Source organism: Nocardiopsis flavescens, assembly GCF_900141985.1.
Classification (GTDB): domain Bacteria; phylum Actinomycetota; class Actinomycetes; order Streptosporangiales; family Streptosporangiaceae; genus Nocardiopsis; species Nocardiopsis flavescens.
In genome coordinates this window covers 340,697-392,828 of record NZ_FQZK01000004.1, presented here as the reverse complement: position 1 = coordinate 392,828, position 52,132 = coordinate 340,697, and the positions used below count along the sequence as shown (strand labels likewise).

General features: G+C 72.8%; 49 protein-coding genes and 1 tRNA gene (1 of these 50 only partly in view). 39 read left to right on the top strand and 11 right to left on the bottom strand.

Annotation, left to right across the window (positions count from 1 at the left end; genetic code table 11):
* The first annotated feature begins 136 nt into the window (after positions 1–136).
* A protein-coding gene (locus BUE45_RS10650; protein WP_218619521.1) for an IS5 family transposase occupies positions 137–1,017 on the top strand; the annotation gives its coding sequence in 2 pieces (ribosomal slippage) (positions 137–527 and positions 527–1,017; 882 coding nt in all).
* A gap of 169 nt (positions 1,018–1,186) precedes the next feature.
* Positions 1,187–1,993 carry a PadR family transcriptional regulator gene (locus tag BUE45_RS10645; protein WP_073378252.1) on the top strand — a complete coding sequence of 269 codons (807 nt, stop codon included), beginning with the start codon at positions 1,187–1,189 and terminating at the stop codon, positions 1,991–1,993.
* Between the two features lie 115 nt (positions 1,994–2,108).
* On the opposite strand, the gene BUE45_RS10640 is transcribed toward BUE45_RS10645, so the two are convergent.
* Together BUE45_RS10640 and BUE45_RS10635 are read right to left on the bottom strand one after the other, a co-directional pair.
* Positions 2,109–2,639: a DinB family protein gene (locus BUE45_RS10640; protein WP_073378249.1), complete on the bottom strand. Its 531-nt coding sequence runs from the start codon at positions 2,637–2,639 to the stop codon at positions 2,109–2,111.
* 65 nt (positions 2,640–2,704) lie between these two features.
* On the bottom strand, positions 2,705–3,244 hold the full coding sequence (locus BUE45_RS10635; protein WP_073378247.1) for a DinB family protein: 540 nt from the start codon (positions 3,242–3,244) through the stop codon (positions 2,705–2,707).
* An 81-nt stretch (positions 3,245–3,325) separates the two neighbouring features.
* On the opposite strand from BUE45_RS10635, the gene BUE45_RS10630 reads away from it, so the two are divergent.
* Positions 3,326–4,018, top strand: a complete 693-nt coding sequence (locus tag BUE45_RS10630; protein WP_073378245.1) for a hypothetical protein — start codon at positions 3,326–3,328, stop codon at positions 4,016–4,018.
* 7 nt (positions 4,019–4,025) lie between these two features.
* Here BUE45_RS10630 and BUE45_RS10625 read toward each other — a convergent pair whose 3' ends face one another.
* The 4 genes from BUE45_RS10625 to BUE45_RS10610 all read right to left on the bottom strand — a co-directional run bounded on the left by BUE45_RS10625 (position 4,026) and on the right by BUE45_RS10610 (position 8,102).
* Entirely contained in the window at positions 4,026–5,891 is a 1,866-nt protein-coding gene (locus BUE45_RS10625; RefSeq protein ID WP_073378243.1) for an AMP-dependent synthetase/ligase, read from the bottom strand.
* 140 nt (positions 5,892–6,031) lie between these two features.
* Positions 6,032–6,487, bottom strand: coding sequence for a Cys-tRNA(Pro) deacylase (gene ybaK, locus BUE45_RS10620; RefSeq protein WP_073378317.1), 456 nt, complete (start codon positions 6,485–6,487; stop codon positions 6,032–6,034).
* Positions 6,488–6,650: 163 nt separating this feature from the next.
* Positions 6,651–7,424, bottom strand: a complete 774-nt coding sequence (locus tag BUE45_RS10615) for an LON peptidase substrate-binding domain-containing protein (RefSeq protein WP_073378241.1) — start codon at positions 7,422–7,424, stop codon at positions 6,651–6,653.
* Between the two features lie 117 nt (positions 7,425–7,541).
* On the bottom strand, positions 7,542–8,102 hold the full coding sequence (locus BUE45_RS10610) for a ferritin (protein WP_073378239.1): 561 nt from the start codon (positions 8,100–8,102) through the stop codon (positions 7,542–7,544).
* A 248-nt stretch (positions 8,103–8,350) separates the two neighbouring features.
* Between BUE45_RS10610 and hisD the strand changes: the two genes are divergently transcribed.
* The 10 genes from hisD to BUE45_RS10565 all read left to right on the top strand — a co-directional run bounded on the left by hisD (position 8,351) and on the right by BUE45_RS10565 (position 18,730).
* Positions 8,351–9,646, top strand: coding sequence for a histidinol dehydrogenase (gene hisD, locus BUE45_RS10605; RefSeq protein ID WP_073378237.1), 1,296 nt, complete (start codon positions 8,351–8,353; stop codon positions 9,644–9,646).
* A 77-nt stretch (positions 9,647–9,723) separates the two neighbouring features.
* Positions 9,724–10,821, top strand: coding sequence for a histidinol-phosphate transaminase (locus tag BUE45_RS10600; RefSeq protein WP_178378503.1), 1,098 nt, complete (start codon positions 9,724–9,726; stop codon positions 10,819–10,821).
* Between the two features lie 30 nt (positions 10,822–10,851).
* Positions 10,852–11,445, top strand: coding sequence for an imidazoleglycerol-phosphate dehydratase HisB (gene hisB / locus BUE45_RS10595; RefSeq protein ID WP_073378233.1), 594 nt, complete (start codon positions 10,852–10,854; stop codon positions 11,443–11,445).
* Positions 11,446–11,607 (top strand): hypothetical protein, encoded by a 162-nt coding sequence (locus BUE45_RS32490; protein ID WP_178378502.1) that lies wholly within the window; start codon positions 11,446–11,448, stop codon positions 11,605–11,607.
* Between the two features lie 13 nt (positions 11,608–11,620).
* The gene (hisH, locus tag BUE45_RS10590; protein WP_073378231.1) at positions 11,621–12,283 is read left to right on the top strand and encodes an imidazole glycerol phosphate synthase subunit HisH; all 663 of its coding nucleotides are present in this window, start codon (positions 11,621–11,623) and stop codon (positions 12,281–12,283) included.
* Between the two features lie 31 nt (positions 12,284–12,314).
* A complete protein-coding gene (gene priA / locus BUE45_RS10585; protein WP_073378229.1) occupies positions 12,315–13,064 on the top strand; it encodes a bifunctional 1-(5-phosphoribosyl)-5-((5-phosphoribosylamino)methylideneamino)imidazole-4-carboxamide isomerase/phosphoribosylanthranilate isomerase PriA in 750 nt (249 codons plus the stop codon).
* Entirely contained in the window at positions 13,061–13,834 is a 774-nt protein-coding gene (hisF, locus tag BUE45_RS10580; RefSeq protein ID WP_073378227.1) for an imidazole glycerol phosphate synthase subunit HisF, read from the top strand. Before priA ends, hisF begins: the two co-directional genes overlap by 4 nt.
* Positions 13,835–14,066: 232 nt before the next feature.
* A complete protein-coding gene (locus BUE45_RS10575; RefSeq protein WP_073378225.1) occupies positions 14,067–14,645 on the top strand; it encodes a peptidoglycan-binding domain-containing protein in 579 nt (192 codons plus the stop codon).
* A gap of 258 nt (positions 14,646–14,903) precedes the next feature.
* Entirely contained in the window at positions 14,904–16,877 is a 1,974-nt protein-coding gene (locus tag BUE45_RS10570) for an ABC transporter ATP-binding protein (RefSeq protein WP_073378223.1), read from the top strand.
* Positions 16,874–18,730 (top strand): ABC transporter ATP-binding protein, encoded by a 1,857-nt coding sequence (locus BUE45_RS10565; RefSeq protein ID WP_073378221.1) that lies wholly within the window; start codon positions 16,874–16,876, stop codon positions 18,728–18,730. The genes BUE45_RS10570 and BUE45_RS10565 overlap by 4 nt, the downstream gene beginning before the upstream one ends.
* Positions 18,731–18,743: 13 nt before the next feature.
* Here the strand turns inward: BUE45_RS10565 and BUE45_RS10560 are convergent, their stop codons facing one another.
* The gene (locus tag BUE45_RS10560) at positions 18,744–19,742 is read right to left on the bottom strand and encodes a sugar isomerase (protein ID WP_073378219.1); all 999 of its coding nucleotides are present in this window, start codon (positions 19,740–19,742) and stop codon (positions 18,744–18,746) included.
* A gap of 136 nt (positions 19,743–19,878) precedes the next feature.
* Between BUE45_RS10560 and hisI the strand changes: the two genes are divergently transcribed.
* From hisI to BUE45_RS10490, 14 genes are all read left to right on the top strand, one after another.
* Entirely contained in the window at positions 19,879–20,223 is a 345-nt protein-coding gene (gene hisI / locus BUE45_RS10555) for a phosphoribosyl-AMP cyclohydrolase (RefSeq protein ID WP_073378217.1), read from the top strand.
* Between the two features lie 107 nt (positions 20,224–20,330).
* Positions 20,331–20,978: a Trp biosynthesis-associated membrane protein gene (locus BUE45_RS10550; protein WP_073378314.1), complete on the top strand. Its 648-nt coding sequence runs from the start codon at positions 20,331–20,333 to the stop codon at positions 20,976–20,978.
* Entirely contained in the window at positions 20,978–21,268 is a 291-nt protein-coding gene (locus BUE45_RS10545) for an HGxxPAAW family protein (RefSeq protein WP_073378215.1), read from the top strand. Before BUE45_RS10550 ends, BUE45_RS10545 begins: the two co-directional genes overlap by 1 nt.
* A gap of 506 nt (positions 21,269–21,774) precedes the next feature.
* Positions 21,775–22,128 carry a CD225/dispanin family protein gene (locus BUE45_RS10540; RefSeq protein WP_073378213.1) on the top strand — a complete coding sequence of 118 codons (354 nt, stop codon included), beginning with the start codon at positions 21,775–21,777 and terminating at the stop codon, positions 22,126–22,128.
* A 96-nt stretch (positions 22,129–22,224) separates the two neighbouring features.
* Complete coding sequence (locus tag BUE45_RS10535) at positions 22,225–22,749, top strand: DUF2752 domain-containing protein (protein WP_378651842.1); 525 nt, start codon at positions 22,225–22,227, stop codon at positions 22,747–22,749.
* A 42-nt stretch (positions 22,750–22,791) separates the two neighbouring features.
* Positions 22,792–23,163 carry a CD225/dispanin family protein gene (locus tag BUE45_RS10530; protein ID WP_073378211.1) on the top strand — a complete coding sequence of 124 codons (372 nt, stop codon included), beginning with the start codon at positions 22,792–22,794 and terminating at the stop codon, positions 23,161–23,163.
* Between the two features lie 234 nt (positions 23,164–23,397).
* Positions 23,398–24,204 (top strand): indole-3-glycerol phosphate synthase TrpC, encoded by an 807-nt coding sequence (gene trpC, locus BUE45_RS10525; protein WP_073378209.1) that lies wholly within the window; start codon positions 23,398–23,400, stop codon positions 24,202–24,204.
* Between the two features lie 258 nt (positions 24,205–24,462).
* On the top strand, positions 24,463–25,680 hold the full coding sequence (gene trpB, locus BUE45_RS10520) for a tryptophan synthase subunit beta (protein WP_073378207.1): 1,218 nt from the start codon (positions 24,463–24,465) through the stop codon (positions 25,678–25,680).
* On the top strand, positions 25,680–26,486 hold the full coding sequence (gene trpA, locus BUE45_RS10515) for a tryptophan synthase subunit alpha (protein ID WP_073378205.1): 807 nt from the start codon (positions 25,680–25,682) through the stop codon (positions 26,484–26,486). Before trpB ends, trpA begins: the two co-directional genes overlap by 1 nt.
* A gap of 351 nt (positions 26,487–26,837) precedes the next feature.
* On the top strand, positions 26,838–27,350 hold the full coding sequence (locus BUE45_RS10510) for a MauE/DoxX family redox-associated membrane protein (protein ID WP_073378203.1): 513 nt from the start codon (positions 26,838–26,840) through the stop codon (positions 27,348–27,350).
* Between the two features lie 47 nt (positions 27,351–27,397).
* Positions 27,398–28,375 (top strand): DsbA family protein, encoded by a 978-nt coding sequence (locus tag BUE45_RS10505; protein ID WP_073378201.1) that lies wholly within the window; start codon positions 27,398–27,400, stop codon positions 28,373–28,375.
* 55 nt (positions 28,376–28,430) lie between these two features.
* On the top strand, positions 28,431–29,525 hold the full coding sequence (gene lgt / locus BUE45_RS10500) for a prolipoprotein diacylglyceryl transferase (protein WP_073378310.1): 1,095 nt from the start codon (positions 28,431–28,433) through the stop codon (positions 29,523–29,525).
* A gap of 142 nt (positions 29,526–29,667) precedes the next feature.
* Positions 29,668–30,822: a hypothetical protein gene (locus BUE45_RS10495; RefSeq protein ID WP_073378199.1), complete on the top strand. Its 1,155-nt coding sequence runs from the start codon at positions 29,668–29,670 to the stop codon at positions 30,820–30,822.
* Between the two features lie 246 nt (positions 30,823–31,068).
* Entirely contained in the window at positions 31,069–32,013 is a 945-nt protein-coding gene (locus tag BUE45_RS10490) for a hypothetical protein (protein WP_073378197.1), read from the top strand.
* A gap of 43 nt (positions 32,014–32,056) precedes the next feature.
* On the opposite strand, the gene BUE45_RS10485 is transcribed toward BUE45_RS10490, so the two are convergent.
* Complete coding sequence (locus BUE45_RS10485; protein ID WP_073378195.1) at positions 32,057–33,802, bottom strand: bis-aminopropyl spermidine synthase family protein; 1,746 nt, start codon at positions 33,800–33,802, stop codon at positions 32,057–32,059.
* Positions 33,803–34,364: 562 nt separating this feature from the next.
* On the opposite strand from BUE45_RS10485, the gene gltB reads away from it, so the two are divergent.
* From gltB to pyk, 5 genes are all read left to right on the top strand, one after another.
* Positions 34,365–38,927: a glutamate synthase large subunit gene (gltB, locus tag BUE45_RS10480; RefSeq protein WP_073378193.1), complete on the top strand. Its 4,563-nt coding sequence runs from the start codon at positions 34,365–34,367 to the stop codon at positions 38,925–38,927.
* 30 nt (positions 38,928–38,957) lie between these two features.
* Entirely contained in the window at positions 38,958–40,415 is a 1,458-nt protein-coding gene (locus BUE45_RS10475) for a glutamate synthase subunit beta (protein WP_073378190.1), read from the top strand.
* Between the two features lie 251 nt (positions 40,416–40,666).
* Positions 40,667–41,089 (top strand): DUF2784 domain-containing protein, encoded by a 423-nt coding sequence (locus tag BUE45_RS10470; protein ID WP_073378188.1) that lies wholly within the window; start codon positions 40,667–40,669, stop codon positions 41,087–41,089.
* Between the two features lie 73 nt (positions 41,090–41,162).
* Entirely contained in the window at positions 41,163–42,092 is a 930-nt protein-coding gene (locus BUE45_RS10465; RefSeq protein WP_073378185.1) for a prenyltransferase, read from the top strand.
* Between the two features lie 149 nt (positions 42,093–42,241).
* On the top strand, positions 42,242–43,675 hold the full coding sequence (gene pyk / locus BUE45_RS10460) for a pyruvate kinase (RefSeq protein ID WP_073378183.1): 1,434 nt from the start codon (positions 42,242–42,244) through the stop codon (positions 43,673–43,675).
* A gap of 73 nt (positions 43,676–43,748) precedes the next feature.
* Here pyk and BUE45_RS10455 read toward each other — a convergent pair whose 3' ends face one another.
* The gene (locus BUE45_RS10455) at positions 43,749–44,708 is read right to left on the bottom strand and encodes a DUF1266 domain-containing protein (protein ID WP_073378181.1); all 960 of its coding nucleotides are present in this window, start codon (positions 44,706–44,708) and stop codon (positions 43,749–43,751) included.
* A 310-nt stretch (positions 44,709–45,018) separates the two neighbouring features.
* Here BUE45_RS10455 and BUE45_RS10450 point away from each other — a divergent pair, with 310 nt between their 5' ends.
* Both BUE45_RS10450 and gap read left to right on the top strand, forming a co-directional pair.
* Positions 45,019–45,597, top strand: a complete 579-nt coding sequence (locus BUE45_RS10450) for a TetR/AcrR family transcriptional regulator (RefSeq protein WP_073378178.1) — start codon at positions 45,019–45,021, stop codon at positions 45,595–45,597.
* Between the two features lie 35 nt (positions 45,598–45,632).
* Positions 45,633–46,628 carry a type I glyceraldehyde-3-phosphate dehydrogenase gene (gene gap, locus BUE45_RS10445; protein ID WP_073378176.1) on the top strand — a complete coding sequence of 332 codons (996 nt, stop codon included), beginning with the start codon at positions 45,633–45,635 and terminating at the stop codon, positions 46,626–46,628.
* A 39-nt stretch (positions 46,629–46,667) separates the two neighbouring features.
* On the opposite strand, the gene BUE45_RS10440 is transcribed toward gap, so the two are convergent.
* Positions 46,668–47,462: a transcriptional regulator gene (locus BUE45_RS10440; protein WP_073378174.1), complete on the bottom strand. Its 795-nt coding sequence runs from the start codon at positions 47,460–47,462 to the stop codon at positions 46,668–46,670.
* Between the two features lie 108 nt (positions 47,463–47,570).
* Positions 47,571–47,644, bottom strand: a tRNA-Leu gene (locus BUE45_RS10435).
* Between the two features lie 164 nt (positions 47,645–47,808).
* Here BUE45_RS10435 and BUE45_RS10430 point away from each other — a divergent pair.
* The 5 genes from BUE45_RS10430 to BUE45_RS10410 form a co-directional block, all read left to right on the top strand.
* A complete protein-coding gene (locus BUE45_RS10430; protein WP_073378172.1) occupies positions 47,809–48,378 on the top strand; it encodes an ANTAR domain-containing response regulator in 570 nt (189 codons plus the stop codon).
* A gap of 337 nt (positions 48,379–48,715) precedes the next feature.
* Positions 48,716–50,278: a branched-chain amino acid ABC transporter permease gene (locus tag BUE45_RS10425; RefSeq protein ID WP_073378170.1), complete on the top strand. Its 1,563-nt coding sequence runs from the start codon at positions 48,716–48,718 to the stop codon at positions 50,276–50,278.
* A gap of 11 nt (positions 50,279–50,289) precedes the next feature.
* Positions 50,290–51,282, top strand: coding sequence for a branched-chain amino acid ABC transporter permease (locus BUE45_RS10420; RefSeq protein WP_073378168.1), 993 nt, complete (start codon positions 50,290–50,292; stop codon positions 51,280–51,282).
* Positions 51,272–52,105: an ABC transporter ATP-binding protein gene (locus BUE45_RS10415; protein ID WP_073378166.1), complete on the top strand. Its 834-nt coding sequence runs from the start codon at positions 51,272–51,274 to the stop codon at positions 52,103–52,105. Before BUE45_RS10420 ends, BUE45_RS10415 begins: the two co-directional genes overlap by 11 nt.
* A 2-nt stretch (positions 52,106–52,107) precedes the next feature.
* On the top strand, positions 52,108–52,132 hold the 5' end (the start) of the coding sequence (locus BUE45_RS10410; protein ID WP_073378164.1) for an ABC transporter ATP-binding protein. It continues 836 nt past the right edge of the window; only the first 25 of its 861 coding nucleotides appear in the window; the start codon lies at positions 52,108–52,110; its stop codon lies beyond the right edge, outside the window.

The window sequence follows — 52,132 nt, the reverse complement described above, 5'->3', positions numbered from 1 at the left end:
CTAGGGCCTGTTTGGGAATCTTCGTGTAAGCGGATGAAAGCACCAAAGCAGTAACAGCGGGCATGTCGCCCAGCACATGAGCGAAGCCTCCGGTAGACGGGTCAACGACCAAGAAGACAAGTCCGCCGGAGGCTTCGTGCCGACCCTACCCGGCTCCGGGCGCGGTGACCTCACCGACGCCCAGTGGGCCCTGCTCCAACCGTTGCTGCCGGCCCCGGCGAGAGGGCGCCCGCCCCTGCGCTGCAAACGCACTCTGGTCAACGGCATCCGCTGGCGGGTGCGGGCCGGCGCTCCCTGGCGCGACCTGCCCGAACGCTACGGCCCCTGGCAGACGGTCTACGCCCTGTTCCGCCGCTGGAGCCTGGACGGCACCTGGGCGCAGATCCTGGCCTCTTTGCAGTCGATCGCCGACGCGGCGGGCCTGATCCCCTGGCAGGTCAACGTCGACTCCACCATCGTGCGCGCCCACCAGCACGCCGCCGGGGCCCTGAAAAAGGGGAAGGGCAAGATCACGAAACGGACGAGCCCGCCGACCACGCCCTGGGGCGCTCACGCGGTGGGTGGACCACCAAGATCCACCTGGCCTGCGAGCAGGGTCAAAAGCCCCTGGCAGTAGTGATCACCGCCGGGCAGCGGGGGGACGCCCCGCAGTTCGAACCGGTCATGGACCGCGTCCGCGTCGCGGGGCGGGGCCGGTCGGGGCCGGCGCGCACCCGCCCGGTGCGGGTGCGCGCCGATAAGGCCTACAGCTCGAAGGGGATCCGTTCCTACCTGCGCAGACGCAAGATCAAAGCGACGATTCCCGAGCCTCGGGACCGGGTGCGCAACCGCAAACGCAAGGGGCGGCGCGGGGGGCGCCCGCCGGGCTTGGACAAGGCCGATTATCGGGCCCGGCACGCGGTGGAGTGCGGGATCAACCGGCTCAAACGCAACCGGGCGGTGGCCACGCGCTATGACAAGCTCGCCCTTCGCTACGAGGCCACCGTCCAGATCGCTGCCATCAACGAATGGCTCTGACTTCCCAAACAGGCCCTAGACGCCGGTCGACCCCCGACCCCGTGCGCCGTGAACCGGCGCACGGGGATTTTTCTTGTCCCGGACTTGCCAGGCCAAAGTTAGCGATATATCTTTGAGCTATCAGAACAGAGCATGACAGTCGCTCTGTATCGACTCAAAGGAGAACACCATGACGGCCATGGCACTTCCCGGTCCCTGGGACTGGAACGACGACCGCGACGACCACCCGCGCGGGCCCCACCCGCGCCACTTCACCGAGGGCGGACGCGGGGGCGGACGCCGCAGAGGACACCACCACGGCGGCGGTCCCCGCTCCGACTTCGGCCCGGTGGTGCCCCCCGGGCCGCCGGCGCCCCCCATGCCTCCGGGAGGACCCGGCGGATGGGGGCCCGGCCAGTTCGGTCCCGGGGGGCCCTTCGGAGGGTTCGGCCCGTTCGGCGGTCCCGGCGGGGGTCACGGAGGGCACCGGCGCGGCGGTCCCCGTGCGCGGCGCGGTGACGTCCGCACCGGAATCCTGATGCTGCTCGCCGAGGAGCCGCGCAGCGGCTACGAGATCATTCGGGAGGGCCGCGAGCGCAGCGGCGGGGCCTGGCGTCCCAGCCCCGGTTCCATCTATCCGATGCTCCAGCAACTGGAGGACGAGGGGCTCATCGTCCAAGAGGAGGGCGAGGGGCGCCGCCGCCCCTACAAGCTCACCGAGGAGGGCATCGACCACCTCGAAGAGCGCGGCGCCGACCTCACCCCGCCGTGGGAGGCGGCCGCCGACGCCTACGCCGACGACCGCTCCCGCTACGAGGAGATCGGCTCTCTGGCCGCACAGCTCGGTGCCGCCGCCTTCCAGGTGGCCCAGGCCGGAACGCCGGAACAGGTGGACCGTGCCAAGCGGTTGCTGGCCGAGAGCAAGCGCGGCCTGTACCGGATCCTCGCCGAGGACGACCCCGGCGACGAGCCCGAGTCCGACGAGGACCGGGACTGATACCCGGCCCCGCTCCGGACCGGCCCCGGGCCGGGTTCCGGGGCGCTTGCCGAGAACGGCGACGGGGCCTGCCGCGCGATCGCGCGGCAGGCCCCGTCCGTCGTTCCCCGCCCGGCTACTCCCCGGTGGTGCCGTCGGCGAGTTCGCGGAGCACGTCCAGGTGCCCGTTGTGCCGGGCGGTCTCCTCGATCATGTGGACCAGCACCCAGCGCAGGGTCGTGGTGTCCTCGCCCGTGCGGCGGCGCAGCGCCTGGGCGTCCAGCTCCAATTCCGCGGTGATCTCCCGGGAGCGCTCGCACTGCTGCTCGTACTCTTCGAGCAGGGTCCCCAGCGGCACTTCGTTGCCGCGCCGCCACTCGGCGTCCGGGTCCTCGGGGGTCGCGTATCCGGCCTCGGGCAGGCCCAGCAGGATCATCTCGAACCAGGCGTGCTCCACCCACCGCAGGTGGGACACGATCGCGCCCACGCTCATCAGCGGTGACGTGGGCAGCGGGGTGGCCGTCGCGTGCTCCGCGGCGATGCCCGCGCACTTGGCGTGGACCGTGGCGCGGTGCCAGTCCAGCCAGGTGGTGAGCATGGCGCGCTCGTCGGCGGCCACCGGCGGGTCGATGCGTTCGGGTGCCGCGGGGAGGGTGTGTTCCGTCATGTCCCCATCATGTCGGGCCCCGGCCCGGACCTCCATCGGCTTTCGTGTGCCGCGCCGGGCCGGGCTCACTCCCCGGTGGTGCCGTCGGCGAGTTCGCGGAGCACGTCCAGGTGCCCGTTGTGCCGGGCGGTCTCCTCGATCATGTGCAGCAGCACCCAGCGCAGGGTGGTGCGCCCCCGGGACCGCAGCACCCTGCGGGAGGAGGACCCGGTCTCCAGCCTGGCGGCGATGTCCCGCGACCGCGCGCACTGGGCCTCGTACTCCTCCAGCAGGGTGCCCAGGGGGACCTGCGACCCCAGCCGCCACTCCGCGTCGGGGTCCTCCTCGCTGTAGGGGGCCAGGTCCGGCTGGTCCAGCATCACGGTCTCGAACCAGAACGCCTCCACCCACCGCAGGTGGGACACGACGCCGCCCACCGTCATCAGCGGCGACGCCGGCAGCGGCGCGGCCGAGGACAGGGCCGGGTCCAGGCCGGCGCATTTGGCGTGGACCGTGGCGCGGTGCCAGTCCAGCCAGGTGGTGAGCATGGTGCGCTCGTCGGCGGCCGTCGGAGGATCGACACGCGCGGTCAGAGGCAGGTGCAGAGTGCTGTTCTTGTCGCTCATGCCGGTATTCTCCGTTCCGGTCATGCCGCCGATCCACTGGTTTTCCGTGGTGAGGGCACGAGGGCGAGGAGAAGACCGCCGATGGACGACGGGAAGGGCGCGTACGCGCCGCGCGGGCCGCGACCGGTGGCCGTGGCCGCCTGCGTGTTCGGGGCGCTGGTGCTGGCGGGGGCGCTGCTCGGCCCGCTCTGGTGGCTCCTGGCCCCCGACCGGGCCCGGGGCACGGCCCTGGGCGGGGGAGAGGTCTTCACCGGTACCACCGAGGCGCTCTTCGCGGGGGAGGGGAGCTTCGTCCTCATCACCGCGCTGGCCGGACTCGTCGGCGGCTACTCCGCGTACATGGCGCAGTTCGCCCTGGCCCGGCGGCGCCCGCGCGACCTGCGGCTGTGGTGCCTGGTCGCGGGCTTCCTCGGCTCGGCGGCCGCCTCCGTGCTGGTCTGGCGGATCGGGATGCTGCTGGACGCGCCCCTGCACACCGCGCTGGCGCGGGCGCAGGCGGGCGAGGAGGTCGAGGTGGGGCTGCGGCTGGACGCCACCGCGTTCCTGGTCGTCTGGCCGTTCGTCTTCGTGCTCCAGTACGCCCTGCTGGACCTGATCAGCCTGGTCCGCCGCGACCAGCCGGGCGTGCCCCGCGCGGTCCGCGTCCCCGCGGACCCCGCTCCGGCGGGCCCCGTCCCCGGCACCGCGGGCGGGCCGCCGGCCGGGCAGGCCCCGGGGGCGCCGCGGCCCGGCCCCTCACCGGTGGGCGACGGGCCGGATCCGCTGACGGGCTGAGCCGGGCTCACCGGGCCCGCACACCGTCCTCGTACATGCCGTCCAGCAGGTCCTGGTACTTGGTCTCCACCGCGCGGCGCCGCATCTTCAGGCTCGGCGTGATCTCGCCGCCCTCCACGGTCAGGTCGTTGGGCAGGATCGCGAACTTCTTGACGGTCTCGTGCCGGGGCAGGTCCGCGTTGAGCTCGTCGACGGCCTTCTGGACCAGCGCGCGCACCCGGGGCTCCCTGGTGAGGCCGGTGTAGTCCAGGGCCCCCAGGCCGTTCTCCCCGGCCCAGGCCGCGATGGCCTCGGGGTCCAGGGCGACCAGCCCCACGCAGTACGAGCGCCGGTCGCCGTGCACCACCAGGTTGCTGACGTAGGGGCACAGCGCCTTGAAGCGGCTCTCCAGGTGCTGGGGTGCCACGTACTTGCCGTTGGCGGTCTTGATGAGCTCCTTCTTGCGGTCGGTGATGCGGAGCCTGCCGTCCTCCAGGACGCCGATGTCGCCGGTGGCGAACCACCCGTCCTGGTCCATGACCTCCTCGGTGGCGCCCGACAGGTTGTGGTAGCCGCGCATGACGCCGCCGCCGCGCAGCAGGATCTCGCCGTCCTCGGCGAGCTTGACCTCCGTGCCGGGCATCGGCATGCCCACGGTGCCGAATCTGATGCGGCCGGGACGGTTGAGGAAGGACCCCGCGCTGGTCTCGGTGAGCCCGTACCCCTCCAGGATGACGATCCCGGCGCCGTAGAAGAACCGGCCGATCTCGGGGGCCAGCGGCGCGCTGCCGGAGATGAAGAACCGCAGCCGGTCGCCGAAGCGGGCGCGCAGCTTGGAGAACACGAGCCGGTCGGCCACCTTGTGCTGCAGGGCCAGGGCGCCGGAGGGCTCCCTGCCGTCCTCCCTGAGGCGGGCGACCCGCTCGCCCACGCCCGCGGCCCACGTGAAGACGCGGTACTTGGCGGCGCCGCCCTCCCTGGCCTGCATGACGACCCGGTTGTACACCTTCTCGAAGATGCGGGGGGCGGCCGCCATGAAGGTCGGCCGGACCACGGAGAGGTTGTCGACGATCTTGTCGACCCGCCCGTCGACGGCGGTGACGAACCCGATCTGGAGCTGGTTGACCTGCATGAGCTTGCCGAACACGTGGGACAGCGGCAGCCACAGGTACTGGACGTCGTCGGGGCCCAGGAGTTCCCGGCCCTGGCCGCGCAGCTCCCGGTCCAGCTCCTGGAGGGCCTCGCCCTCGTAGATCCAGTTGGCGTGGTCCAGCCGCACGCCCTTGGCGCGCCCGGTGCTGCCGGAGGTGTAGATGAGGGTGGCGATGTGGTCGGGCCGGACGGAGCCGACGAGTTCGTCGAACAGGCCGGGCTCCTCCCCGTGCAGCCGGGCGCCCCGGGAGGCCAGCTCCTCCAGGGTGATCACCCAGCCGTCCTGGCCGCCCTCGCCGTCGAAGACGACCACCTGGGACACGCCGGGGATGCGGGACCGCTGGTCGACGAGCTTGGCCACCTGCTCGGCGTTCTCGGCGAAGACCACCATGCTGCCGGAGTCGGAGACGATGTACGCCGCGTCGGCGGCGGTGGAGGAGGGGTAGACGGTGGTGGACGCGCCGCCCGCGCACAGGATCGCCAGGTCGGCCAGGATCCACTCGATCCTGGTGGAGGAGGCGATGGCGCAGCGGGCCTGGGGGGTGACCCCCAGGGAGTGCAGGCCCAGGGCGAGGTCGCGGACCCGGTCGCGGGTCTGGGACCAGGTCAGGGTCTTCCAGGTCTCGGGAGCGCCGGTGGTGTCGGGGACGGGGTAGGTGAACGCCGTCGCGTCGCCGCTCTCGGCGACACGGGAGGCGAACATGTCCGGAACCGAGGAGAAGGGGGATGAAGTGTTACCCATGTCACAAAGCTACCTTTGGGTAGGGAACGCGGCAACAGCCTATGTCCCCTTGTGACCGGGCTTTCTCGCTTTTATTCCCCCGGTCCGCGCCCTGTCCCCCGCCCCCGGAGGACGCGCCGCGCGGACGTGCCCGCCGCGGCTCAGCCCGCGCCGATGGGCGCGACGACGGCCTCGGTGAGCGCGATGAGGTCGGCGGGCGTCAGTTCCATCTGCAGCCCGCGCCGGCCCGCGGACACGTACACCGTGCGCTGCTCGCGCGCGGAGGCGTCGACGACGGTGCGCAGCCGCTTGCGCTGCCCCAGCGGGCTGATCCCGCCGCGCACGTACCCGGTGGCCTTCTCCGCCAGGGCGGGGTCGGCCATCACGGCCCTCTTGCCGCCCACGGCGGCGGCCAGCGCCTTGAGGTCCAGCGAGGTGCTCACCGGCACGACCCCCACCGTGAGGACCCCGTCGACCTCCGCCACGAGCGTTTTGAACACCCGCCCGCGGGAGATGCCGAGCGCGTCCGCGGCGTCCGTGCCGTAGGAGTGCCCGTCCCCGCCCTCCGCCTCGTACGGGTGCAGGGTGTAGGTGGTCTTGGTCCGTCCGGCCGCCACGGTGGCGGGCGTGGCCCTTCCGCTCATCGGTTCCCCCTCGTCGGAGCCGCGCCCGGCTGCGGGCGCCTGGTCTGTAGGGCAGGCTAACGAACTCCGCGCCGGCGGGACCGCGACCGCGGGGCCGCGTCCCCGCGGCGGATCCGTGCCTCCCGGGGAGGGGCCGTCAGTTGAAGGAGACCCCGTTGTTGAGGAACGGGCCGGCGGGCAGCGTGTTGAGGGTCGGGGTGTGCACGATGCGGTTCTCCCGGCGCAGGAACCGGGCCAGCACCGCGAGCCGGGTCGCGGCGTCCTCCGCCTCCAGCAGCCGCTGCTTCTCCGCCTGGTCGAGCACGACCGCCTCGGACAGGGCGTAGGAGAGCGGGATGGGGTCCTTGGGCGGGTCCACGAACGTCCCGGGGCTGAGCCCGGCGGCGGACAGCCGCTCCCGGTACACCTCGAACAGCCCGCGCACCCGCTCGGCGTGCTCGTCGGCGTCGGGTCCGGTTGCCTCGGGAAGGAACGACACCGACGCGGTGGGATAGACCTCGGGGGAGGAGGCGTCGGCGTCGGACAGGTCGTCCACGGTGAACCGGGTGCCGCCCTCGACCACCAGGTCGTAGCGGCCGTCGTCGTAGGTGCGCACGTTGCGCACCAGGGCGGTGCAGCCGGTGGCGCTGACCCGGGGGAGCCGGACGTCGCCGCCCAGGGTGGGGGTGCCGGCGGGGTTCTCGGGGGTCTGCGCCGAGGAGGTGGCCGCCACCTCGTGCCCCAGTTCGATCCACACCACCCCGAAGCGCCGGGGGGAGCGGTCGCGGCCGGCGAGCTCGCCGCGGGTGAGGGTGGGGCCGAGCAGTTCGGAGACCAGCCGCCGGTAACGCGGCTCGAAGACGTGCAGGGGGACGTTCACACCGGGGAACAGGACGGTGTTCAACGGAAAGATCGGCAGAGCCTGGGCCATGGCCCCAGTATGCCTTTTGTCACGGCCGCGCGGGGTGGGACACCCGCGGGGGCGCCCGGCCGCGGCCGGGCGCCCCCGCGGAGCCGCGGACCGGCGGCGCGGTCCGCGGGAAAGGCCTCAGGAAACGGACGGGCCCGCGGTGTCCGGGGCGTTCAGGCTCCCGTTGTCCTCGGAGGGCATGTCGCGGGCGACGAAGGTCTCCACGTCGAACAGGTTCCCGTGGGAGCGGTCCACCACGTTCAGCAGGGTGGACATCTTGGCGATCTCCTCGACCTGCTCCTGGATGAACCACTGGAGGAACTGCTCGCCGGTGTAGTCGTCCTCGTCGCGGGCGACCCGGGCCAGCCGCTGGAACTGGTCGGAGACCTCGCGCTCCTGGCGCAGGGCGAGGGCGACGAGGTCGCGCGGCGCCGCGAAGTCGGTCTCGATCTCGTCGACGCCCGGGAGGGAGAAGTCGACGTCGCGGTCGATGAGGTAGCGCACCAGCATCATGGCGTGGTCGCGCTCCTCCAGGGACTGCTCGTAGAACACCCGGGCCAGCTGGGGCAGGTCCTGCGTGTCGAACCAGGAGGCGAGCGCCACGTACTGGTGCGAGGCCGTGAACTCGTGCCGCACCTGGTCGATGAGGAGGCGGTGGAACTTGGAAAGGCCGCTATCGCTGCTCTTGTTCGAACTCATGCCCCTACAATAACTCATCCGAAGCCATTTTTGTAAATCAGCGAAACGCCGGGAAATTTGTTAGGCAAGCCTTTCTGAACTTCGTTTAGGTAAGGTAAGCCAAAGTAAGGTGGAACTAATTCGGCGTTTTCGTTCCCGCTGGTGGCGAATGCCCCGGGACGCGGGGGCGGACCCTTCGGCGCGGGCCCCCTGTCCACCATCCGGACGGCCGAGCCCACCGCTCGGGCATCGCCCCCTAGACTGGAGCCGTGATCAGTCGAATCGACCTCCGAGGCAGCCAGGACGACCCCCGCGACGCCCTTCCGCGCGCGGCCATGGACGTGGCGGACGCCGCCGAGCGCGTGCGCCCCCTGTGCGAGGACGTCCGCCATCGCGGTGTCGAGGCGCTGATCGAGCTCACCGAGCGCTTCGACGGGGTCCGGCTCCCGGGCATCCGCGTTCCCAAGGACGCGATCGACGCCGCCCTGGCCGGCCTGGACCCGGCCGTACGCGCCGCGCTGGAGGAGTCCGTCCGCCGCGCCCGCAAGGTCCACCGCGACCAGCGCCGCACCGACCACACCACGCAGGTCGTCCCCGGCGGCACCGTCACCGAGCGCTGGATCCCGGTCGACCGGGTCGGCCTGTACGTCCCGGGCGGACGCGCCGTCTACCCGTCCAGCGTCGTCATGAACGTCGTCCCCGCCCAGGAGGCGGGGGTGCGCTCCCTGGCGGTCACCTCGCCGCCGCAGAAGGACTTCGGCGGCCTGCCGCACCCCACCATCCTCGCCGCCTGCGCCCTGCTGGGCGTCGACGAGGTGTACGCCGTCGGCGGCGCCCAGGCCGTCGCCATGTTCGCCTACGGCGCCGGCGAGTGCGCCCGCGCCGACCTGGTCACCGGCCCCGGCAACATCTGGGTGGCCGCCGCCAAGCGCCTCCTCAAGGGGGTCGTCGGCATCGACGCCGAGGCGGGCCCCACCGAGATCGCGGTCCTGGCCGACGCCACCGCAGACCCCGACCACGTGGCCGCCGACCTGGTCAGCCAGGCCGAGCACGACGTCGTGGCCGCCTCCGTCCTGGTCACCCCGGACGAGGCCCTGGCCGACGCCGTCGCCGAGCGCGTGCGCGTGCGCGCCGCCGCCACCCGGCACGCCGACCGCGTTCGGGAGGCCCTGTCGGGGCCCCAGTCCGGCATCGTCCTGGTCGACGACCTCGACCACGGGCTCGACGTCGTCAACGCCTACGCCGCAGAACACCTGGAGGTCATGACCGCCGACGCCGCAGCCGTCGCGGCCCGCGTGCGCAACGCCGGGGCGATCTTCGTCGGCGCCCACTCCCCGGTCTCCCTCGGCGACTACGCCGCGGGGTCCAACCACGTGCTGCCCACCGGCGGCTGCGCCTGCCACAGCGGCGGGCTGAGCGTGCAGACCTTCCTGCGCGGGGTGCACGTGGTCGAGTACGACCGCGACGCGTTGGCGGACGTGGCCCACCACGTCATCACCCTCGCCGAGGCCGAGGACCTGCCCGCCCACGGCGAGGCCGTCGCCGCGCGGTTCCCCACGGCCTGAACCGCGACCGACCGGACGGTGCGGGGCGCCCAGGGGCCCCGCCCGGGCCCCGCGCGCCGCACCGCCCACGACCGACCATGAGCGTGACACCCGTGAGCTTCACTCTGAACGACCTGCCCCTGCGCGACGACCTGCGCGGACGCTCGCCCTACGGGGCCCCGCAGATCGACGTGCCGGTGGTCCTCAACACCAACGAGAACCCGCACCCGCCGTCGGAGCGGCTGGCCCGAGCCCTGGCCGACGCCGTCGCCGCGACCGCGGCGGGCCTGAACCGCTACCCCGACCGCGACGCCGTGCGCCTGCGCCAGGGCCTGGCCGACTACCTCGGCCACGGCCTGACCACCGCGAACGTGTGGGCGGCCAACGGCTCCAACGAGGTCCTCCAGCAGATCCTCCAGGCCTTCGGCGGGCCGGGCCGCACCGCGATGGGCTTCGAGCCGTCCTACTCGATGCACCCCATCATCTCCCGCGGCACGGGCACCGCCTGGGCATCGGTGCCGCGCACCGCCGACTTCCGCGTCGACGTGGACGCCGCCCTGGCCGCCATCGCCGAGCACCGGCCCAGCGTCGTGTTCCTGACCTCTCCCAACAACCCGACGGGCACGGCGCTGTCGGTCGCCGACACGGCGCGCATCGCCGCCGCGGCGCCGGGGGTGGTCGTCGTGGACGAGGCCTACGCCGAGTTCCGCCGCGAGGGCACCCCCAGCGCCCTGGAGCTGCTGGCGGACCACCCGCGCCTGGTCGTGTCGCGCACCATGTCCAAGGCGTTCGCCCTGGCGGGCGCCCGGGTGGGCTACCTGGCCGCGCACCCGGCGGTGGTGGAGGCCCTCCAGCTGGTGCGCCTGCCCTACCACCTGTCGGCCGTCACGCAGACGGTCGCGCTGGTGGCCCTGGACCACGCCGACGAGCTGCTGGGCGCCGTCGCGGACCTGCGCGCCGAGCGCGACTCCCTGGTGGGGTGGCTGCGCGGCCACGGGTTCGCCGTCGCCGACTCCGACGCCAACTTCGTCCTGTTCGGTGAGTTCGAGGACCGCTCGGCGGTCTGGAGGGCCCTGCTCGACCGCGACGTGCTCATCCGCGAGGTCGGGCCGCCCGGCTGGCTGCGCGTCACCGTGGGCACCGCGCGGGAGACGGCGGTCTTCCGCGACACCCTGCTGGCCGTCACCGGACGCTGACCCGCCCCTTTCCCATCAGGAGGACCCACCATGAGCCGCATCGGACGCGTGGAGCGCGCCACCAAGGAGACCAAGGTCCTGGTCGAGATCGACCTGGACGGCACCGGCGTCGCCGACGTCTCCACCGGCGTCGGCTTCTTCGACCACATGCTCGACCAGCTCGCCAAGCACGGCCTGTTCGACCTCACCGTGCGCACCGAGGGCGACCTGCACATCGACTCCCACCACACCATGGAGGACACCGCGCTGGCCCTGGGCGCGGCCTTCCGGGAGGCGCTGGGCGACAAGGCGGGGATCCGCCGCTTCGCCGACGCCAAGGTGCCCTTGGACGAGGCGCTGGCGGAGGTGACCGTGGACGTGTCGGGCCGCCCCTACCTGGTGCACGGCGAGCCGGAGGGCATGGCGCCGCTCATCGGCCGCGACTACGACACGACCATGACCCGCCACATCCTGGAGTCGTTCGTCGCCCAGGCGCGGGTGGCCCTGCACGTGCGCGTGCCCTACGGCCGCAACGCCCACCACATCGTGGAGTGCCAGTTCAAGGCGCTGGCGCGGGCGCTGCGCTTCGCCACGGAGAAGGACCCCCGCGTCACGGGGATCCCCTCGACCAAGGGCGCCCTGTAGATGGACACCGATCTGTGGGGCCTGGCCCTGATCGTGCTGGGCGGCTTCCTCGGCGGGGGCGCCTACGCGATGTGGAGGGTCAACAAGCCCATCGCCGTGGCCCTGGCCGGGTGCACGGTGCTCGCCGTGGCCTCGGGCGCCCTGCGCCTGGGCTACTTCTAAGGGGAGGAACACCATGCCGCCACGCGTGGTCGTGCTCGACTACGGGTCGGGCAACCTGCGTTCGGCCCAGCGCGCCATGGAGCGCACCGGCGCGGAGGTCTGCGTCACCTCCGACCCGCACGCCGCCCTGGACGCGGACGGCCTGGTCGTCCCGGGTGTGGGCGCCTTCAGCGCCTGCATGGCCGGGCTGAAGAAGGCGCACGGCGACCGCATCATCGGCCGCCGCCTGGCCGGGGGCCGCCCGGTCCTGGGCATCTGCGTGGGCATGCAGGTGCTGTTCGACAAGGGTGTGGAGCGCGCGGACCCGCGGGCCGGGGACGAGGTCACCGAGGGGTGCGGGGAGTGGCCCGGCACGGTGGAGCGCCTGGAGGCGCCGATCCTGCCGCACATGGGCTGGAACACCGTGCGCGCCCCGCGGGACTCGCGGCTGTTCGCCGGTACCGCCCCCGACGACCGCTTCTACTTCGTGCACTCCTACGCGGTGCGCCGCTGGGAGCAGGCCTTCCAGAACCCGCGCATCGCCCCGCCCCTGGTGACCTGGGCCGAGCACGGGGAGCCCTTCGTCGCGGCGGTCGAGAACGGGCCGCTGTGGGCCACCCAGTTCCACCCGGAGAAGTCCGGGGAGGCGGGGGCGCGCATCCTGGCCAACTGGGTCGCGACCCTCCCGCAGGCATAGTTTTCCGGACCAACGAGCACGAGAAGGCCCCATGACCGGCGAGACCAACCCGCCCGCACTCGAACTCCTGCCCGCCGTGGACGTGTCGGGCGGCCAGGCCGTCCAGCTCGTCCAGGGCAGGGCGGGGTCGGGCGGACAGTACGGCGACCCCTTCAAGGCCGCGCAGGCCTGGCAGGAGGCGGGCGCCGAGTGGATCCACCTGGTGGACCTGGACGCCGCCTTCGGCCGCGGACACAACCGCGACCTGCTGCGCGACATCGTGGACCGCCTCGACGTCAAGGTGGAGATGTCCGGCGGCATCCGCGACGACGAGTCGCTGGCCGCGGCCCTGGCCACGGGCTGCACCCGGGTGAACATCGGCACCGCCGCCCTGGAGCACCCCGAGTGGTGCGGGCGGATCATCGCCGAGCACGGGGACGCGATCGCGATCGGCCTGGACGTGCGCGGCACCACCCTGGCGGCCCGCGGCTGGACGCGCGAGGGAGGCGACCTCTTCGAGACCCTGGAGCGCCTGGAGGAGCAGGGGTGCGCCCGGTACGTCGTCACCGACGTCGACAAGGACGGCACCCTCAGGGGCCCCAACCTGGACCTGCTGCGCACGGTGTGCGCGCGCACCGACAAGCCGGTGGTGGCCAGCGGCGGGGTGTCCTGCCTGGACGACCTGCGGGCCATCGCGGGCCTGGTGCCGCTGGGCGTGGAGGGCGCCATCATGGGCACGGCCCTGTACGAGGGGGCGTTCACGCTCCAGGACGCGCTGGCGACCGCGGCGGCGGCGCGATGAGCCTCGCGGTCCGAGTCATCCCCTGCCTGGACGTGGACGCCGGGCGGGTGGTCAAGGGCGTCAACTTCGAGAACCTGCGCGACGCGGGCGACCCGGTGGAGCTGGCCGGGACCTACGACGCGGGGGGCGCCGACGAGCTGACCTTCCTGGACGTGACCGCCTCCAGCGGCGACCGGGAGACCACCTTCGACGTGGTGCGCCGTACCGCCGACCAGGTGTTCATCCCGCTGACGGTGGGCGGCGGCGTGCGCACCGCGGACGACGTGGACCGGCTGCTGCGGGCGGGCGCGGACAAGGTGGGCGTGAACACCGCGGCGATCGCCCGCCCCGGGCTCATCGGGGAGATCGCCGAGAGGTTCGGCCGCCAGGTTCTGGTGCTGTCCGCGGACGTGCGGCGGGTGCGCGGCGCAGACGCGCCCACCCCGAGCGGGTTCGAGGTGACCACGCACGGGGGCCGCCGGGGGACCGGCATCGACGCCCTGGAGTGGTGCGAGCGTGCCGCCCGGCTGGGGGCGGGGGAGATCCTGCTCAACTCGATGGACGCCGACGGCACCCGGCAGGGCTTCGACCTGGAGCTGATCGGGGCGGTGCGGGCCCGGGTGGAGGTGCCGCTGATCGCCTCGGGCGGCGCGGGCGCGGTGGAGCACTTCGCGCCGGCGGTGGCGGCGGGCGCCGACGCGGTGCTGGCCGCCACGGTGTTCCACTTCGGGGAGTTCACCATCGCCGACGTCAAGGAGAGCCTGCGCGCGGCGGGGCACCCCGTCCGCTGACCCCGTCCCCGCACGGCCCGGCGCGCCCGCGCCGGGCCGTTCTGCGTGTGCGGGCCCGAGCGGGACCACGCGCGGCACCCCGATCGGGTTCACATGATTTAGACAAAATGTCCGATGAAGCTAGCCAAGTATGTCTTTTTGGAGGTATTGGCGGCGTATTGGTGAACGCGGTGCGCACCCCGCACATCCCACCATGTGACCTGAAAAACACACGGGGAAGGGATCACCCTCCATGTCCGCCACCATCGCCGCACGCGCCGCCGCCCTCCTCACGACGGGCCTGCTCGCGTTCGCCACCGCCCTCCTGGGCGCCTCCCCGGCCTCGGCCGACGACCTCGGCGCCACCTCCGAGGACACCGTCGCCGAGATCGAGGCCGCCGCCTGGCCCGAGTACGAGACGGGCGACACCGACGTCGACGTCCTGGTCGCCAAGCTCCTCATCACCGAGCAGGGCTTCGACCCGGGCGCCGAGGACGCCGACTTCGACGGCGAGTTCCGCGCCGCGGTCCTCAACTACCAGAACGCCAACGACCTGGCCGACACCGGCGCCCTCGACGCCGAGACCTGGCTGCTGCTGCGCGAGCAGACCTTCGGCGAGTACGGGCCCGGCGACAGCGGCAACGTCGTCCGCGCCGTCCAGCACGCGCTCAACGCCAAGTTCCAGGCGCACATCGGCGTCGACGGCGCCTACGGCCCCGTCACCGAGGCCGCCGTGCGCGAGGCGCAGGAGTTCTTCGGCATCGGCGCCGACGGCATCGTCGGCCCGCTCACCTTCCGCGCCCTGGTCACCTACCAGGACTACGACAGGTAGGAACCCGTCCCACCGACGTCCGGCCCCTCCCCTCGGGGGGCCGGACCCGTGTCCGCTCCGTCACCGCCTGGACGGAATAGCACCGATGGGCCGCGCGCTGAAACAATCCGGTGGAACCTGTCGGAGCCGCTGGATAAGTTGGCACGGCACGCACCCCGTGCCCTTCGGCGTGCCCGGAGGCCGGGGCGCGGCGAACGGTCCGCGCCGGGAGCCCTCCCAGGGGGCGCACCCGCGCGCGCATGGAGAAACGGGGGGCGCATGGCGCAGGGTACGGCAACCGCGGGGGAACGCACCGGGGAGGACGCCGACGACTCGTCCGCCGCCCACCGGGGGGTGTTCGGCCGGGGCATGAAGGTGCTGTGGACCGCCGCCCGCACCGAGCCCTGGATCTTCTCCGTCGCCGTCGCCGGCGCCATGCTGCACGCCGCCGTCACCGTCGCCTCCGCCTCCGTGCTGGGGTACCTCACCGACCACACCGTCATCCCGGCCTTCGAGCGCGGTTCGACCACCGCCGCCGCCCTGGTCGCGGCGGCCGCCCTGCTCATGGCCGTGGGCCTGGGCAAGGCCGCGGGCATCGCCGTGCGCCGCATGCTGGCCGCCCTCATGCAGTTCCGGCTCCAGGCCCGCTACCGCCGGGCGGTGGCCCGCAAGTACCTCGAACTCCCGCTGTCCTGGCACCACCGCCACCCCACCGGGCAGCTGCTGTCCAACGCCAACGCCGACGTCGAGGCCGCCTGGCAGCCGCTCGCCCCGCTGCCCATGGCCGTGGGCAGCGTGTTCATGCTCGTCATCGCCTCCGTGGCGATGCTCGTCACCGACCCGCTGCTGGCCGCGGTCGCCTTCGTCGTCTTCCCGCTGCTGGTCGTCGTCAACGTCGTCTTCCAGCGCCGTGTCTCGCCCATGGCCTCCCGCGCCCAGGCGCTGCGCGCCGAGGTCAGCGGGGTCGCCCACGAGTCCTTCGACGGCGCCCTGGTCGTCAAGACCCTGGGCCGGGAGGACACCGAGACCGAGCGCTTCACCGAGTCCGCCCACCGGCTGCGCGACGCCCTCATCCAGGTGGGCCGGATGCGCTCCCTGTTCGACCCCGTCATGGAGGCCCTGCCCAACTTCGGCGTGCTGGCCGTCCTGCTGCTGGGCATGTGGCGGCTGTCCACCGGCGCCATCGAACCCGGCGACCTCGTCCAGATCGCCTTCCTGTTCACCCTGCTGTCCATGCCCATCCGCTCCTTCGGGTGGATCCTGGGCGACCTGCCCCGCAGCGTCGTGGGCTGGGACCGCGTCCAGTCGGTGCTGCGCTCGGAGGGCTCCATGGGCCACGGCACGAGCACCCTGGACGGCACCGGCGGCCTCGCCCTGAGCGCCCGCGGCGTCGTGTTCTCCTACGCCGACTCCTACGACAGCGACGGCCGGGACCTGATGTCCGACGACGCCGACGCCCCCCGCACCACCGTCCTGGACGGCGTCGACCTGGACATCGACCCCGGGCGCACCGTGGCCCTGGTCGGGCCCACCGGATCGGGCAAGTCCACGCTCACCACGGTCCTCATGCGCCTGGTCGACCCGGACGAGGGCACCGTCTCCTACGACGGGACCGACGTCCGCGACCTGGCCCGCGACCAGATCCCCCGGCACGCCGCCCTCGTGCCGCAGAGCACCTTCGTGTTCGAGGACACCGTCCGCGGCAACGTCACCCTGGGCGAGGACATCGGCGACGAACAGGTGTGGGCGGCGCTGCGCCTGGCCCGCGCCGACGGGTTCATCGCCGAACTCGACGGCGGCCTGGACGCCCCCCTGGGCGAGAAGGGCACCACGCTGTCGGGCGGCCAGCGCCAGCGGCTGGCCCTGGCCCGCGCCGTGGTCCGCGAGCCGCGGCTGCTCGTCCTGGACGACGCCACCTCCGCGGTCGACCCCCAGATCGAGGCGCAGATCCTGGCGGGGCTGCGCGAGCGCGGCACGTCCGCGACCGTGATCGTCGTCGCCTACCGCCGCGCCACCATCGAGCTCGCCGACGAGGTCGTCTACCTCGAACGAGGCCGCGTGCTGGCCCGCGGCACCCACGCCGAGCTGCTGGAGACCTCCGCGGGCTACAACCGCCTCGTGACCGCCTACGAGCGCGCCTCCGCCGAGAACGACGCGGCCGGCGCCCCCGTCCCGGAGGCCCCCGCCCCCGTGGACCCCACCCGACGAGCCGCGGTCCGCGGCGACGACCTCACCGAGGAGACGAGCCGATGAGCGCACCCGCCCGCACCAGGGAACAGGACGAGCGCGGCCCCGCGGACCCGCGGGACCCGGCCCCCGGACGCGCCGACTCCGCGGTGTCCCTGCACCGGTCCACCGGTTCGGCCGTGGACACCCTGCGGCGCGGCCTGAGCCTGTCCCCGGAGTTCGCCCGGGGGCTGTGGCTGACCCTGGCGTTCGCGGTGGCCGCGACGGTCGGCAAGGTCGTGGTGCCCGTCGCCGTGCAGCAGATCATCGACAACGGCATCACCGGCACCGGCGGCCCCGACCTGGGCTTCGTCGCGCGCATGGTGGCCGTCTGCGCGGGGCTGCTGGTCGTCACGATGGCCTGTTCGTACCTGATGAACGTGCGCCTGTACAAGGCCACGGAGTCGGGGCTGGCCACCCTGCGCCGCAAGGCGTTCCGGCACGTCCACGACCTGTCGGTGCTGACCCAGAACAGCGAGCGCAAGGGCGCCCTGGTCTCCCGCGTCACCAGCGACGTGGACCAGATCAGCACGTTCATGCAGTGGGGCGGCATCCTCCTCATCGTCAGCGCCGGGCAGCTGCTCATCGCCACCACCCTCATGGCCGTCTACTCCTGGCAGCTCACCCTGGTGGTGTGGGTGTGCTTCCTGCCGCTGCTGTTCGGGGTGCGCTGGCTCCAGGGGCTGCTGTCCAAGGCCTACCTGAAGGTCCGCGAGAACACCGGCGACATGCTGGGCGTCATCGGCGAGACCGTCATGGGCGCCGCCGTCATCCGCGCCCACGGAACCGAGGAGCGCACCGCCCGCCGCATCGACACGACGGTGCTCGCCACCCGCCGCTCCCAGGTGCGGGCCCAGCGCCTGTCCGTGGCGGTGTCCCCGTTCGCGGAGATCGTCTCGGCCGTCGGCAACACGGCCGTGGTGCTGCTGGGGGTGTGGCTGGGCCTGGACGGCGACCTGACGGCCGGCCGCCTCATCGCGTTCCTGTTCCTGATGACCCTGTTCATCCAGCCCATGATGATGGCCACCGAGATCTTCAACGAGGCGCAGAACGCCATCGCGGGCTGGCGCCGGGTGCTGGGCGTGCTGGACACCGTCCCCGACATCTCCGACCCGGGGGAGGCCGGGACGGTGCTGCCGCGCGGGCCGGTGCGGGTGGACTTCGACCGCGTCACCTACTCCTACCCCGAGGGCCCGGTCGTCCTGGACGACGTGGCGGTGGCGATCGAGCCGGGCACCCGGGTCGCGGTGGTGGGGGAGACGGGGTCGGGCAAGACCACGTTCGTCAAGCTCCTCACCCGGCTGATGGACCCCGAGCGGGGCACGGTCCTGCTCGACGGCACGGACCTGCGCGAGATCGCGTTCTCGTCGCTGCGCGGCCGGGTCGTCATGGTCCCCCAGGAGGGGTTCCTGTTCGACAGCTCCCTGGGCGACAACATCCGCTTCGCCCGCCCCGAGAGCACCGACGCCGAACTGCGCGCCGCCATCGCCGACCTGGGTCTGGACGAGTGGCTGGGCAGCCTCGCCCACGGCCTGGACACCCCGGTGGGCCAGCGCGGCGAGTCGCTGTCGGCGGGGGAGCGCCAGCTGGTGGCGCTCATCCGCGCCTACGTGGCCGACCCCGACCTGCTAGTCCTGGACGAGGCGACCTCGGCCGTGGACCCGCACACCGAGATGCGCATCCAGCGGGCCCTGGACCGGCTCACCCGGGGGCGGACCTCGGTGGCGATCGCCCACCGCCTGTCCACGGCGGAGGCCGCCGACCGCGTGCTGGTGTTCGACGACGGCCGCATCGTGCAGAGCGGGCCGCACGCCGAGCTGGTGTCCCGGCCGGGCGTCTACGCCGACCTGTACGCCTCCTGGGTGCGCTCCTCGGCGTGACCGGCGCCCCGGCTCACCTGCCCGACTCGTGCCACAGGTGCGCGGCGAGCAGCGCCGGGACCGCCGTCTCGGCCATCAGGGCGACGTCGGGGTCGGTGTCGCCCGGGTAGCGCACGCTCAGCTCCGCCCCCGGCACGCTCTCGCGCCCGGGGGTGGGGCCCACCGCCACGAACCGGCCCCGCAGCTGGCCCAGGTGCTCGGAGAAGCGCTCGTCGTAGGCGGACCCGGCGAACAGCAGCGCCCGGTAGTCGGTGACGGCGGCCAGGTAGCGGTCGGTGTGGGACCACTCGCCGGTCTCGCAGGTGCGGGCCACCGCCACCGGGCCCTTGCGCAGCAGCTGGGCGCCCTGCACCGCCGACGCGGTGCGCTCGGCGGGCGCCACCAGGTGCACGCCGTGCGGGGAGGCCAGCGCCCGGGCGGCCTCGGGCACCCAGGTGTGCGCGGAGGCCAGCAGCGCCTCCACGGCGTTGGCCGACCGGCGCAGCAGGCTGGGCAGGTTGCGGCTGCCGCCCAGCACCGGCGCCCCCAGCCGGTGGCCCAGCAGCAGGGCCAGGCCCATCGCGTGCTGGTAGGCGCCACAGCCCAGGCCGGCCCCGTCCGCGCCGTGCAGCGGAACCAGCAGGTCGGCGTAGCGGGCCACCACCGCGTCCCGGTCGGCGGCGAGCACCACCACCGGGGAGCGGCCCACGTACCGGTCCAGGGCCGTGCACAGCTCCCGCTGCCCGCCGCCCAGGCTCACCCCCACCACCAGGGTCTCCGGGCCGGCGGGGGGTTCCAGCGCGGACGCCGAGGAGTCGGCGACCGCGCCCACCCCGGCGAGCCGCAGCCGGGCCGCGGCCACCTCGCACACGCCGCGGGCCGCGCCGATCCCCAGGAACCGCACCGCGGCGGGCTCGTCGTCGAGCAGGGCGGGCAGCGCCGCGTACGGGTCCCAGCGGGGGAACCGCTCGGCCAGGGCGTTCAGGGCGGCGGGCATCCCCGCCAGGTCGGCGGACAGGGCCTGGGCCGTCACGGGAACCCCGCTTTCCGTTCGTGTGCTCGGCGCCGCACCGGGCGGCTGCTCAGGGCACGCACTCTAGAACACCCGCGCGCCCCGCTGGGCACGCCCCGGTGACACGCGGGCGACGGGCGGCCATAACCTGGAGGACATGAGCGTCACCAGCCTCGACCCGGCCATCGCCGCCCGCCTCAAACGCACCGGGGACGGACTCGTGCCCGCCGTCGTGCAGCAGCACGACACGGGCGAGGTCCTCATGCTCGCCTGGATGGACGACGAGGCGCTGCACCGCACCCTCACCACCGGGGCGGCCACCTACTGGTCGCGCAGCCGCGGCGAGTACTGGGTCAAGGGCGCCACCTCCGGCAACACCCAGCGTGTGGTGTCGGTCGCACTCGACTGCGACGGCGACACCCTGCTGGTCGGGGTCGACCAGACCGGGGCGGCCTGCCACACCGGCGACCGCACCTGCTTCGACGCGGGGCGCCTGCTGTGACCCCGGCCGACCGCGGGACCCGGACCCCGGAGGGCGCCGCGGGGGCGGCGCCCGCCGACCCGTCGGCGCGGCGCCCCGGGCGCGAGTTCGCGGTCGCCGCCGCCGGGCTGGCCGCCGGGGCGGGCCTGCTGCTGGCCTCCGCCGGGCGCGTGTGGGCCACCGGCGACCTCGCCGCCGCCGGGCCGGTGGCGCCCGCCCCGGTGGAGGTCACCGGCGGCGACCTCACCGGAGCCCTGGCCGGGATCGGCTGGGCGGCCCTGGCGGGCATCGCCGGGCTGTACGCCGCCCGCGGGTGGGCGCGCCGCCTCGTCGGCGCCCTGCTGGCCGCGGGCGGCGCCTACGCGTTGAGCGCGGTCGCCGGCGCGGTGGGCCCCGGGGCGCTCACGGACGCCGTCGACGGGGCCGCCTCGGCGGGTACCGCGCGCGCGGCCGGGGCACCCGACCTGCTGGCGGCCGGTCCGGCGATGGCGGTGGCGGGCGCGGCGCTGATCCTGCTGGCCGGGGTGCTCGCGCTGGTGCGCTCCCCCGCCTGGCCGGGCATGGGGAACCGGTACGATCGGGACGCCGCACCGCGTGCGAACCCCACCGGCACCCCTGCCGACCTGTGGAAATCGCTGGACGCAGGTGACGATCCCACACTCGACGCCCCCGGAGGCCAGGCGCCCGCAGGCTCGGCGGGCGGCGTCGCCGACGGGGACGGCACCCCACCCGTACCGCCGACCGAGGGGTCGGACGAATCGAAGGAGAAGCGCTGATGTCCGCCGACGAACACCACGACGACCACGGCAACACCGTGTCCGCCTGGTTCCTCACCCTCTCCTGGATCGTGGCCTGGACGGTGGCGGCCGTCGCCATCATCGGCGGCGGCGACCTCGTCACCTGGACCGTGGTCGCGCTGGTCGTCAGCGCGGCGACGGCCGCCGTGGCCGGTGTGATGAAGAAGGCCGGTCTGGGCCGCAAGGAGCCGCGCCCGGTGCCGCCGACCCGCGAGGAGTGGGAAGCGTCTCACACGGCCGCGAAGAAGGACAAGAAGGTCGCCGCCTAGGCGCCGACCGGGCCCCTCGTCCGGCCGGGTCCTCCCAGGGCCCGCGGTCCCCTCCGGGGGAACGCGGGCCCTGGGCCGTGGTCCCGGGCCGGCGCGCGGGTCCCCGGCCCGGCGGGGGATGCGCGCCGGAGGCCGCCGGTCCGGGCGGGCGCCCCAGCGGCGCCGGCGGTCAGCGGGGACGGCGAGGACGCGGGGCCGGGACGGCTCCGCGGGCCCACTCCGAGGGACATCATGGCCACTTCCGGACAGAACCGGAGAATCCGCAGCTCACAACGACTGAGTAACGGAAAATGGACGAAGGTCCCATGTGGCGGGTAGATTCTCCTCACCGGCCGTGACAGCCGTACAGGCCGACTGGTGGATCGTCTCCCCCGTCTGGCAACATGCGAAGTCACCCGCGGCGTGATCGCACCGGTGTTCCGACCCTGCCCCACTGCCGGACCCGTGTGCCCTGCCGCACGTCGCGAGCCGAAAACCCTTGTCCGCATTCTGGAAAGTTGTTCCCCATGAGCTATGGTCCCCCGCCCCCCGCCGGTCCTCCCGGAGGCGGCTACGGTCCTCCCCCCGGTGGCGGCGGCTACGGCCCGCCCCCCGGCTCCACCCCGCCCGACAACGGCCTCGTCTGGGCCATCGTCGCGGTCTTCTGCTGCTGGCCGTTCGCCATCCCGGCGATCATCAACGCGACCAAGGTCAACGACCTGTGGAACCGCGGCGACCAGGCCGGAGCCATGGAGGCCCAGGCCCAGGCCAAGAAGTGGACCAAGATCGCCTTCATCCTGGGAAGCATCAGCCTCATCCTGACCCTCGGGCTCTACGCCTGCAGCTTCGCCGTCGCGCTCAGCAGCACCCCCTCGTACTAGTAGGGGAATGCCGCTCACGCACCCTCTGCCCCCGGACATGCGTATGCCCGGGGGCAGCGCCTTCCCCGACCGAGAACGCACCTTAAGCTGGTGGACGTGGAGCCCGAACACGCCGGTCACCGGCACGAGACCGCCGCAGGCGCGAACGCCGACGGACGCGCCGACCTCCCCTGGGGGCAGCGGGTCCTGCGTCGCCTGCACCGGGTCCCGCCCCCCGTGTGGCCGCTGGGCGCCGGCGCCCTGGTCCTGGCCGGGGCCACGCTGCTCCACTTCGTGAGCCCCGCCGAGCCCGGCAACTACCCCACCTGCCCCTGGTTGCTGCTGACCGGAACCTTCTGTCCCGGGTGCGGCACGATGCGCGCCATCGCGCTCACCACCCACGGCGACATCCTGGGCGCCATCAGCATGAACCCGCTGCTGGCCCTGCTCGCCCCGTACGTCCTGTGGGCGTACGTGCGGTGGATCGCCGCCACGGTCCGCCCGCCCACGGCGCCGCCGAGACCGACACCGGTCTGGTTCCTGTGGACCCTCACGATCACCATCACGGTGTTCTGGGTGGCGCGGAACCTGCCGTGGTTCTCCTTCCTGGCCCCGGGGACGCCCCTGCTCCCCGGCTGGTGACCCCGGGGCGCCCCCGCTCCACGTATCTGAAAGGTGCACGACATGAGCTACCAACCGCCCTCCGGCGGCTACGGTCCCCCCTCCGGCGGCTACGGCCCGCCCCCCGGCGGCTACGGGGGCCCCGCCCAGCCGCCGCCCTCGGGCCCGCCGAAGAACTACATGGTCCACAACATCCTGGGGATCTTCGGCTGCACGATCATCGGCGTCATCGGCCTCATCTTCTCGCTGCAGGTCAACAGCAAGTGGCAGGCCGGGGACTACCACGGCGCCGAGGAGTCGGCCAAGGTCGCCAAGATCATGGGCATCATCAGCCTGATCGGGTTCATTCTGATGATCGTGGTCGTGGTGTTCTACATCATCCTCATGGTCATCGGGTTCGCGATGATCGGCACGGCGGACTACTCCACCTACTAGCCGCCGGGCCCCGCCCGTCCCCGCGGCCCGGACCACGCGTTCGGGACGTACCAGGAGGGGCCGCCCCCGCCGCCCCCGCCCACACGCCGTGTGCGCGGGGGCGGCGGCGTTGCCGGCCCCGGAGGTCGATACGATGAGCGCACACGGTGCGACGGCGGCACGGCCGCGCGCCCCTGCGGCCCGCCCTGCGGCGCGAGCGCCGCGACCGGCCACGACGATAGGGAGCGGTAACCAGTGAGCGTGCTCGACGAGATCCTCGACGGAGTACGCGCCGACCTGGCCGAGCGGCAGGAGGCCCTGCCCCTGGACGAGCTCAAGGAGCAGGCCGCGTCGGCGCCCACCCCGAAGGACGCCGAAGCCGCCCTGCGCCGCCCCGGAGTGCACGTCATCGCCGAGGTCAAGCGCGCCAGCCCCTCCAAGGGCCCGCTGGCGGCCATCGCCGACCCGGCCGCGCTGGCCCGCGACTACGAGGCGGGCGGGGCCGCCCTCATCAGCGTCCTCACCGAGCAGCGCCGCTTCAACGGCAGCCTCGCCGACCTGCGCGCCGTCGCCCGCGCCGTCGACACCCCGCTGCTGCGCAAGGACTTCGTCGTCAGCTCCTACCAGCTGTGGGAGGCCCGCGCCTTCGGCGCCTCCGCGGTCCTGCTCATCGTCGCCGCCCTGCCCCAGGAGGCCCTGGTCTCCCTGGTGGAGCGGGCCCGCTCCCTGGGCCTGATGCCGCTGGTGGAGGTGCACGACGAGGACGAGGCCGACCGGGCGCTGGACGCCGGGGCGACCGTCGTCGGCGTCAACGCGCGCAACCTCAAGACCCTGGAGGTCGACCGGGACACCTTCGCCCGGCTCGCCCCCCGCCTCCCCTCCGACATCGTCAAGATCGCCGAGTCCGGCATCCGGGGGCCGCACGACCTGCTGGCCTACGCCGGTGCCGGCGCCGGAGCCGTCCTCGTCGGCGAGAGCCTGGTGCGCGGCCGCAACCCGCGCGAGGCCGTCGCCGACCTGGTCACCGCCGGGGCGCACCCCGCCCTGCGGGACCGGAACTAGGGGACGGACGGCTCCATGGGGGGAACGACGGCGCACACCGCCATCACGGCCCGTACCGGCCGCCGATGGCGATGGCTCTAGGGGACCCGCCGCGCACCGTGCGCGGGCCCGGGTTCCCGTCGCCGCGTTGACCCACGTCAGAAACGCGCCGCGGGCCCAGGAACCGCCGCGGCGCACGGAACGGTCGACGCGCGCACCCTCCCGTGCGCCCGCGCGAGGGGGTGGGCCGTCGGCCCCGCACCCTACAAGGACAGCCCCATGAGCCACGATCCGCAGCTGCCCGACGCGCGCGGGCACTACGGCCGCTTCGGCGGCCGGTTCGCCCCCGAGGCACTCATCGCCGCCCTCGACGAGGTCGAGGCCGAGTGGGACAAGGCCCGCCTGGACCCGGACTTCCAGGCCGAGCTGGCCGGACTCCTCAAGGACTACACCGGCCGCCCCAGCGCCCTCACCGAGGCCGGCAACTTCTCCGAGCACTGCGGCGGCGCCCGCGTCCTGCTCAAGCGCGAGGACCTCAACCACACCGGCTCGCACAAGATCAACAACGTGCTGGGCCAGGCCCTGCTCACCCGGCGCATGGGCAAGACCCGCGTCATCGCCGAGACGGGCGCCGGCCAGCACGGGGTGGCCACCGCCACCGCCTGCGCCCTGATGGGCCTGGAGTGCGTCATCTACATGGGGGAGGAGGACACCCGCCGCCAGGCCCTCAACGTGGCCCGGATGCGCCTGCTCGGCGCGGAGGTCGTCCCGGTCACCATCGGCAGCCGCACCCTCAAGGACGCCATCAACGAGGCGTTCCGCGACTGGGTCGCCAACGTGGACCGCACCCACTACCTGTTCGGGACGGTCGCGGGCCCCCACCCCTTCCCCCGGCTGGTGCGCGACCTGCACTTCGTGGTCGGCGCCGAGGCCCGCGAGCAGGTCCTGGAGCGGGTGGGGCGGCTGCCCGACGCGGTGGCCGCCTGTGTGGGCGGCGGCTCCAACGCCATGGCGGTCTTCGCCGCCTTCCTGCCCGACACCGATGTGGCCCTGTACGGGTTCGAGGCGGGCGGCGACGGCGCGGACACCCCGCGCACCGCGGCCTCCATCAGCTCCGGCAGCCCCGGCGTGTTCCACGGCGCCCGCACGTTCGTCCTCCAGGACGAGTACGGGCAGACGCTGCCCAGCCACTCCATCTCCGCCGGCCTGGACTACCCGGCGGTGGGCCCCGAGCACGCCTACCTGGCCGACACCGGCCGGGCGCACTACGAGGCGATCACCGACGCCGAGGCCATGGAGGCCTTCCGGCTGCTGTGCCGCACCGAGGGCATCATCCCGGCGATCGAGAGCGCCCACGCCCTGGCCGGGGCGCGCAAGCTGGGGGAGCGGATGGGCCCCGGCGCGGTGATCCTGGTGAACCTCTCCGGGCGCGGCGACAAGGACGTGGACACCGCCGCCGCCTACTTCGGCCTGATCGACGGTAAGGACGAGGCGTGATGACGACCCTGCAGAGCAAGCTCGCCCAGGCGCGGGCCGAGGGCCGGGCCGCCCTCATCGGCTACCTCCCGGCGGGGTTCCCCGACGTGGAGTCCTCGATCCGGGTCGTCCAGGCCATGGTCGAGGGCGGCTGCGACGTCGTCGAGGTGGGGCTGCCCTACTCCGACCCGATGATGGACGGCCCCACCATCCAGCGGGCCGCCGACGTCGCGCTGGCGGCGGGGACCACCACCGACGACGTGTTTTGCGTGGTGGAGGCGACCGCGCGGACGGGGGCGGCCGCGCTGGTGATGTCGTACTGGAACCCGATCGAGCGCTACGGGGTGGAGCGGTTCGCGGGGAACCTCGCCAAGGCGGGCGGGGCGGGGGTCATCACCCCCGACCTCATCCCCGAGGAGGCGCAGGAGTGGACGGCGGCCTCGGACACCGCCGGCCTGGACCGGGTGTTCCTGGTGGCGCCCTCCTCCACGGACCGGCGGCTGGCCCTGACCGCGGCGGCGTGCAGCGGGTTCGTGTACGCGGCGTCGCTGATGGGCGTGACGGGGACGCGCACCCAGGTGGCCGGCACCGCCGAGGTGCTGGTGCGGCGCACCCGCGAGGCCACCCGCGGGTCGGGGCTGCCGGTGTGCGTGGGCCTGGGCATCTCCACGGGGGCGCAGGCCGCCGAGGTGGCCGGCTACGCGGACGGGGTGATCGTCGGCGCCGGGTTCTGCCAGCGGGTGCTGGACGCCCCGGACCTGGAGACGGGGCTCATCGCGGTGACGTCGTTCGCGCAGGAGCTGGCGGCGGGCGTGCGGTCCCGCTGACGGGGTCCCCCGGGCGCCGTCCCGGGGACCTGCGGCACTGGTCACGGGCCGTCCCCCGAGCGGGGGCGGCCCGTTCCGCGTCCGGGCCGGTCAAGGGCCCGGTTAAGAAGGTTAAGCCGGTGAGAATCGGGTGAGAAGGGGCCTGGGAACGCCCGCAACGGCGGCGCGGGCGGGCCCCGCGGTGGTCTGATGGTCGGTGACCGGCGCCGGGGTCCGGTCCGTCCCGCACCCCGGTACCGGTGCCCGGAGTCGCCGGGTGGTCACAGCCGGTAGGCTCTGTGTGATCACTGAGAGCGATTGAATGGGTGCAGAGTGCAGCTAATCGGCCCCCGAGTCCCGAAGGCCACCGACATGGACACACCCGATGAATCCCCCGCCCCCGCCCCCGCCCCCGGGTCGCGCTGGTCCGCCCTCCAGCCCTGGCTCACCCTCGCGTGCCGCCTCGCCCTCGCCGGGATCCTCGTCTACGCGGCCGTCTCCAAGTACCCGCCCGCGCTGTCGGTCCAGGCCGTGGAGGCCTACGACCTCTTCCCGCACGAGGTCGCCCGCCTCATCGGCTACACCCTGCCCCTCTTCGAGCTGGCCCTGGCCGTCCTCCTGCTCGTCGGCCTGGCCACCCGCTTCACCGGCGCCGTCACCGCGCTGCTCATGGTCGTCTTCATCGCCGGGATCCTCTCGGCCATGGCCCGCGGCCTGAGCATCGACTGCGGCTGCTTCGGCGGCGGCGGCGCCGTCGACCCCGGCGAGACCACCTACGGCCTGTCCATCGCCCGCGACATCGGCTTCGCCGCCCTGGGGGCCTTCATCGCCCTGTGGCCCCGCTCACCCCTCGCCCTGGACCGCCCGCTCGGCCTCTTCCGCTGACCCGCGGCCCACGACCACCCCTACTCAGGAACAGAAGGAACACCACCATGGGGAGCGAAGCGCGCAAGCGCGCCCGTGAACGGCTCAAGGAGCAGCGGGCCAAGGAGAGGAAGGCCGCCGCCCGGCGCCGGAACCTCATCGTCGTCGGCGTCGCCGCCGCCGTCATCGTCCTCATCGTCGGCATCGGCTACGCCGTGCTCAACTCCGACCGCGACGAGGGCTACACCGGCCCCCTGGCGGCCCAGACCCTCCAGGAGGACGGCAGCGTCGTCATGGCCCAGGAGGGGGCCCGGGCCCCCGTGGTCGAGGTCTACGCCGACTACCAGTGCCCCGCCTGCCGCCAGTTCGAGCTCACCAACGGCGGCCTGCTCAAGGAGCGCGCCGCCCAGGGCGAGGCGATCGTCCACTTCCGCCCGGTGAGCATCTTCGCCCAGCAGCAGGTCCCCATCAGCAGCAACTCCCTGCGCGGCGGGGCCGCCGCCCGCATCGCCGCCGACCACGGCGTCTTCGTCCAGTACAACGACGTCCTCTTCGAGAACCAGCCCACCGAGGGCCGGGAGGGCTTCTCCACCGAGCAGCTCCGGGAGTGGTTCGCCGGACTGGACACCTCCGCCGCCCAGCAGGAGGAGTTCGACGCCCGCCTGGAGGAGGAGGCCGCCGTCGTCACGGAGTTCACCGAGGAGTTCCTCCCCGCCCTCACCGAGGACGCCGTGGCGCAGATCGGCCAGGAGACCCTGGGCACGATGGTCCTGTCCGACCTGCTGGCCTGGGGCGCGGACAACGGCCACGACCCGGGGTTCCTGGAGGGCACCTACACCGGCGAGCTGATCGACGCCACCGGCGCCGCCTACACTCGCTACAGCGGGGACAGCGCCTTCCGCGGCACCCCTTCCGTCTACATCAACGGCGTCCTGCTGGACAACAACACCGCCATGACGGTCCGCGGACTCTCCGAGGCGATCGCCTCCGCCGACCCCGGTAAGGTCGAGACCCAGCCGTTGGCCGACGGGGGTGAGGCGCAGTAGCACCCCTGAAGACACCCCCCGCACGCGGGGCGAACCCGAGAGCAGAGCAGTGACACTGTCGTCGACAGCCAGCGAGGGCGCGGCCGCCACCGGCCGCGCCCTCGCGGCGATCCCGAGCCCGCAGGTGAACTCGATCCCGATCGGGCCCCTGGAGATCCACTTCTACGCCCTGTGCATCCTGGCCGGCGTCATCGTCGCCGTCCTGTGGAGCGAACGCCGCTGGAAGACGATGGGCGGCGAGCCCGGCACCATCCTGGACATGGCGGTGTGGGCGGTCATCCTCGGCCTCATCGGCGGCCGTCTCTACCACGTCGTCAGCGACGCGCAGCTGTACTTCGCCGAGGGCCGCGAACCCATCCGCGCCCTCTACGTGTGGGAGGGCGGCCTCGGCATCTGGGGCGCCATCCCCCTGGGCGCCGTCGGCGTGTGGCTCGTCGCCCGCAAGCGCGGCCTGTCGATGACCAAGCTCTCCTTCGCCATCGCCCCCACCCTGCCCCTGGCCCAGGCCCTGGGCCGCTGGGGCAACTACTTCAACCAGGAGCTGTTCGGCCGCCCCACCGACCTGCCCTGGGCCGTGGAGATCCAGCCCTACCCCGAGGGCCACCTGCGCCCCGGCATGGAGTTCGGCGTCTCCACCTACCACCCCACCTTCCTGTACGAGTCCCTGTGGTGCCTGGGCCTGGCCGTCCTGCTCGCCTGGGCCGGACGCCGCTTCGAGTCCTCCCTCCAGGGCGGGCGCCTGTTCGCCCTGTACGTCATGGGCTACTGCGTGGGCCGCTTCTGGATCGAGTACCTGCGGGTCGACCCCGCCAACGACTTCTTCGGCCTGCGCCTGAACAACTGGACCTCGATCCTGGTCTTCGCCGGCGCCCTGGCCTACTTCGTCTGGGCGGGCCGCCGCCTGGACCGGTTCTCCACGGCGGTCGTCCCGCACGGCGCCGACGCCGGGACCCAGGTGTTCGGGCCCACCGGCGACGGTGAGATGGGTAACGACAGCACCGTCTACAGCACCGCGGACACGGGGGATTCCGACCTCGGGTCCTCGGTCGGCGGTGCCGGGACGGAATACCACCCGAGCCCGGAGCGATCTAGTAGCGAGGGCTCGACCTCGAACGACGAGGGAACCGATTCCGGGACGAAGCCCGAGTAGACACGGGGAAGGGCGCCCGCCCGTCTCGCACGGGCGCGGCGACCGCGCACGCATTCCACTTCCACACCCACGAGGGTGACGACGTGCCCGCACGTGCCCCCGTACCTTTCGAGCAGACCACGGGTTGACATTGAAGAAGACCGTGAGCAGAGCCGAGTCAGGGTACGGCCGCAGAGGCCGCCGCGGCGGATCCCGCCGCGCCGACACAGGCCGTACCCGCGACCACGCCGACGACTACGGCCATGACGAGGAATACGACTACGACCCGGAGGAGGACTTCTCCGCCGAGTACGGTCACACCCCCGTCGACGAACAGGACCGGCAGGACGGGCAGGACCCGGAGGCGGACGGTACCGGCGACGACGCCGGGGGCCGCAGAGGCCGCCGCGGCGGATCCCGCCGCGCCGCACCGGCCAGGGACGGCAGGAAGGGCGGGGTGAACCGCGTCTCCGCGTTCTCCGCCTCCGCGATCAAGAAGGTGTCGGTCCTGGGCGACCGGCCCAACCAGATCGTGTACACGCTCGCCGAGCAGAGCAAGCGCAAGCGCGGCACCGCCGTGCTGGGCCTGCTCATCGGGGCGTTCGTCCTGGCCCTGGTGGCGCTGCTGGGCCTGCTGTCCTACCAGCTCTTCACCGGGACGGGCGGCACCTCGTCCGGCGGCGACGGCAGCGTCGTCGTCCCGCCCGAGGGCCACAGCACCATCACGCCGCAGCTGTACATGTCCAATCCCAACCGCGACGAGGTCTTCGGGCCCATCAACGAGCGCCCCGAGGGCCTGGAGCCGATGACCCGGGAGGCGGTGTTCGACCCCGTCCAGGAGATCGAGCTGGACGGCATGGAGATGGAGCTGCGCGACGGCGCGGTCACCGACTCCTGCACCTCCCTGGTGTGGGGCGAGGGGCTGGGCCAGAGCCTCATCGACGCGAACTGCGTCAACGCGGCCTCGGGCGTGTACACCGACGCCGACGAGGAGTACGTCGCGCAGGTCACCCTGTTCGACCTGTCCGACGCCGACGCCGCCGCCGAGGTCGAGGCGTCCCTGGACCCGGGCAACGCCGAGACCGGGGCCGGGTTCCTGCTCAGCCGCACCGGCGACGAGGTCCCCGGCCTCCAGGACGGCTACAGCGAGGCGACCTCGCAGGTCATGGGCCACTACCTGGCGGTGTTCTGGGTGGCCCGCACCGACGGCAGCCCGCCCGGGGACGACACCGACCTGGCGAAGGTGACCGTGGCGTCCATGAACGCGGTCCCCTACGTCTACAACGAGGTGATCGCCGCCCAGGCGCAGCAGGAGTAGCGGCGGCGCTCCGGCGCCCCACCGCGCACCCGCGGACGAACGGCCGTGCTTCCAGCACGGCCGTTCGTGTTCCCCGGACGTCCCGATAGGATCTCGGACAGATCGACCTGCCCTGCAACGGCCGGGTCGAGCGGGGCGCGCGCACCGCTCCCGGGGGACTCCCCGGCCCCCCGCCGCGCCCCCGCCGAGCGCAATCGGGTTCCACCGCGCACACGCGGGCCCGTCATCCGAGGAAAGGTCCACTGGGTGTCCCCTTCTGAAGCGTCGGCGTCCGGAACAGCGGGACGCCGGAGGAAGAACAGCGAACCCGACGACGCCGGGGGCGCCGCGCGTACGGGCGGCCGGCGCCGCGCCGGCGGGCGCCGCAAGCAGGAGCCCCGGCGGTTCGGCCGCCTCATCGCCGTCGTCGGGGGCGTCCTGGTGGCCGCCCTGATCGGCCTGGGCGTCGTCCTCTACCTGGACCGGGGCGAGGAGGGCGGCGCGGACGGGCCCCCGCCGCAGACCCGGCCCGTCGCCTACAGCGTCGAGGACGTGGGCGACAACGACATGAACGCGGTGCTGGCCGACCGCGAGGCCGACGCCCGCCCCCTCAACGAGGGCGAGCTGTTCGGCGACCGCAGCGCCGAGATCTCCAGCCGGGGCATGGAGTTCACCCTGCGCGACTCCGAGCTGTCGCAGGACTGCGCCGCCGCGGTGTGGGGCGAGGAGGTCGTCGCGGCCCTGGCCGACGCCGACTGCACCCAGGTCGGGCGCGCCACCTACGTGGGCGACGACTACTTCGGCACGGCGGTGATCTTCAACCTGGCCGACGTCGAGGGCAGCCGCGCGGTGGCCGCCTCGATGGCCGAGCCCGAGGTCCCCGAGGGCGAGGAGCCGCCCGAGGGCGCGCCCGAGCCCGGCTTCGTCATCCCGCCCTCGGGCGCGGACCCCTTCGACCGCCTCGGCTCCGGCTACAGCTCCGCGGAGGCCACGGTCAGCGGCCACTACCTGGTGGTGGTGTGGGTGCAGCCCGCCGACTCCGAGTCGGTGGAGGACCGGGTGAGCCTGGCCAGCCCCATCGTGACGCTCAGCAACTTCCGCGACCCGCTCTACCGGCGCCTGGTCAACCTCCGCGAGGACGAGCCGGCCTCCGAGCCCGAGCCGGGCGCGGTCCCGGGCACCGAGGAGACGGTGCCCGTCCCCGGGAGCTGACCCCCGCCCCCCGGGGCCGCGCACGCGGCCCCGGGGGCGCCCCTCACCCCGACGCCTCCCCGCCCGCGGACCCGCCGCCCGCGGACCCCGGGCCCCGTGCGTCCCACACCGCCGCGACCACCTCGCGCAGCCCGGCGAAGCGGTGCCCGGGCAGGTCGAGCAGGGTGTGCCCGGCGATCCAGTCCGGGGCGGCGGCCACCGCCAGGCGGGCGGCCCGCTTGTTCACCGCGGCGCCCTCCTCCCGGGCGACCCGCACGACCCCGGCGCGCAGCACCGACGCCAGCGACCCGTGGGCGTGCTCCTGGACGTGCACAAGGAGCCGGTCCACGGGGTCCTTCGCCGCGGGGGCCGGCTCCAGCCGCACCGCGGTCAGCGACGGGTCGCCGAACCCGCGCAGGAACCGCACCCGCAGCCGCGGCCCGACCAGGGCGCGCAGCTCCGTCTGGCCGCGCTCGTCGCGCACGCACGCCGCGGAGGACGGCACCAGCAGGTACCCGCCCCCGTCGGGGCAGGCCAGGGCCGCCCGCGGGGCGATCCGCTCCCAGCCGCCGGTCAGGTCCACCACGGGCGGCCCCGACAGCGGCACCGGCCCCTCCATCCACGTCGACAGGCGCACCCGCCCGGACTCCGGCAGGACCTCGGCGGGCCAGGCGCCCACCGGCACCGGGGGCGTCCCGGCGTCGTCGGCGGCCCGCTCCAGGGCGGCGCGCGCCCGCGCCCCGTCCAGCGCCCCGCGGGACTCCTTGGCGTTGGCGCCCTGGCTGTAGACGCGGGCGCCGCCCTCCGGCGCGGGGGGCGGCGTGCGGGTGAGCGGCCGCAGCACGTACAGGTCGGAGGCGGCGCCGATGGACTCGGCGCCCTCGTACCGGTGGAAGTCGGGCCACAGGGCCTCCAGGGCCAGGTCCAGCCGCAGCAGCCGGGACTGGGTGGCGGCGGCCAGCCGGGGGGTGGTCTCGCTGACCCCGTAGGCGACCAGGACCCGCCCCCGGCGCGGGTCGGCCATGCCCTCCAGGCCGCGGCGGACGAACAGCTCCACCCCGTCGGCGGTGTAGGGCGGGTCGGTGAACACGAGGTCGGCCGCGCCGCGCAGCCCGGGCGGCAGGCCCAGGCGCAGGTCGGCGAAGTGGGTGCGCACGTCCAGGCCCAGCCGGTCGGCGACCGCGTCGATGTGGGCGAGCACCCGCTCGTCGATGTCGGCGACGAGGACCCGCGCGTCCGGGCGCACCAGGGCCAGGGCGACGGAGGTGAGGTCGTGGTCGCCCACGCACAGCACGGTGCGGCCGGCGAGGTCGAACCGGGTGTCCAGGAACAGCGCCCGGCGCAGCGCGGTGCCCGCGGTCGCGGTGACGTGGTCCAGGTCCAGGTCGGCGGCGGGGCCCTGGGCGACCGCGCGGGCGATCTCGGCGGCGGCCCGTCCGTGCCCGGCCACCAGGTGCCCCACCGGGTCGGCGAGGGAGTCCGCGGCGGCCCCGGCGTAGTCCGCGGGGCGGGCGAGCCGCACCCCGTCGCCGCCGGGGTCGCGGACCGCCTCCCCGGCCTCCACCAGGCGCTCCACCAGGGCCGCCACCAGGACGCGGGCGACGCCGGTGGCGCGTACGAGGTCGTCCGCGGTGCGGTGTTCGCCGTCGGCCAGGGCGGCCAGGACGGCGCGCGGGCGGGGGGCGTCCACCCCGTGGTCGCGCAGCGCCCGCAGCGCCGCTTCGGGCAGGGGCGGGGGAGGGGGCGCCGGGGTCGCCTGCGGGGCGGCGGGGACGCCGCCCCCGCCGGGGTTCGTGGGGTCTGCTGCCATGCACCGATCGTCCCACGCCCCGGGGCGCGGGGTCTCCGGGCAGGTCAGGGCGGGGATCGGCGGTGAGTGACATATCACTCGGGCGCGCCGACGGGCCCCTCTTGGGCGGACCGTTAACGCCGGGGTAATGTGGGGGAGCGGCGCACTGCGTTCGCGTGCCCGGAGCGAGGATCCCGACCAACCGTCGGGTTTTATCCGCTTTGGGAGGTTTAGCGGGATTCCCTGGTGGAAGAACCGGCTAGGCACACCCACGACGGGGAACACCCGTCACGGGGGACCGCGGCACCACCCGCAGGGTGCGGCGGCACGCGACGAGAGAGGCACCGCGACACCCGGTGGTCTAGACCTGCGATTCGCGTCGCGGCCGGACCGGCCGGTATAAGGGATACCGCTCGCAGCGGGCGACCATCCGCCATCCGCACCACGAGGACGTGGCCGCGGTACGGTGGCGGACCACACGGCGTCCACAAGACGGGCACACCACAACTTCACGCACGCAGCAGGGCCAATGTCGTCCCGGATGCGCTTTTCACGAAGCCGACGAAAGACGACAGGAGGGTAGATGCCCGCTGGTCAGGTGCGGCGTTCGTCCGTCCGAGCGAACGCGATCCCCACTTCTCAGGGCCTGTACGACCCCGCCTTCGAGCACGACGCCTGCGGTGTGGGCTTCGTCGCCGACCTCACCGGTCGCCGCGGCCACGACATCGTGCAGAAGGCACTCACGGTGCTGCGCAACCTCGACCACCGCGGCGCCTCCGGCGCCGACCCCGACGACGGCGACGGCGCGGGGATCCTCACCCAGATCCCGCACGAGCTGTTCACCGAGGTCTGCGACTTCGCGCTGCCCGAGGCCGGCGCCTACGCCGCCGGCATCGCCTTCCTGCCCGCCGACGCCGCCGACCGCGCCGAGGCCGTCGCCGCCATCGACCGCATCGTCGCCGAAGAGGGCCTGACCCTCCTGGGCTGGCGCGAGCTCCCCTTCGAGCCCCGCTACAGCGGCCCCGCCGCCCGCCAGGCCATGCCCTACTTCGGGCAGCTCTTCATCACCGGCACCCCCGGCACCGCCACCGGCGGCCTCACCGGCATCGACCTGGAGCGCCACGCCTACTGCGTCCGCAAGCGCGCCGAGCACGAGGCCGACGTCTACTTCCCGAGCCTGTCCCCGCGCACCATCGCGTACAAGGGCATGCTCACCACCCCGCAGCTCGAACCGTTCTTCCCCGACCTGTCCGACCGGCGCTACACCTCCGGCCTGGCCCTGGTCCACTCCCGGTTCTCCACCAACACCTTCCCGTCCTGGCCGCTGGCCCACCCGTTCCGCTACGTCGCCCACAACGGTGAGATCAACACCGTCAAGGGCAACCGGAACATGATGCGCGCCCGCGAGGCCAAGCTCGCCACCGACCTCATCCCCGGCGACCTGGACCGCATCTTCCCCATCGTCGACCCCGACGACTCCGACACCGCGTCCTTCGACGACGCCCTGGAACTCCTCCACCTGGGCGGGCGCTCCCTGCCCCACGCGGTGCTCATGATGATCCCCGAGCCCTGGGAGAACCACACCGAGATGGACCCGGACGTCCGGGCCTTCTACGAGTACCACTCCACCCTCATGGAGCCCTGGGACGGCCCCGCGTCCGTCTCCTTCACCGACGGCTCCGTGGTCGGCGCCGTCCTGGACCGCAACGGCCTGCGCCCCGGGCGCTACTGGGTCACCGAGGACGGCCTCGTCGTCCTGGCCTCCGAGGCCGGCGTCCTGGACATCGACCCCGCCACCGTCGTGCGCAAGGGCCGCCTGCAGCCCGGCCGCATCTTCGTCGTCGACACCGCCCAGGGGCGGATCATCGAGGACGAGGAGATCAAGGCCGAACTCGCCGCCCAGCACCCCTACCGGGACTGGATCGACACCGGCGTCCTGCGCCTGGCCGACCTGCCCGCCGCCGAGCCCGTCCCCGTGACCGAGCTCAACCGCGCCCAGCAGGTCTTCGGCTACACCGAGGAAGAACTCCGCGTCATCCTCACCCCCATGGCCCGCACCGGAGCCGAGCCCATCGGCTCCATGGGCACCGACACCCCGGTGGCCGCGCTCTCCGCGCGCTCGCGCCAGCTCTTCGACTACTTCTCGCAGAACTTCGCCCAGGTCACCAACCCGCCCCTGGACGCCATCCGCGAGGAGATGGTCACCAGCCTGTCCACGCTCCTGGGCGCCGAGCACAACATCCTCGACGCGGCACCCGGCGACACCCGCCGCCTCGTCCTGCCCACACCCGTGGTCGACCAGGACGAGCTCGCCGCCATCGTCGAGGCCGGGCGCACCGACCCCGCCCTGCGCACCCACACCGTCGACGGCACCTACCCCGTCGACGGCGGCGGCGACGCCCTCGCCGCCCGCCTGGGCGAGCTCAACACCGAGATCGACACCGCCATCGCCGACGGCGCCCACATCCTGGTCCTGAGCGACCGCGCCGCCGACGCCGACCGGGCCCCGATCCCGTCGCTGCTGCTCACCGGTTCGGTCCACCACCACCTCGTCCGCGAGAAGACCCGCACCGAGGTCGGCCTCGTCATCGAGGCCGCCGACGTCCGCGAGTGCCACCACGTCGCCCTGCTCATCGGCTACGGCGCCTCCGCGGTCAACCCGTACCTGGCCCTGGCCACGGTCCGCGACCTCGTCCGGCGCGGCACCATCGGCGGCGTGGAGGAGGACACCGCCGTCCGCAACACCGTCAAGGCGTTCGGCAAGGGCGTCCTGAAGGTCATGTCCAAGATCGGCGTCTCCACGGTCAGCTCCTACACCGGCGCCCAGATCTTCGAGGCCCTGGGCCTGGGGCAGGAGGTCATCGACCGCTGCTTCACCGGCACCACCTCCCGCCTGGGCGGCGTCGGCTTCGACGTCCTCGCCGAGGAGGTCGCCATCCGCCACCGCCGCGCCCACACCGCCAACCCCGCCTCCGGCGCCCACCGGCGCCTGGAGACCGGCGGCGAGTACCAGTGGCGCCGCGAGGGCGAACCGCACCTGTTCAACCCCGAGACCGTGTTCAAGCTCCAGCACTCCACCCGCACCCGCCGGTACGAGATCTTCAAGGAGTACACGGGCAAGGTCGACGACCAGGCGGCCGCACTGATGACCCTGCGCGGCCTGTTCCGCCTCAAGGAGGGCGTGCGCGAGCCCGTCCCCCTCGACGAGGTCGAGCCGGTCTCGGAGATCGTCAAGCGCTTCTCCACCGGGGCCATGTCCTACGGGTCCATCTCCGCCGAGGCCCACGAGACCCTCGCCATCGCGATGAACCGCCTGGGCGGCAAGTCCAACACCGGCGAGGGCGGCGAGGACCCCGCCCGCTTCACCCCCGACGCCAACGGGGACCTGCGGCGCAGCGCCATCAAGCAGGTCGCCTCCGGCCGCTTCGGCGTCACCTCGCACTACCTCACCAACGCCGACGACATCCAGATCAAGATGGCCCAGGGCGCCAAGCCCGGCGAGGGCGGCCAGCTGCCCGGCCACAAGGTCTACCCGTGGGTCGCCGACACCCGCCACTCCACCCCGGGCGTGGGGCTCATCTCCCCGCCGCCCCACCACGACATCTACTCCATCGAGGACCTCGCCCAGCTCATCCACGACCTCAAGAACGCCAACCCCTCCGCCCGGGTCCACGTCAAGCTGGTCTCCGAGGCCGGGGTGGGCACCGTCGCCGCCGGCGTCTCCAAGGCCCACGCCGACGTCGTCCTCATCTCCGGCCACGACGGGGGGACCGGCGCCTCGCCGCTCACCTCCCTCAAGCACGCGGGCACGCCCTGGGAGCTCGGCCTGGCCGAGACCCAGCAGACCCTGCTGCTCAACGGCCTGCGCGACCGCATCGTCGTCCAGGCCGACGGCCAGATGAAGACCGGGCGCGACGTCATCATCGCCGCCCTGCTCGGCGCCGAGGAGTTCGGCTTCGCCACCGCGCCCCTGGTCGTCTCCGGCTGCGTCATGATGCGCGTCTGCCACCTGGACACCTGCCCGGTCGGCGTCGCCACCCAGAACCCCGCCCTGCGCGAGCGGTTCTCCGGCAAGGCCGAGTACGTGGTGAACTTCTTCGAGTTCATCGCCCAGGAGGTCCGCGAGTACCTCGCCGAACTGGGGTTCCGCAGCCTCGACGAGGCCATCGGCGCCGTCGACCTGCTCGACACCGCCGGTGCCGTCGAGCACTGGAAGGCCAAGGGACTGGACCTGTCCCCGATCCTCCACGAGGTCGAGCCCTGGGCCGGGGACCACCGCGTCCGCACCCGCACCCAGGACCACGGCCTGGAGAAGGCCCTGGACAACACCCTGATCCAGCTCGCCGAGGGCGCACTCGACTTCGGGCGGCCCGTCCGCCTCGAACTCCCCGTGCGCAACGTCAACCGCACCGTCGGCACCATGCTCGGCCACGAGGTCACCAAGCGCTACGGCGCCCAGGGCCTGCCCGACGACACCATCGACGTCACCTTCACCGGCTCCGCCGGCCAGTCCTTCGGCGCGTTCGTGCCCCGGGGCGTCACGCTCCGCCTCCACGGCGACGGCAACGACTACGTCGGCAAGGGCCTGTCCGGCGGCCGCGTCGTCGTCCGCCCCGCCGACACCTCCGCGCTCGTCGCCGAGGACCACATCATCGCCGGCAACGTCATCGGCTACGGCGCCACCTCCGGCGAGATCTTCCTGCGCGGCGTCGTCGGCGAACGCTTCTGCGTCCGCAACTCCGGCGCCCTGGCCGTCGTGGAGGGCATCGGCGACCACGGCTGCGAGTACATGACGGGCGGCCGCGCGGTCGTCCTGGGCCGCACCGGCCGCAACTTCGCGGCCGGCATGTCCGGCGGCACCGCCTACGTGCTCGACCTCGACCCCCACCGGGTCAACACCGAGATGGTCGAGATCGAGGAGCTCACCGACGAGGACCGCGAGTTCCTCACCGGCGTGCTCGCCCGCCACCGCGCCGAGACGGGCTCCGCCGTCGCCGAACGCCTCCTGGCCGACGGGGACGCCGGACTCGACCGCATCGCCAAGGTCATGCCGCGCGACTACAAGCGCGTCCTGCTCGCCCAGGCCGAGGCCGAACGCGAGGGCCGCGACGTCGACGAGGCCGTCATGGCCTCCGCGCAGTCCTGAGCGTCAGCCGATACGAGAGGAGGAACGGCCATGGCCGACCCCAAGGGTTTCCTGAAGATCACCGAGCGCGAGCTCCCCGCACACCGCCCCGTGGACGTCCGCATCCAGGACTGGCGCGAGGTCTACGAGGACTTCGACCGCGGAACCGTCACCAAGCAGGCGTCACGCTGCATGGACTGCGGTATCCCGTTCTGCCACAACGGCTGCCCCCTGGGCAACCTCATCCCCGAGTGGAACAGCCTCGTCCACGGCCACGACTGGGCCGAGGCGATCGAACGGCTCCACGCCACGAACAACTTCCCCGAGTTCACCGGACGGCTCTGCCCCGCACCCTGCGAGTCCGCCTGCGTGCTGGGCATCGACCAGCCCGCCGTCACCATCAAGAACGTCGAGGTCTCCATCATCGACCGCGCCTGGGAGGAGGGCTGGGTCAAGCCCCTGCCCCCCGCCGTGCGCACCGGCAAGACCGTCGCCGTCGTGGGCTCGGGCCCCGCCGGCCTGGCCGCCGCCCAGCAGCTCACCCGCGCCGGGCACGACGTCACCGTCTACGAGCGCGCCGACCGCATCGGCGGCCTGCTCCGCTACGGCATCCCCGAGTTCAAGATGGAGAAGCGGCACATCGACCGCCGCATCGCCCAGATGACCGCGGAGGGCACCACCTTCCGCACCGGCGTCGACATCGGCACCGACATCACCGCGGAGCGGCTGCGCGCCGACCACGACGCCGTCGTGCTCACCGGCGGCGCCACCGCCTGGCGCGACCTGCCCGTCCCCGGCCGCGAGCTGGCCGGCGTCCACCAGGCCATGGAGTACCTGCCCCAGGCCAACCGGGTCCAGTTCGGCGACTACGACCGCGCCCCCCTCAACGCCGAGGGCAAGCACGTCATCGTCATCGGCGGCGGCGACACCGGCGCGGACTGCGTGGGCACCGCCCACCGCCAGGGCGCGGCCAGCGTCACCCAGCTGGAGATCATGCCCAAGCCTCCGGCCACCCGCCCCGACTCCCAGCCCTGGCCCACCATGCCGATGCTGTACAAGGTGACCAGCGCCCACGAGGAGGGCGGCAAGCGGATCTACTCCGTCAACACCCTGGAGTTCCTGGGCGACGGCGAGGGCAACGTGCGCGCCCTCAAGCTCGTCGAGGTCCGGCGCACCGACAAGGGCTTCGAGCCCGTGGAGGGCACCGAGCGCGAGATCCCCGCCGACCTCGTCACCCTCGCCATGGGCTTCGTCGGCCCCCAGAAGGAGGGCATGATCGAGCAGCTCGGCGTCGACCTCGACGGACGCGGCAACGTCGTCCGCGACGCCGACTACCGGACCAGCGTCGAGGGCGTCTACTGCGCCGGGGACATGGGCCGCGGCCAGTCCCTCATCGTGTGGGCCATCGCCGAGGGCCGCTCGGCCGCCGCCGGGGTCGACCGGTTCCTCACGGGCGCCGGCAGCGACCTGCCCGTCGCCATCGCGCCCACCGCGCGACCGCTCGTCTGAGCCGACCGCACCGGGGGCGCGCGGGTCACCCCGCGCGCCCCCGGTGCGTCCTCCGCGTGCCTTTCCCCGCGGTCGGACCGCCGCCCGCAGGGGCCGCAGGGCCCCGTCCGTGTGCGCGGCGCACGGGCGCCCGCGGGACACCAGGTGTTGCACACCGGTGACCCCGCCGTGGCCCACGCCCCCGCCCGCCACCGAGAGACTGAGGTCACGCCCCCGCACCCGGCGCCCCCACACCGACGGGAGCAGCGACCTTGGCCTACCGGATCATCGGCGACGCCGCCATGCTCGCCCACTTCGCGTTCATCCTCTACCTCGCCCTCGGCGGCCTCCTCGCCTGGAAGTGGCCCCGCACCTTCTGGGCCCACCTCGCCGTCGCCGCCTACGGCCTCTCCATCAGCGTCTTCGCCTGGACCTGCCCCCTGACCCACGTCGAGAACTGGGGCCGGGTGAACGCCGGACGGGCCGGCCTGGCGCAGGAGGGCTTCATCGACCACTACCTCACCGGCGTCATCTACCCCGCCGACGGCCTGCGCGAGGTCCAGGCCGGCGTCGGCGCCCTGGTCGTCCTGTCCTGGATCGGCCTCGCACTGGTCACCCGGCGCCGCCGCGCCCGGCGGACCGCCGACGCACGCCCCCCGCGCCACAGCGACCCCGTCCGCCGCCACCCCACGTAAAGAACACGAATGGATCGGCCGCGCGGCCGATCCCCCGCCCACACCCCTGGGTACCGTTCCCCACATGAGCGTAGTGACCTGGGATTCCTTCCGCGCCGCAGAACACTTCACCATGCGCACCGCCCGGCTCATCGACCGGTACCGCTTCGCGTACCACTTCCAGTCGGGCCCCACCGCGCCCATCCGCTCCGCGCTGGCCGCCTACCGCAACATCGACGGCGGCTACGGCAACGCCCTCGACCCCGACCTGCGCGGGCACGCCAGCCAGCCCCTGGCCGTCGACACCGCGCTGCGCTACCTCGACGAGCTCGGCCCCATCCCCCAGGACCTCGGCCAGGGCATCTGCCGCTACCTCGCCACCACCTCGCCCGACGGCGGCCTGCCCCCCGTCACCCCCGCCGTCCGCCACACCGAGGCCGCCCCCTGGTGGCGCGAGCGCCCCGACCACGGCCCCGACCTCGCCCTCACCGCCTCCATCACCGGACGCCTCCACAAGCACAACATCACCCACCCCTGGCGCGACCGCGCCACCGCCTACTGCTGGAAGCACATCGACGCCCTGCACTGGACCGACCCCCACGAGGCCATCGGCATCTGCACCTTCCTCCAGCACGTCTCGGACCGCCCCCGCGCCCTGGCCGCGGTCAACCGGCTCTCCACCATGATCCGCGCCGTCGTGCGCACCGACCCCCACGAGGGCGCCTCCGTCCCCGGATACCGCAGGGCCGCCTCCCCGCGCCACCACGTCCACACCCCCCTGGACCTGGCACCGGACCCCTCCTGCATCGCCCGCCCCATGTTCACCGACTCCGAGATCGCCGCCAACCTCGACCGCGTGGAGAAGACCCAGCGCCCCGAGGGCGGCTGGAGCGCCGACTGGGACCACTGGGACGCCACCGCCACCCACGAACTGGAGGGCATGCGCACCATCCAGCGACTGCGCATCCTGCGCGCCTACGGGCGCCTCACCCCCGGCGTCCCCGCCCCCAGGCGCGACCGCTGACCCCCGCACGACACGCGGACGACACCCGCGCGCACACCGCCGGGACACGTTCGTGCACAGCTGCCATTCGTCTTCGCGCAGCCTGAGATACGTCCATTCGCAACCTGGTTTAGACCACTCCATCCCCCGGACGCTCTAAAGTGATACGCGTGACACGTCGAGCAAAGATCGTCGCGACCCTCGGTCCCGCCACCTCGAGCCCGGAGATCCTCCGCAAGCTCGTCCGCGCCGGACTGGACGTCGCCCGACTCAACCTCAGCCACGGAACCCACGACGACCACAGCGCCAACCTCGCGAACCTGCGAGCGGCCGCCGAGGACGTCGGACGAGCGGTCGGCGTCCTCGCCGACCTCCAGGGTCCCAAGATCCGCGTCGGGACCTTCCCCGACGGCCCCGTCGAACTCAACGTCGGTGACGAGTTCACCATCACCACCGACGACGTCCCCGGAGACGCCACCCGCGTCTCCACCACCTACAAGGGCCTCCCCGGCGACGTCCGCCCCGGCGACCGCGTCCTCATCGACGACGGCCGCGTCGTGCTGGAGTGCACCAAGGCCACCGGCACCGACGTCCACACCCGGGTCATCTACGGGGGGACCGTCTCCAACCACAAGGGCCTCAACCTCCCCGGTGTGGCCGTCAGCGTCCCGGCCCTCACCGAGAAGGACGAGGAGGACCTGCGCTGGGCCCTGCGCAACCGGGTCGACATGGTCGCCCTCTCCTTCGTGCGCAGCCCCGCCGACGCCGAGGAGTGCCACCGCATCATGGACGAGGAGGGCCTCACGGTCCCCCTCATCGCCAAGGTCGAGAAGCCCCAGGCGGTCGAGCGCCTCCAGGACATCATCGAGGTCTTCGACGCCGTCATGGTCGCCCGCGGCGACCTCGGGGTCGAACTCCCCCTGGAGAACGTCCCCATGGTGCAGAAGCGCGCCGTGGAGCGCTGCCGCGACAAGGCCAAGCCGGTCATCGTCGCCACGCAGATGCTCGAATCCATGATCGGAGCGCCCCGGCCCACCCGCGCCGAGACCTCCGACGTGGCCAACGCGGTCCTCGACGGCGCGGACGCGGTCATGCTCTCCGGAGAGACCAGCGTCGGCCAGTACCCCGTCGAGACCGTCGAGACCATGGCGCGCATCATCTGCGCGGCCGAGCAGGAGTCCCTCCGCGCCTCGCACATCCTCAACCGGGTGCCCGAGACCACCGGCGGGGCCATCGCCCGCGCCGCCGCGGAGATCGGCGCCACCATCGGCGCCAAGGCCCTGGTCGCCTTCACGATGTCCGGCGAGACCGCCCGCCGCCTGGCGCGCTACCGCTCGCCCATCCCGCTGCTGGCGTTCACGACGGAGACCGCCACCCGCGGCCGCCTGTCGCTGACCTGGGGCGTGGAGACCAACCTCGTCCCCTGGGTCGACAACACCGACGACATGGTGCGCCAGGTCGAGAGCGAGCTGCTCCGGCTCGGCGACTACACCAAGGGCGACAAGGTCGTCATCGTGGCGGGCAGCCCGCCCGGGACCACCGGTTCCACCAACTCCCTGCGCGTCCACCGCCTCGGCGACACCGTCGCCCTGGACGGAAGCTGACGCCGAAACCGTCCGGTTGCCGGTCCGGGGCGTATGAGCCGCGCCCGCGGACCGGGACCGGACCCGGAGCCGGTCAGCGGTGGGTCTCCTGCTCCTGGCCGCCCGTCTCGGGCAGCACCCGCTCCAGCGGCATGTCCCACGGCAGCAGGTTCCACGGGCTGCGCGTGTCCTCGGTCAGCAGGCCCAGGGCCGCCCACACCCGGTCGGTGCCCCCGTGGTCGCCCTCCACGCCCTTCTCCGGCCACAGCAGGTACCCCGCGTGGAACGCCATCGACAGCTGCTGCCACGACGAGTAGCGGCGCTGGAGGTCGGAGGCGACCCGGCGCAGCGTCGTCTGCGACTCCACCGGGCTCAGCCAGTCCAAGGTGGCGCCCCCGCACACCAGCCGGATCACGTGCACCGACTTCCACCACTGGTAGGCGCCGATGATCACGGTCTCGTCGCCCTCGGCGACCCCGGTCACCATGCGCAGCCGCCCCACCTGCTCCGGCGTCAGCCGCACCTGCTCCCCGGTGGAGTGGCCGCCCTGCTCGCGCGGCAGCCGCGAGCGCGCCACCCCGGCGGCCAGGTCCACCACCAGGTCCAGGCTCGGCTCCCGGTGCAGCCCGTCCATCTGCCGCTCGATGGCCGCGAGCAGGGACTCGCGGTCCGTCACGTCCCACTGCCGCTCCAGCAGCCGCCGGTACTGGCGGCGCAGCGTCGGGCGGGCCACCACGTCCCAGGGCTCGGCCAGCGCCACCCGGAACGGCGCGGCGGCCGCGGCCGCCCAGCGCTCGGTGCTCAACGGGGCGTCGGCGTCCCGGGTGCGCAGCGCGGGGGACTCGCGCGACCCCAGCACCAGCTCCACGAAGGAGCCCGCGGCCAGGGCCGCGGCGGGCAGGAAGGCCCAGCCGGGGGCCAGTGCGACCAGGACGACGACCAGCAGGGCGACCGGTGTCAGCAGCCAGGGGCGACGCCGGCCGGACCCCCAGGCCACCACGACCCAGGCCCCGATCACCAGTGCGCCGAACACTCCGGCCGCCACGGTCAGCACCCGCTGCTCCTCTCCTGAGAACCCGCCTCCGATTCTCAAGGATCATCGAATCCGGCCTGCGGCGGGGACCGAACCCACGGGTTGTATTCAGGTTGTGGCCGTGATGTGACCGGTTGGCCCCGCCTTGCCCGGGCATGAAGTGACAAAAGGCCCTTTTTATGCCGAACCGGCCGGGTAGTTACATCCGTTCCGCCCAACCAGAACCGCCCACCCGACCCACCGCCCCCCAAACCGACACCGCCCCACCCGGCCGCGAACACACGGGGACCCGCACGACCGCTCTGTACATACCAGTTGTTACAGTGACCGCATGAGCTCACGCGCACAACTGACGGACGCCATGGCCGAACTCCTCTGGGAACGCGGCTACGCCGCCACCAGCCCCCGCGACGTCATGTCCCGCGCCGGCGTCGGCCAGGGCAGCATGTACCACCACTTCACCGGCAAACACCAGCTCGCCGTCGAAGCGCTCACCGCCGTCGCCCGGGACATGACCGCCGCCGCCTCCCCCCTCGACGGCGACGGCTCCCCCCTCGAACGCATGAAGCGCTACCTCGCGCTCCCGCGCCCCGGCACCCTCGGATGCCGCGTCGGCCGCATGACCCAGGACCCCCAGGCCGTCACCGACCCCGAACTCCGCACCGTCGTCGCCACCGCCTTCGACACCATGCTCGACCGCTGGGAACACGCCATCACCGACGCCGTCGCCGCGGGCGAACTCCCCGCCGACACCGACCCCGGCGACCTCGCCCGCACCCTGGCCGCCGTCATCCAGGGCGGCTACGTGCTCGCCCGCGCCCGCGGCGAACAGCAGCCCATGGACGCCGCCGTCCGCGGCGCCCTCGCCCTCCTCGACGCCGCCCGCACCGCCGCCCGCGGCGAACACTGACCCCGCCACCCCCCACCACAGGAAGAGGCACACCCATGACCGTCCGCATCGGGATCAACGGCTTCGGCCGCATCGGCCGCGCCTACCTGCGCGCCGCCCTGCGCAGCGGAGCCGACGTACAGGTCGTCGCCGTCAACGACCTCACCGACGCCGCCACCCTGGCCGCACTCCTGGAATGGGACTCCGTCCACGGCCGCCTGCCCGGAGTACGCGCCGACGGCGACACCCTCCTCCTGGACCGGGCCCGCATCCGCGTCACCTCCGAGCGCGAACCCGACCGCATCCCCTGGGGCGAGGAGCGCGTCGACGTCGTCATCGAGTCGACCGGCCTGTTCACCACCGCGGCCGCGGCACGCCGCCACCTCGCCGCCGGAGCCCGCAAGGTCCTCATCTCCGCCCCCGCCGACCACGAGGTCCCCGCCCTCGTCCTGGGCGTCAACGACCACGCGGTCGACATGACCGGCGACGTCTTCTCCAACGGCTCCTGCACCACCAACTGCCTCGCCCCCATGGCCAAGGTCCTGCACGAGGCGTTCGGCGTCGAGACCGGCCTCATGACCACCGTCCACGCCTACACCGGTGACCAGCGCCTCCACGACGCCCCGCACGGCGACCCGCGACGGGCCCGCGCCGCCGCCCTGTCCACGATCCCCACCTCCTCCGGCGCCGCGGCCACCATCGGCCGGATCATCCCCGAACTCGACGGCAGGCTCACCGGCCTCTCCCTGCGCGTGCCCGTCCCCGTCGGGTCCATCACCGACCTCACCGCCCGCCTCTCCCGGCCGGCCACCGCCGAGGAGGTCAACGCCGCCTTCCGCCGCGCCGCCGAGGACCCGGCGATGTCGGCGTACCTGTCCTACTCGGAGGCGCCCCTGGTCTCGGCCGACATCGTCGGCGACCCCCACTCCGCGGTCTTCGACGCGCCCCTCACCCAGGCCGTGGGGGACCAGGTCAAGGTCTTCGCCTGGTACGACAACGAGTGGGGCTTCGCGAACCGCCTGGTGGAGCTGTCCGGGCGCATCGGCGCGTAGGCCCTCCGGGGGCCCGGGCAGCCGAGCCCGGGCCCACCGCTAGCCCTTGGCCCCCACGAACTCATCGAGCCGCGCGACGGCGTCCCTCCGGGCGACCGACACGGTGATCCTGTCCTGGTGCGGGGGGCGCCGCTGCACCCGTTCCGTCCAGGGGACGCCCAGGAGGTCGAGGGCGTCGGTCATGAGGTTCACGATGTCCCGGGATGCGTTGACGAAGTCGTAGCGGGGGTACTCGTAGTACTTCCAGCCCCGTGGCGTGCGCTGGCGCACCCGGTTGACGCCGCGCCAGCCGTCGGAGTGCATGAGGCCCCGGACGAACTTCTCGGGGTGGGCGTCCACGATCTCCCGCTGCCAGGGTTCGAGGATGATCCGGCGGGTGTGTTTCCTTCCAGGGCCGTGCTGGGGGAAGACGCAGCGCCAGTGTTTGGATGCCGCCTTGACCTCGGTAGAGCCCTGGCGTTGGACGCGGTACACCTTCACGGGGAAGACCTGGGCGAGGGCCTGTGCACATTCGCTCATCAGTTCAGGCCAAGCGTCGGCGCACAAGATCGCCAAATAGTCGACTCCGTTGCGGATCCGACCGATGTAGCCGTCGCCGAGGTACAGCCCGAGCAGGTAGGCGTAGGCTTCTGGAGCCAGGTGACCACTGCTGCACTTGGGGCAGCAGGACGTGCGATCCCGGCGGCGGGCTTCGACGTCGGCACCCCGGCGCCGTCCGTAGCGCCAGTGCCTGACCGTCCATAGGGAGACCCCACAGGCGTTGGCGACGGCCCGGTCGCTGTGCCCCTGGGAGTGGAGGTGGAGGGCTTTGTCGACGACTTCGCGTGAGTACATGCTGTGAATGCTTGCTCACACCTGCGACATCCCCTTGGTGTCCATGCAGGTCAGGGTGTTATGTCTGAAATGAAGAAAGCCGCCCGATGGGCGGCTTTCGTTTGCTTGTGCCCTGAGTGGGATTCGAACCCACACTGTAACGGGTTTGAGCCGTTTTCCTCTGCCTGTTGGGATATCAGGGCGCTTGGGGCTTATGTCCGGTTTGGCTTCACGGTAGTCCCTATGCAGGGGACCGGCGGCGAGGGGCCAACAGTGATGTCACGATTGGCCAGCATTGCCGGGTCCGACGATCAGCATCCTATCGGATCTCGGTAACCTCATGTACGTGACGAGGACGCAGAGCCGCGTGGTGATCGCGGAAGACGAGGCCCTGATCCGCCTGGACCTCAAGGAGATGCTCGAAGAGGACGGCTACGCCGTCGTCGGTGAGGCCGGGGACGGGGAGACCGCCATCCGGCTCGCTCGCGAGCTCAAGCCGGACCTGGTGATCACCGACATCAAGATGCCCGTGCTCGACGGCCTCTCGGCCGCCGAGCGGATCGCCGGGGAGCGGATCGCCCCCGTGGTGATCCTGACGGCGTTCTCCCAGCGCGAGCTGGTGGAGCGGGCGCGCGACGCGGGGGCCATGGCCTACCTGGTGAAACCGTTCAGCAAGGCCGACCTGGTGCCCGCCATCGAGATGGCGACCTCCCGGTACGCCGAGCTGGCGGCGCTGGAGGCCGAGGTCGGCAGCCTCCAGGAGCGGCTGGAGACGCGCAAGCTGGTGGAGCAGGCCAAGGGCCTGCTCCAGAGCCGGCACGGCATGAGCGAGCCCGAGGCGTTCCGGTGGATCCAGAAGAACTCCATGGACCGCCGCTTGACGATGCGCAGGGTGGCGGAGACGGTCGTGGAGACCCTGGGGGGCAAGCAGGCCTAACGATCCACTCGCAGGCGGACTGAACAGGGGTCGCACCCGGAGGGTGCGGCCCCTTCGTCATGCGTTCGTCATGTCGGGGCGCGCACGAAACGCGTGGGAAATGTGCAGATCGATCACTCAGAGCGTGGGAAACGAGACAGGCGTCTAGCGTCAAGGGGGGTTTCGTGACGGTTGGGTCTCGTTTCTGAACGATGGGGTGACATTTGGGTCACGTGGTTTAAGCGAAGCTGAATGACCAGCCTAAACCGGGCTAAACTCACCGCACCGAACAGCAATGGACAGCGGTGTCGAATGCGCGCATACGGCACCGCCACCCTCAGATGCGCAAGGAGCGCGCGTGCGCACACGCCTCGTGACCGTGCTGCTCGCCCTGATCACCGCCATCCTGGTGATCCCCGGGCCGGCGGCGACGGCGGACGAACAGGGCGGTGAAACGCTGCAGGGTCAGATCCGCAACCCGGACGACCGGGATCAGGGTGTCGAAGGCATCACGATCCAGGTGTTCGACGGTGAGGACGAGACCGGTGCGGCGGAGACCGACCCTGAAGGAAATTGGGTGGTGGAGCTGCCCGGACCGGGCACCTACCGCGTCGTGGTGGACCAGGATTCGGTCCCCGCAGAGTTCGCCGTGCGAGAGACGGCCATTCTCGTCGACGGAGAGACCGAGGTGGAGGTGGAGGCGGGCGACCAGCGCCCGCTGATCATCGCCCTGGAGTCCGCGGGCGGAGGTGACGAACCGTCCGGGACGCAGTCCCCGTCCGACGCGGACTCGGAGACCCCCGAAGACGGGGACGCCGCCTCGGAAGAGGGCGACGTGGCCCCCGCCTCGGGCGGAACCTTCGGCAGCCGGTTCATCCAGCTGACCGCGGCCGGCCTCCTCTTCGGCCTGGTGATCGCGATCTCGGCGATCGGCCTGTCGCTGATCTTCGGCTCGACCAAGATGATCAACTTCGCCCACGGCGACATGGTCACCTTCGGCGCCATGGTCGCCCTGGTGTTCAGCAGCGGCGCGGCCGGCATGGGCAACTCCCTGCTCGCGATCTTCGCGGGCCTGGGGGGCGCGATCCTCATCGGCGCCCTCCTGGAGACCCGGCTGTCGCGCACCGCCCTGATCGTGGCCCAGTGGTCGTCGATCGTCGCGGGCATCGCGCTGGCCACCGTGCTCGGCGTGCTGGGCGACGCGGTCGGCTGGAAGGTCCCCCTGTGGATCGCGGCGGGCATCGCCGTGGTCATGGGCGCCGTGCTCGGCGCCTCCATGGAGCGGTACCTGTGGCGCCCGCTGCGCCGCCGCCACGTGGCGCTGATCCAGATGTTCATCGTGTCGATCGGTCTGGCGCTGATCCTGCGCCACGTGATCCTGGTGCTGTTCGGCGCCGACCGCAGCCGGTACGCCGGCTTCCAGATCCAGGAGGTGGTGCGCCTGGGGCCGATCGCGATGCCCCCGCGCGACCTGGTGATCATGGGCGTGGCGGTCGTGGTCCTGGTCCTGGTGGCGTGCCTGCTCCAGTTCACCCGGATCGGCAAGGCGATGCGCGCGGTGTCGGACAACCGGGACCTGGCGGAGTCGTCGGGTATCGACGTGGACCGGGTCACCCTGTACGTGTGGGGCCTGGGCGGCGGTCTGGCGGCCCTGGGCGGCGTCCTGTACGGCCTCAACCAGGTCGTGCAGTACGAGATGGGCTTCCGCCTGCTGCTGATGATGTTCGCGGCGGTGATCCTGGGCGGCCTGGGCACGGCCTACGGCGCGATGGTCGGCGGTATCGCCGTCGGCCTGGTCGCGATGCTGTCCACCCTGTGGTTCCCGTCGCAGCTGATGCAGGCGTGGGCCCTGGCTTTGATGATCCTCATGCTGCTGTTCAGGCCCCAGGGCCTGCTCGGCCGCGCTGAGCGGGTCGGCTAGGAGAGAAGACGATGGACATCCTTTCTATCCTGGTCGAGTCGGTCCGGTCGGCCCTCGGCCCGATCGCGGCGATCTACGCGCTGGCGGCCATCGGCCTGAACCTGCACTTCGGGTACACGGGTCTGCTGAACTTCGGCCAGGTCGGCTTCATGCTGGTGGGCGCGTACGGCGTCGGTATCAGCGTGTCGGTGTTCGGGCTGCCGCTGTTCGTCGGTTTCGGTGTGGGCCTGCTGTGCGCGCTGGTGCTGGCGCTGCTGCTGGGCATCCCGACCCTGCGCCTGCGGGCGGACTACCTGTCGATCACGACGATCGCGGCGGCGGAAGTGCTCCGGCTGGTCTACCGGGCGGGGTTCGCCGAGCCGCTGACCGGCGGCGTGTACGGGCTCCAGAACCTGGCGGGCGACTTCCGCGCGCTGAACCCGTTCGATCCCGGCGGCCGGTACGGGATCGGCGACCTGACGTACACGGGCGCCCACCTGTGGACGATGGTGGTCACCTGGTCCCTGGTGCTGTTGATGGTGGGGCTGACGTGGCTGCTCATCCACAGCCCGTGGGGCCGTGTGATCAAGGGCATCCGCGAGGACGAGGACGCGGTCCGCAGCCTGGGCAAGAACGTGTTCGCGTACAAGATGCAGATCCTGGTGCTGGGCGGCCTGATCGGCGCCCTGGCGGGCTGCATGATGGCGGTGCACCAGGCGTCGATCCAGCCGGACCAGTTCAAGCCGCAGGTGACGTTCTTCCTGTGGGCGATCCTGCTGCTGGGCGGTGCGGGCCGGGTGTTCGGCCCGGTCATCGGGGCGATGACGTTCTGGTTCCTGATGAACTTCACGGACGGCCTGCTCAAGTACCTGGGCCGGGACCTGGGGCTGATGCCCTTCCTGGACGGCCCGGACTACGGTGCGCTCCAGCTGGCGTTCGCGGGTCTGCTGCTGGTGCTGCTGATCGTGTTCCGTCCACAGGGCCTGATCGGGGACCGCAAGGAGATGCTGATCAATGTCAAGTGACGAGACGGTGGTCGACCGGATGTCGGACGCCGAGACGGTGCCGGGGTCCAAGAAGGCCGATCCGATCCTGGTGGTCGACGACGTGCGGCGCTCCTTCGGCGGTCTGACCGCCGTGGACGTGGGGCACCTGGAGGTGCAGCGCGGGACGATCACGGCGCTGATCGGCCCGAACGGCGCCGGCAAGTCGACCCTGTTCAACCTGTTGACCGGTTTCGACCGGGTGGACAAGGGGACGTGGTCGTTCCAGGGGCGCACGATCAGCGGCAAGCGCGGTCACCAGGTGGCGCGGGCCGGGATGGTGCGCACGTTCCAGCTGACCAAGGCGCTGACCCGGCTCACGGTGCTCGACAACATGCTGCTGGGTGCCAAGGGGCAGGCGGGCGAGCGCATGGCGGGCGCGTTCGCGCGGCCGCTGTGGAAGCGCCAGGAGAAGGCCAACACCGAGCGGGCGATGGAGCTGCTGGAGCGCTTCAAGCTCATCGCCAAGCGCGACGACATGGCCGGGTCCCTGTCGGGCGGCCAGCGCAAGCTGCTGGAGATGGCGCGGGCGCTCATGACGGACCCGGACATGATCATGCTGGACGAGCCGATGGCGGGGGTGAACCCGGCGCTGGTGCAGTCGCTGCTGGGCCACATCACGTCGTTGCGCGACGAGGGCAAGACGGTCCTGTTCGTGGAGCACGACATGGACGTGATCATGGGCATCAGCGACTGGATCGTGGTGCTCGCGCAGGGCCAGGTCATCGCCGAGGGGCGCCCGTCGGACATCCGCTCGAACCAGCAGGTCATCGATGCCTACCTGGGTTCCCGCGAGGAGGACTGAGCATGAGTGAGAACGGGGACCTGAAGC

Bases quoted from the DNA above. Each gene is read 5' to 3' on its own strand.
- BUE45_RS10505 (WP_073378201.1), top strand. From the start codon at position 27,398: ATGGGGAGCGAAGCGCGCAAGCGCGCCCGTGAACGGCTCAAGGAGCAG.
- BUE45_RS10420 (WP_073378168.1), top strand. From the start codon at position 50,290: ATGGACATCCTTTCTATCCTGGTCGAGTCGGTCCGGTCGGCCCTCGGC.
- BUE45_RS10610 (WP_073378239.1), bottom strand. From the start codon at position 8,102: ATGAGTTCGAACAAGAGCAGCGATAGCGGCCTTTCCAAGTTCCACCGC.
- BUE45_RS10600 (WP_178378503.1), top strand. From the start codon at position 9,724: ATGAGCGTGACACCCGTGAGCTTCACTCTGAACGACCTGCCCCTGCGC.
- BUE45_RS10510 (WP_073378203.1), top strand. From the start codon at position 26,838: ATGGACACACCCGATGAATCCCCCGCCCCCGCCCCCGCCCCCGGGTCG.
- gap (WP_073378176.1), top strand. From the start codon at position 45,633: ATGACCGTCCGCATCGGGATCAACGGCTTCGGCCGCATCGGCCGCGCC.
- BUE45_RS10545 (WP_073378215.1), top strand. From the start codon at position 20,978: ATGTCCGCCGACGAACACCACGACGACCACGGCAACACCGTGTCCGCC.
- BUE45_RS10450 (WP_073378178.1), top strand. From the start codon at position 45,019: ATGAGCTCACGCGCACAACTGACGGACGCCATGGCCGAACTCCTCTGG.
- BUE45_RS10570 (WP_073378223.1), top strand. From the start codon at position 14,904: ATGGCGCAGGGTACGGCAACCGCGGGGGAACGCACCGGGGAGGACGCC.
- hisB (WP_073378233.1), top strand. From the start codon at position 10,852: ATGAGCCGCATCGGACGCGTGGAGCGCGCCACCAAGGAGACCAAGGTC.
- BUE45_RS10625 (WP_073378243.1), bottom strand. From the start codon at position 5,891: ATGGGTAACACTTCATCCCCCTTCTCCTCGGTTCCGGACATGTTCGCC.
- gltB (WP_073378193.1), top strand. From the start codon at position 34,365: ATGCCCGCTGGTCAGGTGCGGCGTTCGTCCGTCCGAGCGAACGCGATC.
- BUE45_RS10630 (WP_073378245.1), top strand. From the start codon at position 3,326: ATGGACGACGGGAAGGGCGCGTACGCGCCGCGCGGGCCGCGACCGGTG.
- priA (WP_073378229.1), top strand. From the start codon at position 12,315: ATGACCGGCGAGACCAACCCGCCCGCACTCGAACTCCTGCCCGCCGTG.
- BUE45_RS32490 (WP_178378502.1), top strand. From the start codon at position 11,446: ATGGACACCGATCTGTGGGGCCTGGCCCTGATCGTGCTGGGCGGCTTC.
- BUE45_RS10485 (WP_073378195.1), bottom strand. From the start codon at position 33,802: ATGGCAGCAGACCCCACGAACCCCGGCGGGGGCGGCGTCCCCGCCGCC.
- hisI (WP_073378217.1), top strand. From the start codon at position 19,879: ATGAGCGTCACCAGCCTCGACCCGGCCATCGCCGCCCGCCTCAAACGC.
- trpA (WP_073378205.1), top strand. From the start codon at position 25,680: ATGACGACCCTGCAGAGCAAGCTCGCCCAGGCGCGGGCCGAGGGCCGG.
- hisF (WP_073378227.1), top strand. From the start codon at position 13,061: ATGAGCCTCGCGGTCCGAGTCATCCCCTGCCTGGACGTGGACGCCGGG.
- trpB (WP_073378207.1), top strand. From the start codon at position 24,463: ATGAGCCACGATCCGCAGCTGCCCGACGCGCGCGGGCACTACGGCCGC.
- BUE45_RS10565 (WP_073378221.1), top strand. From the start codon at position 16,874: ATGAGCGCACCCGCCCGCACCAGGGAACAGGACGAGCGCGGCCCCGCG.
- BUE45_RS10530 (WP_073378211.1), top strand. From the start codon at position 22,792: ATGAGCTACCAACCGCCCTCCGGCGGCTACGGTCCCCCCTCCGGCGGC.
- BUE45_RS10615 (WP_073378241.1), bottom strand. From the start codon at position 7,424: ATGGCCCAGGCTCTGCCGATCTTTCCGTTGAACACCGTCCTGTTCCCC.
- BUE45_RS10640 (WP_073378249.1), bottom strand. From the start codon at position 2,639: ATGACGGAACACACCCTCCCCGCGGCACCCGAACGCATCGACCCGCCG.
- BUE45_RS10575 (WP_073378225.1), top strand. From the start codon at position 14,067: ATGTCCGCCACCATCGCCGCACGCGCCGCCGCCCTCCTCACGACGGGC.
- BUE45_RS10635 (WP_073378247.1), bottom strand. From the start codon at position 3,244: ATGAGCGACAAGAACAGCACTCTGCACCTGCCTCTGACCGCGCGTGTC.
- BUE45_RS10475 (WP_073378190.1), top strand. From the start codon at position 38,958: ATGGCCGACCCCAAGGGTTTCCTGAAGATCACCGAGCGCGAGCTCCCC.
- BUE45_RS10540 (WP_073378213.1), top strand. From the start codon at position 21,775: ATGAGCTATGGTCCCCCGCCCCCCGCCGGTCCTCCCGGAGGCGGCTAC.
- hisH (WP_073378231.1), top strand. From the start codon at position 11,621: ATGCCGCCACGCGTGGTCGTGCTCGACTACGGGTCGGGCAACCTGCGT.
- BUE45_RS10645 (WP_073378252.1), top strand. From the start codon at position 1,187: ATGACGGCCATGGCACTTCCCGGTCCCTGGGACTGGAACGACGACCGC.
- BUE45_RS10440 (WP_073378174.1), bottom strand. From the start codon at position 47,462: ATGTACTCACGCGAAGTCGTCGACAAAGCCCTCCACCTCCACTCCCAG.
- BUE45_RS10415 (WP_073378166.1), top strand. From the start codon at position 51,272: ATGTCAAGTGACGAGACGGTGGTCGACCGGATGTCGGACGCCGAGACG.